Source organism: Stappia sp. (assembly GCF_048261845.1).
Taxonomy (GTDB): Bacteria; Pseudomonadota; Alphaproteobacteria; order Rhizobiales; family Stappiaceae; genus Stappia.
This window is the reverse complement of sequence record NZ_JBLXFR010000008.1, coordinates 55,294-106,957: the sequence shown is the minus strand read 5'-3', so window position 1 is coordinate 106,957 and position 51,664 is coordinate 55,294. Positions and strand designations below refer to the sequence as shown.

Genomic DNA, 51,664 nt, shown 5'->3' with positions numbered 1-51,664 from the left:
GGCCGCGCGGACGGGGAGGCACCGCGCGGCCGCCCCCGCGGCCCCCGCGCGGAGGTGCGCACACGACCGGAGGTCCCCCGCACCGCCCGCCACGCCTCACGCGCGGAGGCGCGCAGACGACCGGCGGATTGACGCAGCGTCCGCCACGCATGACGCGGGGCGGCAGGCAGATCACCGGTGACGGCATCACGCAACGACCGCCCTGCATGACACGCGGAGGGGCGCAGATGACCGGTGCCGGCATCACGCAACGCCCGCCGCGCATGACACGCGGAGGCAGGCAGACGGCCGGCCGTATCGGCATTTCGCAGCGGCCGCCGCGCATGACCCGAGGCGGCGCACACAGAACCGGGCGATCGGGCGAGACACAACGCCCGCCGCGCATGACGCGGGGCGGGACGCAGAGTATCGGCCGCTCGGGAAGGACGATCGGCCGGTCGCGGCCGAAGTCGAAGGGCTGGGCCGAGGCCGGTGCCTGTCCGATCATCCACATGGCCATGGCCAGAAGCACGGGAAGGATGACGGCCTGCCAGGCGGTCGCGACGCGATCCGGCGGACGGGCGCTCATTGCTCCGCATATGTGAAGGGCTCTCGTTGTCATTTCCGTATCCTCGCGTTGACGTTGTCGGACCGTCCTCGGTCCTTGCGGGATCGGATGACGGGATCGGAGGAGTTTGCGCCCTGTTCGGACATGTCGCCGTGATGGCTGTCACATGTGCCGAGAGTCGCGTTACGCATGGTAAACGGAACATGAGCCGCGTGCCGGCCTCAATCTTTCGTCATGCTTCCGCCCGACGGCCGGGTGGCGACATAGGTGGCGCACCCGCCGAGCAGAAGGGCAACCAGCATGGCGAGCGGCAGGTCGGGCCCGACGCTCGACAGGAAGAAAAGGTAGCCGATCGCCATTCCGGCCAGGGCCGCAAGCTTGGCCCGCGGCCGGATCGCGCGTTCCTCCCGCCAGGCCTGGATGCCCGGGCCGAACAGAGGGTGCTCCACCAGCCAGGCTTCCAGCGCGGGAGAGGAACGCGCGAAGCAGGCTGTTGCCCCGATGAAGAATATGGTCGAGGGCAGCAGCGGCAGAAAAGCGCCGACGACGCCGACGGCGACAAGTGTGCCGCCGAGAAGCCTGTAGAGGACGCGGCTCGTCCGGGCGCGGCGCCGCACGGGCTGCGTTTCATTCATTGTCGCGGTCTTTTCGTTTCAATGAATTCCCCAAAGCAGCCATCTACAGTATCACTCTAGTGGCAGGGGCAACAGGACACGTGCGGAGACGCCTTCCGTGAAGCGATCCCGCGAGAGTTACGGCAAGGTACGACACAAACATGACTGGCGATACGAGTTCGGAGCCCATGGATGGTGGGCACATGGAAAAACCGCCGCGCCCCGGCGCCATGACACGCCTGCGGAACTACTTCCTGACCGGCCTCATCATTGCCGGACCGCTCGGGATCACCGCCTATCTTACATGGTCGATCGTGCAGTGGATCGACGGCTGGATCAAACCCTTCATTCCGGCGATCTACAATCCGGATACCTATCTGCCGTTTCCGGTGCCTGGCGTCGGGCTCATCGTGGCCTTTCTCGGGCTCGTCGTCATCGGTTTCCTGACGGCGAACATCGCCGGGCGGACGCTTCTGTCCTATGGCGAGCTTCTGCTCGGCCGCATGCCGGTCGTGCGCAATCTCTATAGCGGCCTGAAGCAGATCTTCGAGACCGTCCTGGCGGAGCGCTCGAACAGTTTCAAGAAGGCGGCGATCATCCAGTATCCCCGTCCGGGCTTGTGGGCGATCGTTTTCATCGCCACGGACGCGCGCGGCGAGGTGGCGCACAAGCTGGATCACGCCGGCGCGGATGTCACGGCCGTGTTCCTGCCGACGACGCCCAACCCGACCTCGGGATTTCTCCTGTATGTACCGCGAAGCGAGGTCATCGAGCTCGACATGAGCGTTGAAGAGGCGGCCAAACTGGTGATTTCGGCCGGTCTCGTCAGTCCGGACTACGACAAGCTGGTACAGTTGAGGACGGAAGAGGGCGTTGCGGAAGGGCGCGGGCGGGCGAAGACCGGCGGCTGAGCGAGGACGCCAATCGCCACTCCCTGGCTTTGACGCCTAGCCGGCACGCAGCAGGCGGATCGCCTCGTCGCGGCCGAACAGATAGAGAAGCAACCGCAGTGCCGGGCCGCGCGGGCCGGAAAGCTGCGGGTCGGTCTCGAGAATCAGTCGGGCGTCGTCACGGGCGGTTTCCAGAAGGTCGGCCTGGGTGGCGGCATTGGCGATCCTGAAGCCCGGGGATCCCGACTGGCGCGTCCCGAGGATCTCGCCTTCGCCGCGCAGACGCAGGTCTTCCTCGGCGATGCGGAACCCGTCATCCGTCTCCCGCATGATGGACAGTCGCGCGCGCGCGGTCTCGCCGACGGGAGACTTGTAGAGCAGCAGGCAGGTCGAGGCCTCGCTGCCTCGGCCGACACGGCCGCGCAGCTGATGAAGCTGCGACAGGCCGAAACGCTCGGCATGCTCGATGACGATGATCGAGGCGTCGGGCACGTCGACGCCGACCTCGATCACCGTGGTTGCCACGAGGAGCCCCGCCGGCCCGTCGCGAAAGGCGGCCATGGCGGCCGCCTTCTCGTCGCTAGACTGGCGACCATGGACCAAGGCGATGCGCGGTCCGAGCACCTGGACAAGCATGGCGTGGCGTTCTTCGGCTGCCGCCAGGTCCGATTTTTCGGATTCCTCCACCAGCGGACAGACCCAGTAGGCCTTCTTGCCCTCATCGAGTGCCGCGCGAAGCCGATCGACGACATCTTCCATCCGCTCCAGCGGGACCGTGACCGTCTTGATCGGCTGGCGCCCGGCCGGCTTTTCGGCGAGCCGCGAGACGTCCATGTCGCCGAAATAGGTCAGCACCAGGGTGCGCGGGATCGGGGTCGCCGTCATCACCAGCATGTCGACACCCTGGCCCTTGGCGGCCAGTGTCAGGCGCTGGTGAACGCCGAAGCGGTGCTGTTCGTCGACAACGACCAGACCCAGGTTGTGGAAGGCGACGTCGCCCTGGAAGAGCGCATGCGTGCCAACGACAAGGTCGATCTCTCCCGCCTCCAGCGCCGCGCGAGTCTCCCGGCGCTTCCGCGTGCCGTCGCGGCCGGTGAGTATTTCCATGCGGATGCCGGCCGCTTCACAGAAGGGGGCGAGCGAGGCGAAATGCTGGCGAGCCAGGATCTCCGTCGGAGCCATGATGCCCGCCTGGGCGCCCGCTTCGACGACGGCTGCGACGGCGAGCAGGGCGACCACGGTCTTGCCGGCCCCGACATCCCCCTGCAGGAGGCGGAGCATGCGGGTTGGTGCCGCAAGATCCTTCTCGATCTCGGCCACCGCTGCGGCCTGGCCCTGTGTCAGCGAATAGGGCAATGCCTCCAGGATGCGGCGCTTGAGCCGGCCATCGAAGGTCCGGGCGATGCCGCGCGTCTGGCGCATGGAGCGGCGGACCAGCGCGAGGGCCAACTGGTTGGCGAGAAACTCGTCATAGCTGAGCCGGTTACGGGCAGGGGAGATCTCCCCCTGGTCGTCCGTGCCGGTTTTCGCGACATGCTCCTCGTCCGGCCTGTGCATCGCCTTGAGAGCGTCGGGAAACGTCAGCCAACCCTCACGCTTCACAAGGTTCGCATCGAGCCATTCCGGCAGATCGGGCAGACGGGTGAGCGCCTCGGCAATCGCCTTTTGCAGGACCTTCCCGGAAAGTCCCTGCGTCAGCGGATAGACCGGCTCGACCAGCGGCAGGCTGTCTGCTTCCTCCACGGCGACGATATGGTCGGGATGGATCATCTGCGGCCGGCCGTTGAACCATTCGACGCGCCCCGAGACGACCAGGTCGGCCCCGACCGGCAGGGTCTTTTCCAGCCAGGCGGTGTGGGCGTGGAAAAAGACGAAGGCGATTTCGCCGGTCTCGTCATGAGCATAGATACGATAGGGAGCGCGGCTTGATCGGGGAGGTGCCTGATGACGGTCGACGCTGACCTCCAGAGTGACGATCGCGCCTTCCGGGGCGCGGGCGATTCCCGGTCGCAGGCGCCGGTCGATGATGCCGCCCGGCAAATGGAACAGGAGGTCCGCCACATGCGGCTCCCGCTCCCCGTCGACGCCGAGCAGCGTGGCAAGGTTGGCCGCAATGCGCGGGCCGATGCCGGGCAGCGTTGAAACAGGAGCAAAGACAGGATCGAGAAGGCTGGGGCGCATGGCTGGAAAGGCGACTTGTCCGGTAGGTCGTGGCAGGGCGGGGCCGGAACACGGCGGCCAGCGTGGATTGAGTTTCCCGCTGGGACCGCTATAACCCGCGCACCATCAAGGTTCTGTCAAGTCCGCCGCCCGCCATCCACAAGATGTCCGGCTCCCGAGGCGCGGCATGACGAGACGCGAAGGACACATCATGGCCGAACGCATCGAAGCCAGCGCAACCGGAAATGCTGCCGGCGACGAGGCACGCCGCAAGCGTATCCTCTATCGCTGCCAGCATCGCGGAATGAAGGAAATGGACATCCTTCTCGGCGGGTATGCAAAAGCCCATATCCAGTCCCTGCCGGAGGACAGGCTCGACATTCTCGAGCGGTTGATGGACGTGCCGGATCAGGATCTCTTCAACTGGATGATCGGCCGCGTCGCGGTGCCGGCTGAGCATGACACCGAGATCTACCGCGCGGTCGTCGCGTTCAAGGCCGCCGGCGACAGGTCGCCATCCGACTTCTCAGCTTAAGACCGGGAATTCCACGGTGTTTGATCAACTTTCGCTGCAGGGCGGCAATACGGTCGTCACCGGTGTGCCGGACGGCGCCGAGGCCTATGTGCTCGCCGGACTTCTTGCCAAGGCAAAGCCCGGACTCGCGCTGGTTTTCGTGGCGCGCGACGCCTCGCATGCGCAGGCCGTTCAGGAAGGCCTGGGGTATTTCGCACCTGGCGCCGAAGTGCTCGACCTGCCGGCCTGGGACTGCCTTCCCTATGACCGGGTCTCGCCGAACCCGGCGCTTGTCGCCCGACGGCTGACAACCCTGAGCCGGCTTGTCCGGGGCGGACAGGAGGCGCAGCCGACCGTGCTCCTGACCACCGCGAATGCGATACTCCAGCGCTTGCCCGAACCGGAGTTTGCGCGTTCCCAGAGCTGGAGCGCGCGTCCGGGCAACCGCATCAACCTGTCGGAACTGATTGCCTGGCTGGAGACCAACGGGTTTGCCCGTGCCTCGACGGTTCAGGATACGGGCGAATATGCGGTGCGCGGCGGCATCGTCGACATCTATGCGCCCGGTATGGACGCGCCCGTGCGGCTCGATTTTTTCGGCGACACCCTGGAATCGCTGCGCGCCTTCGACACGGAGACGCAGCGCACCACAAAGCAGTTGAAACATCTCGACCTCGTCGCAATGAGCGAGGTGGTGCTGTCCGAGGAGGCGATCTCGCGCTTCCGCAAGCGCTATGTTGCCCGGTTCGGCGCCACGGATCGCGACGACATTCTCTACCAGTCGATCAGCGAAGGGCGGCGTTACGCCGGCATGGAGCACTGGTTGCCGCTCTTCCACGAAGGGCTGGCGACGCTGTTCGACTATTGTGACGGCGTGCCGGTCGTGCTCGCGCCATCCGTCGACGAGGTCGTCCGCGAGCGGCTCGACCAGGTCGCGGAGCATTATCAGGCCCGTGTCGAGGCGCAGGGCAAGGCAGGCGGCAGCGGTTCGGTGCCGTACAAGCCGCTCGATCCCGATGCGCTCTATCTTTCCGGAGAGGAATGGACGACACGCCTTGCCGACGGCGAAAGCCTGAAGCTTTCGGCTTTCGACGTTCCGCCGGGAACGGGGCAGAAGGTCGTTGCGCTGGACGGGCGGCAGGGACGCAGCTTCGCGGCCGAGCGCGGCGCCGGCGACGTCAATGTCTTCGATGCACTCACCTCGCACGCGGCGGCGCGGCGCAAGGCCGGCGACCGGATCGTCATCGCCTGCTGGAGCGAGGGATCGCGCGAGCGGCTCTCGCATGTTCTTGCCGACCACGGTCTCGACAGGGCCGCCCCGGTCGAGACGGATGCCGCCGCGCGTGCACTGCCCACGGGCATGGCGGCGCTCGCCGTGCTTGGCGTGGAGCAGGGTTTCGAGATCGACGGCCTGACACTTGTCTGCGAGCAGGACATTCTCGGCGACCGGTTGGTGCGCCAGCGCAAGCGCCGCGCCAAGGGGGCCAATGTCCTGACCGAGGCGGCAAGCCTCGCGCAGAACGATCTGGTTGTACATGTCGATCACGGTATCGGCCGTTTCATCGGCTTGAAGACCATCGAGGCGGCGGGCGCGCCGCATGACTGCCTTGAGCTGCAATATGCCGGCGGCGACAAGCTGTTCCTGCCGGTGGAGAATATCGAACTGCTGACGCGCTACGGTTCGGAGGATACCGAGGCGCAGCTCGACAAGCTGGGCGGCGGGGCCTGGCAGGCGCGCAAGGCGCGCATGAAGAAGCGCATCCTCGAGATCGCCGACGGGTTGATCAAGACGGCTGCGGCGCGCGCGATGCGCACGGCTCCCCCGATCGCCCCGCCCGAAGGGGTCTATGACGAGTTCGCCACCCGCTTTCCCTATGACGAGACGGAAGACCAGCTCAACGCCATCGACGCGGTGTTCGAAGACCTTGCTTCCGGCCGGCCGATGGACCGGCTGGTCTGCGGCGATGTCGGTTTCGGCAAGACCGAAGTCGCGCTGCGCGCCGCCTTCATCGCCGCGATGACCGGACGCCAGGTGGCGCTGGTCGTGCCGACGACGCTGCTGGCGCGCCAGCACTACAAGACGTTTTCCGACCGCTTCCAGGGATTGCCGATCAATGTCGCGCATGCCTCGCGGCTGGTGCCGGCCAAGGAACTCGCCGCGACGAAGAAGGGGATTGCCGACGGGTCCGTCGACATTGTCATCGGCACCCATGCATTGCTGGCGAAGGGGATCTCGTTCCGGGATCTCGGTCTGCTGATCATCGACGAGGAGCAGCATTTCGGCGTCAAGCACAAGGAGCGGCTCAAGGAGCTCAAGTCCGAGGTTCATGTGCTGACCCTTTCGGCGACGCCGATCCCCAGGACGTTGCAGCTGGCTCTGACCGGAGTGCGCGAGCTGTCGCTGATAGCAACGCCGCCGGTCGACCGGCTGGCGGTGCGCACGTTCATCTCCCCCTTCGACCCGGTGGTCGTGCGCGAGGCGCTGCTGCGCGAGCGCTATCGCGGCGGCCAGAGCTTCTATGTCTGCCCGCGCGTGTCCGACCTGGCCGACCGCAAGGCGTTTCTGGAAGACGTGGTGCCGGAAGTGAAGGTCGCCGTTGCGCATGGGCAGATGCCGCCCGGCGAGCTCGAGGACGTGATGAATGCCTTCTACGAGGGCAAGTACGACGTTCTGCTGTCGACGACGATCGTCGAATCGGGCCTCGACATTCCCACCGCCAACACGCTGATCGTGCATCGGGCCGACATGTTCGGGCTGGCGCAGCTCTACCAGCTTCGCGGCCGCGTGGGGCGCTCCAAGACGCGCGCCTACGCACTGTTCACGGTGCCGGCCAACAAGACGCTGACGACAACCGCCGACCGCAGGCTGAAGGTGCTGCAATCGCTGGACAGCCTTGGTGCGGGGTTCCAGCTCGCCAGCCACGATCTCGACATTCGCGGCGCCGGCAACCTGCTCGGCGAGGAGCAGTCCGGTCACATCAAGGAAGTCGGCTTCGAGCTCTACCAGCAGATGCTGGAGGAGGCGGTCGCCCAGCTTCGCGCGGGCGACGACACGGAAGCGGAGGAAACGTGGTCTCCGCAGATCCAGGTCGGCACGCCGGTGCTCATTCCCGAAAGCTATGTCGCCGACCTGCCGCTGCGCCTGTCGCTCTATCGCCGGCTTGCCGATCTGACGACGACCGAGGAGATCGACGCCTTCGGCGCGGAGATGATCGACCGCTTCGGGTCGCTGCCGGAAGAGGTCGATCACCTGCTCAAGATCGTCTTCATCAAGGGCCTGTGCCGGCGCGCCAATGTGGAGAAGATCGACGCCGGGCCGAAAGGCGTCGTCATCGCCTTCCGTGGCAACGAGTTCCCGAACCCGGCCGGACTGGTGTCCTATATCGCCGAGCAGGGGATCCTGGCGAAGATCCGGCCCGACCAGAAGGTCGTGCTCATTCGCGACTGGGAGACTGCGGAACAGCGGCTGAAGGGCAGCGCCGCCGTGCTCCTGAAGCTTGTGCGCCTCGCCGAGGCCGAAACCGCCGCCGCCTGACAGCCGCCTGACAGCCGCGTGTCCGCCGTGTGTCGGCGGACACGCCGCGGCTGCCGCGATCCACTTTCGGAAACCAACCATTAAGGCTGATAGCCGATAGTCGGTACATCGAACTGTTTGTATCGAGTCGGGTCGCAGCCGTGCCTTTCAATTCCACACGCTATCGTCGGCACACCATTCGCCAGCGCCTTGCCGCGCCGGCGATCGCCATCGGGCTCGTCGCCTATTTCGGCTTTCATGCGCTCAACGGCGAGTTGGGCCTTGTCGGCAAGGCCCGGATCGAACATCGTTATGCGGCGTTGGAAAAGGAGCTGGCGACCCTGCGTGCCGAGCGCGAGGAGCTTCTGCGGCGCGTCGCTCTGTTGCGCCCGGAAAGCCTTGATCCGGACATGATCGACGAACGGGCGCGGCTTGGTCTCAACCTCGTCCATCCGCAGGAGCTTGCCATCCTGCGGCCTGAGAGCAATCGGTGATTTTAACTGAATTTCGATTTAACATATTGATTTAACCGTAATTCAGTTATTTTTGTGATTTCTCATTATTTTCAATAAATTGGTAGCATAATCGATCTCATACATCGTCCTTTCATTGACTTTTCCCTTCGGGTACCTTCCGCTAAGTTGCTGATGGGGAAACGCCGTCCCGAACGGGACGCAAAGCGAGATGAGGGACATGGCTGCAACGTCAGGCAAGACGGCCGGCGGGCGCTCGAGGAGCGCATCCCGGACGAAGGGAGGGGCAGCCAAACAGGCGCCCGCGATCGCGAACTTCACCAAGGAGCAGGAGCTCGCCGCCTACCGGCACATGCTGCTGATCCGGCGTTTCGAGGAAAAGGCCGGCCAGCTTTACGGCATGGGCCTCATCGGCGGCTTCTGCCATCTCTATATCGGACAGGAAGCGGTTGTCGTCGGCATGCGCATGGCGGCCAAGGACGGCGACCAGATGATCACGGGTTACCGCGATCACGGACACATGCTGGCGATGGACATGGACCCGAAGGGCGTCATGGCCGAACTGACCGGGCGACGGGGCGGCTATTCCAAGGGGAAGGGCGGCTCCATGCACATGTTCTCCAAGGAAAAGCAGTTCTATGGCGGCCACGGCATCGTCGGCGCACAGGTGTCGCTCGGCACCGGGCTCGGCTTTGCCAACAAGTACCGGGAGAACGGTGCCGTCGCGATGACGTATTTCGGTGACGGAGCGGCCAACCAGGGCCAGGTCTACGAGAGCTTCAACATGGCCCAGCTGTGGAAGCTGCCGGTCATCTACGTGATCGAGAACAACAAGTACGGCATGGGGACGAGCATCGAGCGCGCCTCGGCCACCACCGACCTGTCGCATCGCGGCGCCTCCTTCGGCATTCCGGGCGAACAGGTCGACGGCATGGACGTGCGCGCCGTGATGGCGGCCAGCGAGAAGGCACTCGAGCATTGCCGCACGGGCAAGGGGCCGTTCATTCTCGAGATGATCACCTATCGCTATCGCGGCCACTCCATGTCCGACCCGGCCAAGTACCGGTCGAAGGACGAGGTGCAGAAGATGCGGACCGAGCACGATCCGATCGAGCAGGTCCGCAAGCGCATCCTCGACAATGGCTGGGCAAGCGAGAACGACCTCAAGGGCATCGACAAGGAAGTGCGCGAGATCGTGGCGGAATCCGCCGAGTTCGCGCAGACCGACAAGGAGCCGGATGTTTCCGAGCTCTATACCGACATTCTTCTGTGAGGGTGGGACCGAGCGATGCCGATTGAGATTCTGATGCCGGCCCTCTCGCCGACGATGGAAGAGGGCACCCTGGCGAAATGGGTGAAAAAGGAAGGCGACAGCGTTGCCGCCGGTGACGTGATCGCCGAGATCGAAACCGACAAGGCGACGATGGAGGTCGAGGCCGTCGACGAGGGGACGATAGGCAAGATCCTCGTTGCCGAGGGCTCGGAGAACGTCAAGGTCAACACGCCGATCGCGCTGTTGCTTGGCGAGGACGAGAATGCGTCCGACCTGGACGCCGCGCCCAAGGCTGCGCCCGCTCCGGCAGCCGAGCCTGCGCCGGCACAGTCCGCCTCCGCACCCGTTCCGGCTGCGCCGGTGGCGCCGGCCCCCGACGTGCCGGCCGAACCGGATGCTCCGGAGGGCACGCCGATGGTCAAGTCGACCGTCCGCGAGGCGCTGCGCGATGCCATGGCCGAGGAAATGCGCCGCGACGGCGACGTGTTCCTGATGGGCGAGGAGGTTGCCGAATACCAGGGCGCCTACAAGATCTCGCAAGGGTTGCTGGACGAGTTCGGGCCGAAGCGCGTCATCGACACGCCGATCACCGAGCACGGGTTCACCGGCCTTGGCGTCGGCGCGGCGATGGCCGGATTGCGGCCGATCGTCGAGTTCATGACGTTCAACTTCGCCATGCAGGCGATCGACCAGATCATCAACTCCGCCGCCAAGACGCTCTACATGTCCGGCGGCCAGATGGGCGCGCCCATCGTGTTCCGCGGCGCGAACGGCGCGGCGGCGCGCGTCGGCGCCCAGCACAGCCAGGACTACGCCGCGTGGTACGCGCATGTGCCGGGCCTGAAGGTGGTTCAGCCGTGGTCGGCGGCCGATGCAAAGGGCCTGCTCAAGGCCGCGATCCGCGATCCCAATCCGGTGATCTTCCTTGAGAACGAGATCCTCTACGGCCAGACCTTCGAGATGCCGGATGTCGAGGATTTCGTCCTTCCCATCGGCAAGGCCAAGATCGAGCGCAAGGGCAGCGATGTCACCATCGTCTCCTGGGGCATCGGCATGACCTATGTGATGAAGGCGGTGGAGGAACTGGCGGCGGCGGGCATTTCGGCGGAAGTCGTCAACCTGCGTTCGATCCGCCCGCTCGACATCGACACGGTGATCGCCTCGGTGAAGAAGACCGGGCGGCTGGTGACGGTCGAGGAAGCCTATCCGATGTGCTCGGTCTCCTCGGAGATCAGCTACCAGGTTCAGGAAAAGGCGTTCGACTGGCTCGATGCCCCGATCCTGCGCGTGACCGGCAAGGACGTGCCGATGCCCTATGCGGCCAATCTGGAGAAGCTCGCACTGCCGTCGGTGCAGGAAGTCATCGATGCGGTGAAAGCCGTGACCTACACCGCCTGAGGCGAGGGACGAACGATGCCAATCAAGATTTTGATGCCGGCCCTTTCTCCCACGATGGAAGAGGGCAACCTGGCCAGGTGGCTGGTGAAGGAAGGCGACAGCGTCTCCTCGGGCGACGTGATCGCCGAGATCGAAACCGACAAGGCGACGATGGAAGTCGAAGCCGTCGACGAGGGCAAGATCGGCAAGATCCTTGTCGCGGAAGGCTCCGAGGGGGTGAAGGTCAACGAGGTCATCGCCCTGTTGCTGGAAGAGGGCGAGGACGCTTCGGCGCTTGACGGGGCCGCGAAGACCGACGCTACGCCGGCCAAGGTCGAAGCCCCCGCGAAACCGGAGGCTTCGGCAAAATCGGAGGCGCCGGCGCAAGCCGATGCCGCGCCGGCCAAGGCCCCGCCAGCCCCGGCGAGTGCCGGAGGGGGGCGGATCTTCGCCTCGCCGCTGGCACGCCGTCTTGCCTCGCAGAACAGCCTGGACCTTGCCGCGATCGGCGGTTCCGGTCCGCATGGCCGCATCGTCAAGCGCGACATCGACGAGGCGCTTGCAGCCGGCACCGGCAAGGCTTCGGCCGCGCCCGCCGCCGAGGCTCCGAAGGCAGCCAGCGCCCCGGCGCCGGCCATGGCAAAGGGGCCGTCCAGCGATCAGGTTCTGAAGCTGTTCGAGGACGGATCCTACGAACTCGTGCCGCATGACGGCATGCGCAAGACCATTGCCAAGCGGCTGACGGAATCCAAGCAGACCATCCCGCATTTCTACGTCTCGGTGGATTGCGAGCTGGACGCTCTGCTGGCCCTCCGGACCCAGCTGAACGATGCGGCGCCGAAGGACAAGGACGGCAAGCCGGCCTACAAGCTTTCGGTCAACGACATGACCATCAAGGCGCTGGCGCTGGCCTTGCGCGACGTTCCGGATGCGAATGTCTCGTGGACGGACGAGGCGATGGTCAAGCACAAGCACTCGGATGTCGGCGTCGCCGTGTCGATCCCCGGCGGACTGATCACGCCGATCGTGCGCAGTGCCGAGATGAAGCCGCTGTCGGTCATCTCCAACGAGATGAAGGACATGGGCAAGCGCGCCAAGGAGCGCAAGCTCAAGCCCGAGGAGTATCAGGGCGGCACCACGGCGGTTTCCAACATGGGCATGATGGGCGTCAAGGACTTCGCGGCGGTGGTCAATCCGCCCCACGCGACGATCCTCGCCGTCGGCGCCGGGGAAAAGCGCCCGGTGGTGAAGGGTGATGCGCTGGCCATTGCGACCGTGATGACCGTGACGCTCTCCACCGATCACCGGGCCGTCGACGGCGCGCTCGGGGCCGAGCTTCTCGCCGCCTTCAAGGGTTACATCGAAAACCCGATGTCGATGCTGGTGTGACCGGGCGCGGCGGTGGGGACCTTGCGTTCCCGCCGCTGCTCCGCGGTATTTTTTGCCATTCCCGTTGTCGGGTCCGCATACGGGCGGCTGCCGGTCGATCCAAGGCCGTTGATCCACCGCCCGATCTGGAGGATTTTTCATGAGCGGCACGTCCTATGACGTCATCATCATCGGTTCGGGACCGGGCGGCTATGTCGCCGCGATCCGCGCCGCGCAGCTTGGCCTGAAGACCGCCATCGTCGAGCGCGAGCATCTTGGCGGCATCTGCCTCAACTGGGGCTGCATCCCCACGAAGGCGCTGCTGCGCTCGGCCGAGATCCTCGACCATGCCAATCACGCCAAGAGCTACGGCCTCAAGCTCGAGGGCAAGATGACGGCGGACGTGAAGGATGTCGTTGCGCGCTCGCGCGGTGTCTCGGCGCGGCTCAACGGCGGCGTTGCCTTCCTGATGAAGAAGAACAAGATCGACGTGATCTGGGGCGAGGCGAAGCTGACCAAGCCCGGCGAGATCGTCGTCGCGAAGTCGTCCAAGCCCGTTGTCGAGCCGCAGAACCCGGTGCCGAAGGGCGTCAAGGGCGAGGGCACCTACACGGCCCGCAACATCATCGTCGCCACCGGCGCCCGTCCGCGCGCCCTGCCGGGCATCGAGCCGGACGGCAAGCTGATCTGGACCTATTTCGAGGCGATGAAACCCGACTTCATGCCGAAGTCGCTGGTGGTGATGGGCTCGGGTGCCATCGGCATCGAGTTCGCGAGCTTCTACCGCTCGATGGGCGTCGACGTGACGGTGGTCGAGGTCATGTCGCAGGTGATGCCGGTCGAGGACGCGGAGATTTCCGCCCTTGCCCGCAAGCAGCTCGAGAAGCGCGGCCTCAAGATCCTGACAGAGGCGAAGGTGACCAAGGTCGAGAAGGGCGCCAACTCGATCACCGCCCATGTCGAGACCAAGGACGGCAAGGTGGAGAAGATCACCGCTGATCGCCTGATTTCGGCCGTCGGCGTGCAGGGCAATATCGAAGGGCTCGGCCTTGAGGCGCTCGGGGTGAAGACCGACCGGGGCTGCATCGCCATTGACGGCTACGGGCGCACCAATGTGCCGGGCGTCCACGCCATCGGCGACGTCGCCGGCCCGCCGATGCTGGCCCACAAGGCCGAGCATGAGGGTGTTGTCTGCGTCGAGAAGATTGCCGGGCTGCCGAATGTCCACCCCATGGACAAGTCCAAGATCCCGGGATGCACCTATTGCAACCCGCAGGTCGCCTCCGTCGGGCTGACGGAAGCGAAGGCGAAGGAACAGGGGCGTGACGTCCGCGTCGGCCGCTACAGCTTCGTGGCCAACGGCAAGGCCATCGCGCTTGGCGAGGACCAGGGGATGATCAAGACCATCTTCGACAAGAAGACGGGCGAACTGATCGGTGCTCACATGGTCGGAGCCGAGGTCACGGAGCTCATCCAGGGTTTTGTCGTCGCCATGAACCTGGAGACGACCGAGGAAGAGCTGATGCACACGATCTTCCCGCATCCGACCCTGTCGGAAATGATGAAGGAAAGTGTGCTCGACGCCTATGGCAAGGTCCTGAACGCCTGAGGAGCCGGAGCCAGGGGGCTGGGCTCGCGACCGCTTGAGTTGTTGCGCGGAACGTCTAACCTTGGCGGGCGCACGGGCGCGCATACTCGCAAAACGGGGATTCGACATGGACGTCAAAAACATCCTGATCTGGTGCGCTATCGGTCTGATCGCCGGCTGGCTGGCGAGCCTCGTGCTCGGTGGCGGCGGGCTGGTGCGCTATCTGATCACCGGCCTGATCGGCGCATTCGTCGGCGGGTTCCTGTTCAATCTTGCCGGCATCAACATCAATGTCGGCAACTCGTTCGTGAACCAGATCATCGTGGCGGCGATCGGCGCGATTGTCGTTGTCCTCGTCGCGCGGGTCCTGGCCTGATCCTTTCGGCACGAACCGCCGGCCGGGCTTTCCCGGCCGGCATGCATCCGCCAGGCAGAGTGACGGAGACATCATGGGTTTCATCGTCTGGATCGTGATCGGCCTGATCGCCGGTGCGGTGGCGCATCGGGTGCTCGACAGCCGTGGCGGGTTTCTCGGCAGCCTCGTTGTCGGCCTGATCGGCGCCCTTGTCGGCGGCAAGATCGCGGAGCTGCTGGACCTCAACGTCACCGGCGGGTTCATCGACCAACTGGTGCTGGCCACGGTCGGCGCCATCCTTTCTCTCTTCGTCTGGCGCAAGATCCGCAGCTGAGCAGGCGCGGCACCCGCCGGACGACGACGCCACGCACAACAGGACCTCCAGATGGGTGACGCCCCAGACCTCGACGACTATCCGGTGCGATCCACCGACAAGCTGCGCTATTGCGACACGGACCGTCAGGGCCACATCAACAACGCGGTGTTCTCCACTTTCCTGGAAACCGGTCGGGTCGACATGCTCTATGCTGGTGAGGACAGTGTTGCGCAGCCGGGCGCCAACTTCGTCATTGCCCGTCTGGAGCTGGACTTCCTCGCGGAAGGGAAATGGCCGGGCTCGGTGGAGATCGGGTCTGCGGTCGAGAGGATCGGGCGCAGTTCGCTGACGCTGGATCAGCTCATCTGCCAGGATCGCCGGCCGATTGCCCGGGCGCGGACGGTGATTGTCCTGATGAACGACGAGACACGCAAATCGCAACCTCTGTCCGAGGAAGCGCTTACGAAGCTCGGGCGCTTCATGAAAGCTGCTCCCAGGGCATAGCAGCCCTGTTGTGAAACACTTGACCTTTCTCACCAATAGCGACAGTTAGGGGCCATGGTCACGATCCTCGATACGGTTTCCAACCGGGACACAGACGCCGCGCGGCCCCGCCATCCGGAGAAGGCCCACCGGCCCGACAATCCGATCCAGCGCAAGCCCGCATGGATCCGGGTCAAGGCGCCGACGTCGCCCGTCTACCGGGAAACGCAGCAGGTCGTGCGCTCCAACAATCTCGTGACCGTGTGCGAGGAGGCCGGCTGCCCCAATATCGGCGAGTGCTGGTCGAAGAAGCACGCGAGCTTCATGATCCTCGGCGACACCTGCACGCGGGCCTGCGCCTTCTGCAACGTGCGCACCGGCATGCCCGGTCCCGTCGACAGGAACGAGCCGACCGGCGTTGCCGAGGCCGTGGCGACGATGGGGCTGCAGCATGTGGTCATCACCTCCGTCGACCGGGACGATCTCGACGATGGCGGGGCGGGGCATTTCGCCGAGGTCATCGGTGCCATCCGCGAGCGGGCACCGGGCACGACGATCGAGGTCCTGACACCGGATTTCCTGCGCAAGCCGGGGGCCCTGGAGACCGTGGTGCGGGCACGGCCCGACGTCTTCAACCACAATCTGGAAACGGTGCCCTCGAAATACCTGACGGTTCGTCCGGGCGCCCGCTACTTCCATTCCATTCGCCTGCTCCAGCAGGTGAAGGAAATCGATCCGGCGATGTTCACCAAGTCGGGCATCATGGTCGGGCTCGGCGAGGAGCGGAACGAGGTGCTGCAGCTGATGGACGACCTGCGCAGCGCGGATGTCGACTTCCTCACCATTGGCCAGTATCTGCAGCCGAGCTCGAAGCACCATGCCGTGGCCCGCTTCGTCACGCCGGACGAGTTCAAGGCCTTCGAGAAGATCGCCTATGCCAAGGGCTTCCTGAAGGTCTCGGCCAGCCCGCTGACCCGCTCCTCGCACCATGCGGGCGAGGATTTCGCCGATCTGAGGCGCGCCCGGGACGCAAAACTGGGTGGCAAGGCGCTCGCCTGAGGCGCAGGATTGCAGCGGGCCTTTGGCGAAGCGGCGGAATCACGCTAAAGCCGAGGCGGCAGGCGCCTGCGGGGAGTTTTCGACGTTCCCGCATGATGGCCGGAAGAGTTGAAACAGGACCGGACGCGGACAAAAACCCGACATGCCGTCATTCCAGACCGTTCACAAGGTCGCCCATAGCAGCGATGACATGTTCTCGCTGGTGGCCGATATCGAAAAGTATCCGGAGTTCGTTCCGCTCTGCGAAAAGCTGCAGGTCCGGGGGCGCCGGGAACTGGACGACGGCCGGACCGTGCTCGTCGCGGACATGACGGTGGCCTACAAGCTGTTTCGCGAGACCTTCACGAGCCGGGTGACGCTGGAGCCTGCCAACGAGCGCATCCTGGTCGAGTATCTCGACGGGCCGTTCCGGCATCTGGAGAACACGTGGACCTTCCGTTCGCTCAGTGAGGACGAGAGCGAGATCGGCTTCTTCATTTCCTACGAGTTCAAGAGCCGTGCGCTCAGCGCGCTGATGTCGGCGATGTTCGACCGCGCGTTCCGCAAGTTCTCCGACGCGTTCGAGGAGCGTGCCGACATCGTTTATGGCGGCGCGGCCTGACGTCCCGACCCCGTCAGCGTCCGTGGTAGGACGGCGCGGCGCGGCCTGAATTGCTGTAGTCGGAAAAAGTCTTGCGGATGAAGATGAAACGCTGGCGGCGGTTCATCGCCTCGTCGCTTGCACGCATCACCTCGATATTGGTGCCGGGCACGCCGATATCTGCCAGCTTGACCTGCTGGTCCGGGTTTTCGCACACGCGGTACCAGCCGGTGCCCCGGTTGTATTCGAGACCGACGTCCCGTCCTTCCTCTGCCTCGTAGTTCATCCAGGCGACGGTCGCGGCCCTGGCGTAATAGGACCGTCCGCACAGCGCGACCTGATACAGGTTCTCGCCGTTCTTCTCGAAAATCTTGTGGCTGGAGTAGAAGGTGCCGTCCTGCTGGCGCGAGATCATGTGAAAATCGCCCGCAAGAGCGCTTGCGGGAACGAGCATGGCCAGGAAGATGAACAGACAGGATTTACGCATATGCCAGGTCCTTGTTTGAGCGGACTGTGCGTTCCATCCCCGGAAAAAATAATTAACGGCAACAAGCGCTTGGAAGTCTGGTCAACAATCCGCTTCCGTGTTGGGTAGAATTGTACCGAACAGCCCTGTCAGTTCCTGCAGGACAAGCCCGACCGTCGCCAGACGGACCCTGTCGCGACCGATATCGCCAAATCGTTTTTCCAGGTGCCGCGTCGCGAAGCCGCGGCGGGCAAACCCGAAATGCACGAGCCCCACCGGTTTTTCCGGAGATCCTCCTCCCGGACCGGCGACACCTGTCACGGAGACGGCGACATCCGCCCGCGAGCGGGCCAGCGCGCCCTCGGCCATGGCGATCGCGACCCGCATGCTGACCGCGCCGTCGCTCGCGATCAGGTCTGCCGGAACACCAAGCATCTCCGTTTTTGCCTCGTTCGAGTAGGTGACGAAGCCCCGTTCGACGACGGCGGAAGAGCCGGATATCTCGGTCAATACACCGGCGATCAATCCGCCGGTGCAGGATTCCGCCGTTGCCAGCATTCGCCCGGCATTGGCGAACTCGCGGATCACCCGTGCGGCGAGATCCTCAAGCGGGGCAAGATCGGTCATCTCAGCCTTCCTGTGCATCCGGCTCATGTTCGGGGAGGCGAACCGTGGCGGTGGCCAGAGCCGCGATGCCTTCCGAACGGCCGGTAAAGCCAAGGCCTTCCGAGGTCGTTGCCTTGACCGACACGCGGCTTGCGGTGGTGCTGCAGATCTCAGCGATTCTTTCCCGCATGCGGTCGCGGTGCGGGCCGATCTTTGGACGCTCGCATACGATCGTGGCATCGAGATGGGTGATTTCGCCGCCGCGCTTGCGCAGGCGCTCGACGGCAAAGGCGAGGAACCGGTCGGAGGAGGCGCCGCGCCATTGCGGGTCGCTCGGCGGAAAGTGCGAGCCTATGTCACCGTCGCAAAGGGTGGCGAGGACGGCGTCCGTCAGGGCGTGCAGCACGACATCGGCGTCGGAATGTCCCTTGAGCCCCTGATCGTGCGGGATCGGTACACCGCCGAGCATGACGTGATCGCCCGCTTCGAAAGCGTGGACGTCATAGGCGGTGGCGACGCGGGTCTCCCAAAACGTGTTCCGCGTTCTCAGGGCTTGCTGCTGCTCGGCCTGCATCAGGTCCTCCGCGCTGGTGATTTTCACATTCGCCGGGTCGCCGAGCGTGACGGCGACCTTCATGCCGGCCCACTGGGCAACGCCCGCGTCGTCGGTCAGGGTGTTCAGTCCTTGTGCGGCGGCCGCCTCGTGTGCCTTGAAGATCGCGTGAAAAGCAAAGGCCTGCGGTGTCTGCGCGGCATGCAAGGCGGTGCGGTCGATAGTCTGCGTGACGTGACCGGTCCCCATGTCGATGCGCTTGAGCGTGTCGGCAACGGGAACGGCGGAGACCGATGCATCCGCGCCCTCGCGAACCGCTGCAATCGAGGCGGCGACAACACTCGCCGTGACAAAAGGGCGCGCTGCGTCGTGGACGAGCACGATCTCCGGTGCGGCCGGGGCGAGAGCACGCAGCCCGCACAGGACCGAGGCCTGGCGGGTGGCGCCGCCGGAAACGGGAGCGCGCATGCGGGGATCGCTTGCAAGATCGCCAATGCCGCGGTCATAGAAGGGACGGTCATCCGGGTGAATGACCACGGTGACCATGTCGATTTCGGAGCAGGCAAGAAGTGCTTCAACAGTATGGCGAAGCACGGCTTTTCCGCCAAGATCGCGATACTGTTTGGGGATGTCGCCGCCGACGCGCGTGCCCCGGCCGGCCGCGACGATGATTGCGGCAACTCCGGTGGCAGGGGGGCTGTCTTGAGTGGCGGCCGGTCTTGTCATTCTTGCAACGTTGATTTTCGAAACTGACCAGCGGGTTTTGGAGCTTTCATTGCTCATCCACAAGGCTTAAGTGCTGCGGTCCAATTTCGCTCTTGCAGCAATTCAGTCATTGTCTATTCTATAGGCAGAATGGAAAGTGCACATCATATGAGCAAAGATCACTGTTCCAAGCTGACAGGCGGAGTGCGGATCGGTTCCGTCGCGAGCGTGAACCGTGCGTTCCTGGCGCCGATGTCGGGCGTGACCGATGTGCCGTTCCGCCGGCTTGCGCATCGTTTCGGCGCGGGGCTTGTCGTTTCCGAGATGGTTGCCTGCGAGCAACTGGCTGAAGGCCATCCCGAGACGCGCCTGCGCAGCGAAGGTGTCGACGGGGCCGCGCATGTGGTGCAACTGGCAGGGCGCGAGGAACGCTGGATGGCGGAAGGCGCCCGGATCGCGGAAGGTGCCGGCGCCGATATCATCGACATCAACATGGGGTGCCCGGCCAAGAAGGTGACCTCCGGTTATTCGGGATCGGCGCTGATGCGGGATCTCGATCATGCATTGCGCCTGATCGAAGCCACGGTGGGCGCGGCAACGGTGCCGGTGACGCTGAAGATGCGGCTCGGCTGGGACGATGGGTGCCTGAATGCACCTGAACTTGCCCAGCGCGCCGAAGCGGCCGGTGTCGCGATGATCACGGTACATGGTCGCACCCGCAACCAGTTCTACAAGGGGCGCGCCGACTGGGCCGCGATAGCCGCCGTTCGCCAGCGGATCTCCGTCCCGCTGGTCGCCAACGGCGATTGCCTGGGGGCGGACGACGCCCGCACGATGCTGGAACGCTCCGGTGCCGATGCGGTGATGATCGGCCGCGGCGCCTATGGCCGGCCGTGGCTGCCGGGGGTGGTCGGGGCAGCGCTTGGCGGGGAGACCGTGATGGCTGCGCCGACAGGTGCAGCGCTCGGCGACCTGATCGAGGAACATGTGGAGATGATGCTCGAATACTACGGTGCCGAGAAGGGGCTGAAGCTCTCCCGCAAGCACATTGCCTGGTATCTGGACACCGGTGCTCCCGATTTTCCGGGCGACCTCCGGCGAGTGCTGTTGACCTCGACCGATCCGGCTTTCGTGATGCGTAGCCTGCGCAAGTGGTTTGCAAGTGCGCCGGACGCCCGCATGGAGAAGGCGGCATGAGGGGCATGCAGGATCCCGTTGCCAGCCAGGTGGGCAATGCACCGAGCCAGATACTCGATGCCCTTCCTCATCCGCTGATCCTGGTTGACCCGCAAGGGCGGATCATCGAGGCGAACATGGCCGCGGAGAGCTTTTTTCGGGCCAGCGCACAGGTCTTGCGCCGCCATCCGGTTTCGCATTTCGTGCCGTTCGGCAGTCCGCTCCTGATGCTGATCTCGCAGGTGCGCGAGCGCGGAGCGCCGGTCAACGAGTACAAGGTCGATATTGGCTCGCCGCGGATCGGTGCGGAAAAGATCGTCGACATCATCGCCGCGCCCGTCGCCGACAGACCGGGAGCCGTGGCCCTGATGCTTCAGGAACGGGGCATGGCGGAGAAGATCGACCGGCAACTGACCTCGCGCGGGGCGGCGCGCACGGTGTCAGGCCTTGCGACAATGCTGGCGCACGAGATCAAGAACCCGCTGTCGGGTATCCGGGGTGCGGCGCAGTTGCTGGAAGGCTCGGCCGGGGAGGAGGATCGGCAGCTCACCCGCCTCATCATGGACGAAGCCGACCGTATCGTGAAGCTGGTCGACCGGATGGAGGTGTTCTCCGACGAGCGTCCGATCGAGCGCGAACCGGTCAACATCCATGTGGTGCTGGATCATGTGCAGCGTCTCGCCCATTCGGGATTTGCGCGCAACACGCCCATCAATGTCGAATACGACCCGTCGCTGCCGCAGGTCTTTGCCAACCGGGACCAACTCGTACAGGTTTTTCTCAACCTGGTGAAAAACGCGTGCGAGGCGGTCAGCAACGAGGCCACCGGCGAGATCACCCTGACCACCGCCTACCGCCCGGGCATCCGGCTTTCCGTTCCCGGCTCGCGCGAGAAGGTCAGCCTGCCCCTCGAGTTCTGTGTGCGGGACAATGGTCCGGGCGTTCCGGAAGACCTTCTGCCGCATCTCTTCGATCCGTTCGTGACGACCAAGGCCAACGGCTCCGGCCTCGGCCTTGCGCTCGTCGCCAAGATCATCGGTGACCACGGGGGTGTCATCGAATGTGACAGCCAGCCGGGCCGCACCGTTTTCCGCATCCTGATGCCCGCTTTCGCGACACAGGACGAGACCTGACATTCTGGGAACCCGATACATGCCGACCGGTACAATCCTAGTTGCCGACGATGATGCTGCGATCCGGACGGTGCTGAACCAGGCCCTGTCGCGGGCCGGGTACACCGTCCGCCTGACATCGAATGCCACGACGCTCTGGCGCTGGGTCAATTCCGGCGACGGCGATCTCGTCGTCACCGACGTCATGATGCCGGACGAGAACGCGTTTGACGTGTTGCCGCGTATCAAGAAGCTGCGTCCGGACCTGCCGGTCATCGTGATGAGCGCGCAAAACACCTTCATGACCGCGATCAGGGCCTCGGAAAAAGGGGCTTATGAATATCTGCCGAAGCCGTTCGACCTGAAGGAACTGACGTCCATCGTCGGGCGGGCGTTGTCGGAACCGAAGCGAACCCGGGTGGAGCCGCCCGAGGACAACGGAGAGAATATTCCGCTGGTCGGCAGGTCGCCGGCCATGCAGGAGATCTACCGGGTTCTGGCGCGTCTCATGCAGACCGACCTGTCGGTGATGATCAACGGCGAGTCCGGCACGGGCAAGGAACTGGTCGCCCGCGCGCTTCACGACTATGGCAAACGCCGCAACGGGCCGTTCGTCGCGATCAACATGGCGGCGATTCCGCGTGACCTGATCGAGGCGGAACTGTTCGGTCACGAGAAAGGTGCTTTCACGGGTGCGCAGCAGCGTTCCGCCGGACGTTTCGAGCAGGCCGACGGCGGCACACTCTTCCTCGACGAGATCGGCGACATGCCGATGGAAGCACAGACGCGGCTTCTGCGCGTGCTGCAGCAGGGCGAGTACACGACCGTCGGCGGGCGCGTTCCCATCCGCACCGACGTGCGGATCGTGGCGGCGACCAACAAGGACCTGCGCCAGCTCATCAACCAGGGTCTCTTCCGCGAGGATCTCTACTACCGCCTCAACGTGGTGCCGATCCGCCTGCCGCCGCTGCGCGAGCGCATCGAGGACATCCCCGATCTCGTGCGCCACTTCTTCGCGCTTGCCGAGAAGGAGGGGCTGCCGGCGAAGCAGATCGAGACGGCGGCCATCGACCGGCTGCGACGCTATCGCTGGCCCGGCAATATCCGGGAACTGGAAAACCTGGTTCGCAGGCTGTCCGCGCTTTATCCGCAGGACGTCATTTCTGCCGCGCTCATCGAACAGGAACTGAGCCAGCCGGCGCCCAGCGTCGAGGAAGAGGAAAACAGCCAGGTCGACCTGTCCGGTTCGGTGGAGCGCTACCTGAACACCTATTTCCAGGCTTTCGGCGATGCGTTGCCGCCTCCCGGCCTCTATCACCGGATCCTGCGTGAGGTCGAGTACCCGCTGATCGGCGCGGCACTGGCCGCGACCCGGGGCAACCAGATCAAGGCGGCCGAGCTCCTGGGCGTGAACCGCAACACGCTGCGAAAGAAGATCCGGGACCTGGACGTGCAGGTCATCCGCTCCAACCGGTGACCTGCGGCACCGCCCGGACGGCGGCCCCCGGTTTTCCGTGCCATCGGACCACCATTCACAGGCGGCCTTCTCTGTCGTAATTTGGCAACATTGTGTGGTAAGGGTGCCGCATTCCCAGCGCCGGTCCCGCATGGATCGATTCCAACAGACGGTCGCTTGCCAGTGCTTGCCGAGAGAACGAGCAGCTTTTCCTCCCAGCCCGATCATGGTGGCCGCGGCCTTCGCGTGCGCCGGATCGGACTCGTTCTCGTCATCATCTCGCTGATCTCGATCACGCTCACCTTCTTCGTGCTGATGGGCGTAACGCCGATTGCCCCTGACGGTCCGGTGGCGCAGGTCGCCATGGTGATCAACGGCGTTCTGGTGGCGATCCTGCTGCTGCTGATCGGGTTGGAATTCGCCGCATTGTGGCAGGCTCGGCGGCGCGGGCGGGCCGCCGCCCGGTTGCACGGGCGCATCGTGACACTGTTCAGCGTGGTCGCGGCCGTACCGGCTGTGCTGGTTGCGATCCTCGCGACGATCACGCTGGACCGGGGCCTCGACCGCTGGTTCGAGGATCGCACGCGGCTGATCATCGACAACGCGCTGACGGTCGCCCAGGCGTATCTGCAGGAACACGCCCGGGTGCTTCGCGGCGACCTTATCGCGATGGCCAACGATATCGACCGGGCCAAGGCGGTCTATGACTTCGAACCGACGCGTTTCGACAGCTTCTTCCAGACACAGACGACATTGCGCGCACTTCTCGGCGCCTTCCTGATGAAGTCGGACGGAACGGTGATCACCCGCGTCATCGTCAATCCCGACATAGAGGTGCTGCTGCCTCCGACCGAGGCCTTCGGCCAGACGCAGGCGGGAGAACCGGTGCTGATCGCTCCGGGCGTGTCGAACCTCGTCGGCGGCGTGATGAAGCTCTCAGCCTATGACGACATGTATCTCTATGTCACCCGTGCCATGGACAAGCGTGTCGTCGATTATCTCAGGCTGGCGGAGGACGGGGCGAGCCAGTACACGCGGATGGAGCAAAGCCGTTTCGGCGTCCAGGTGGCCTTCGCGCTCGTCTATACGGGCGTGACGCTGGTGTTGCTGCTGTCCTCGATCTGGATCGGTTTCGGTTTCGCCAACATGCTGGTCGCACCGATAAGACGATTGATCGGAGCGGCGGACCAGGTCTCCAAGGGCAATCTCTACGTTCAGGTGGAGACCGACAAATCGGCCGGCGATCTCGCCAACCTCGGCGCCACGTTCAACAACATGACGGCGCAGCTGCGGGGCCAGCGCGATGCGCTGCTGGCGGCCAATGACCAGATCGACCGGCGGCGGCGTTTCACCGAAGCGGTTCTGTCCGGCGTCACCGCAGGTGTCATCGGCATAGACGACAGCGGCCGGATCACCCTGGTCAACCGGTCCGCGCTGCATCTGCTGGATTTCAGCGAGAGTGCGCTGCTCGACGAGCCCATGGCGCGGGTGATCCCGGAACTGGCGGAAGTGGTCGAGGATGCACTGGCGCGCGCGGACGACCGGATGAGCGAGACGCAGGTCTCGATCCACAGGCAGGGGCGCGAGCGAACGGTGAACGTCCGCGTCACCAGCGAGCAGTCGACGCGCAGCGAACATGGTTTCGTGGTGACGCTCGACGACATCACCGACCTGGTGACGGCGCAGCGGACGTCGGCCTGGGCCGATGTCGCGCGGCGCATCGCGCACGAGATCAAGAATCCGCTGACCCCGATCCAGCTGTCGGCGGAGCGCATCCGCCGGCGCTATGGCAAGACGATCGTCGAGGACGACCGGACCGTGTTCGACCAGTGCATCGACACGATCATACGTCAGGTCGGCGATATCGGGCGGATGGTCGACGAGTTCTCCTCTTTCGCCCGCATGCCAAAGCCGACGATGAGCACCAGCGACCTTCGAACGACGGTGCGGGAGGCGGCGTTCCTGCAAAGCGTCGCCAATCCCGACATTTCGATCAAGACCCTGCTGCCGGATGAGGCGGTCAGGGCCAGTTTCGACCAGCGCCTGGTGGGGCAGGCCTTTACCAACGTGATCAAGAACGCGACGGAATCCGTGATGGCGCTGCCGACCGGGCAGGCGGGGGAAGGGCGCATTCGCGTCAATCTGGTGGAGGACGAGAACCGGATCGTGGTCGAGGTGATCGACAACGGCATCGGCCTGCCGGTGGAGAACCGGCAACGCCTGCTCGAGCCTTACATGACGACGCGCGAGAAGGGGACAGGGCTCGGGCTCGCGATCGTCAAGAAGATCATGGAAGAACACGGCGGCGGCATCGAGCTTCTCGATGCCCCGCAAGAAGCCGAGGGAAGCGGGGGCGGAACTGGCGCGATGGTCCGGCTGACAATGGCCAGGAACACTGCCGACGCCACAGGCGGGACAGACGAGGCGTCCGATACTCCGGAGACGGTTGCAACAGATGGCGTATGATATCCTAATCGTCGACGATGAAGCCGACATTCGAGACCTTATCGCAGGCATCCTCGATGACGAGGGGTTCAAGACCCGCACGGCCGGCGACAGCGACAGTGCGCTGGCAGCGATCCAGGAACGCCGACCGTCGATGGTCGTGCTCGATATCTGGCTGCAGGGCAGCAAGATGGATGGCCTGGAGCTCCTCGACGCGATCAAGGAGCAGGACGCGGAACTGCCCGTCGTGATCATCTCCGGCCACGGCAATATCGAGACGGCGGTCTCGGCGATCAAGCGCGGCGCCTACGACTATATCGAAAAGCCGTTCAAGGCCGACCGGCTGGTGTTGATCACCGAGCGGGCGCTGGAGGCGTCGTCCCTGAAGCGCGAGATCAGGCAGCTGAAGCAGCGCAGCAGCGATGCGCCGGAACTGCTGGGCGACAGCAGCGCCATGAACCAGTTGCGGCACACGATCGAACGGGTTGCCCCGACCAACAGCCGCGTGCTGATCGCGGGGCCTTCCGGTGCCGGCAAGGAACTCACGGCCCGAACCATTCACGCCATGTCGCAGCGGGCCCGCAACCCGTTCGTGGTGATCAACGCGGCGACGATCACGCCCGATCGCATGGAAGAGGAACTGTTCGGCATCGAGGATGTCGACGGGCGCATACGGAAGGTTGGCGCGATGGAGGAGGCCCATGGCGGCACCCTCTACATCGACGAGGTTGCCGACATGCCCTACGAGACGCAGGGCAAGATCCTGCGGGTGCTGGTCGACCAGACCTTCACCCGGGTGGGAGGCGTCGGCAAGGTAAGCGTCGATATCCGCATCCTGTCTTCGAGCGCCCGCAATCTGGAGAACGAGATCTCCGAGGCAAGGTTCCGGGAGGACCTGTTCCACCGGCTTGGCGTCGTGCCCTTGCATGTGCCCGCGCTGGCCGACCGAAGGGACGACATTCCCGACCTTGTGCAGTTCTTCATGGAGCAGATTTCGGTTGCCTCCGGACTGCCGATCCGCAAGATCGGCGACGACGCCATGGCGGTTCTTCAAGCGCATGACTGGCCGGGGAACGTGCGCCAGTTGCGCAACAATGTCGAACGGCTGATGATCCTCTCGCGGGGGGAGCCGGATGCGGTGATCACCGCAGACCTGTTGCCGGGCGAGATCGGTGCCGACGTACCGAACCTGCCGACAAATGGCGGCGGAGAGCACCTGATGGCGCTGCCGCTGCGCGATGCCCGGGAGATGTTCGAGCGTGACTACCTGCAGGCGCAGATCAAGCGGTTCGGCGGCAATGTCTCGCGGACGGCGGAATTCGTGGGAATGGAACGCTCCGCCCTGCATCGCAAGCTCAAGTCGCTCGGCTTGTCCTGAGCGCGCGCTTTTTCTAGCTTCGGCGGTCGGCATGGTCCCGATTGCCTGCCCTTAGGTTTCCGAAAGGACGCTGGATCCGATGAGAGTGGTGATTTGCGGTGCCGGCCAGGTTGGCTACGGCATTGCCGAGAAGCTGGCCGCCGAGCAGAACGACGTGTCGGTGATCGATTCCTCGCCGCGGTTGATCAACGGGATACGCGACACGCTCGACGTGCGCGGATTCGTCGGCCACGGGGCCCATCCCGACGTGCTGGCGCAAGCCGGTGCCGACCAGGCTGACATGCTGATCGCCGTCACGCTTTACGACGAAGTCAACATGGTTGCCTGCCAGGTGGCCCATTCGCTGTTCAAGGTGCCGACCAAGGTGGCGCGCGTGCGCGCGCAGAGCTACCTGAAACCGCACTGGAGCGACTTGTTCTCGCGCGACAACATGCCGATCGACGTGATCATCTCGCCCGAGATCGAGGTTGGCGAGATGGTGCTGCGCCGCCTGGCGCTGCCGGGTGCGGTGGAAACGGTGCGTTTCGCCGACGACCAGGTGGTCGTGGTGGGCGTCGTCTGCCGGGAGGACTGCCCGGTGGTCAACACGCCGCTGCGTCAGCTGACCGAGCTGTTTCCCGATCTGGGCGCCGTCGTGACCGGCGTCTTTCGCGGCAATCACCTCTTCGTGCCCAAGAGCTCCGACACGCTCCTTGTCGATGACCTCGTTTACGTGGTGGCACGGCGCGACCGGGTTCGCCGGACGCTGGCGATCTTCGGCCACGAGGAGCCCGAGGCCAGCCGGGTGGTCATCGCCGGCGGCGGCAATATCGGCCACTACGTGGCGCACACGCTGGAACAACGCCAGTCGACGGCCAAGGTCAAGATCATCGAGCACTCGCGCGAAAGGGCGCTCAGCATCGCCGACACGTTGAAACGCGCGGTGATCCTGCATGGCAGTGCGCTCGACCAGAACCTGTTGCTGGAAGCGGACATCCAGGATGCGGACACGCTGATCGCGCTGACCAACGAGGACGAGGTCAACATCCTGTCCTGCGTGATGGCCAAGAAGCTCGGCTGCAAGCGCAACCTGTCGCTGCTCAACAACCCAAGTTACCCGACCTTCGCCCATGCTTTGGGGATCGACGCCTTCGTCAATCCGCGGCAGGTGACGATCTCGAAGATCCTGCAACACGTTCGGCGTGGCCGCATTCGCGGCGTGCATGCCTTGCAGAACGGTGCGGCTGAGGTGATCGAGGCCGAGGCGCTGGAGACATCGCCGCTGGTCGGAAAACCGCTTCGCGAAGTCGATCTGCCGGACGGCATCCGGGTGGGTGCGATTTTCCGGGACGGCAACGTGATCACTCCCGATGGGTCTGCCATCATCAGGGCGCATGACCGCTGTGTGCTTTTCGCCATTGCCGAACGTGTTCGGCAGGTCGAGCAAATGTTCCGGGTCAGCCTGGAATTCTTCTGATAGAACGGGCGCTTCCACGCCATGTCAGCTTGATTGTTTAAACCCGGAGGGGAAATGAGTCGCATTGCCTATGTGAACGGACGCTACGTTCGCCACGCGGAAGCCGCCGTCCATGTTGAGGACCGGGGCTACCAGTTCGCCGACGGTGTCTATGAGGTCTGCGAGATCTGGCAGGGCAAGGTCGTCGATGAGCGCCGGCATCTCGACCGGCTGGAGCGTTCTCTCGGCGAATTGTCGATCCGCATGCCGATGAGCCGGGCGGCGCTGTCGCAGGTCCTGCGTCAGGTCGTGCGGAAGAACCTCGTGCGCGACGGCATCGTCTACATGCAGGTGACCCGCGGCGTGGCGCGCCGTGACCATGTTTTCCCGCCGGCCGATACACCGCCGGCCCTGGTCATCACCGCCAAGCCGGTGCGACCGGCGGTGGGCGAGAAGGCGGCCGAACAGGGCGTGTCCGTGATCACCGTTCCGGAAAACCGCTGGGACAGGGTGGACATCAAGACCGTGGGCCTGCTTCCCAACGTGCTTGCCAAGCAGAAGGCCAGGGAGGCCGGCGCCAAGGAAGCCTGGTTCGTCGACGCGCAGGGCATGGTGACGGAAGGCGGTTCGACCAATGCGTGGATCGTGACCCGCGACAACTGCCTCGTCACGCGGCCAGCGCAATCCGGCATCCTCAAGGGGGTCACGCGGCAGGTTGTTCTGGATATGATTGAACGTGCTGGTTTAACGTTTGACGAGCGGCCCTTCAGCGTGGAAGAAGCACGTCAGGCAAAAGAGGCATTCATTACAGCCGCTTCAACCCTCGTGATGCCGGTGGTGAGGGTTGATGACGTCACGATCGGCAACGGACATCCCGGCGAGACCACGATGGAGCTGCGTAAAATGTTCCACACAGTCAGTGAGTTGTCACCTGTTTGACCGGAAATGACGAAAGGGCGGGGGCATCAGTCCCCGGCTCTGCCCCTCGGTTCGGGGTGATCCATAAACGGGCAGAAATGCAAATCGGGATGCGTTAGACTGCCGCTCGTGCGCCCGGGAGCTTTCCTCCGGGCTCTTGACGCCGACCCTTGCCCAGCGCAATGCTCGCGGTCGCGAGAAACCGGTTTCAGGTCGGGTTGTCGGTCGGGTGCACCAATAAACGACAAAGCGAATGCAGGACAATATAAAGCATGGCTGACCGCGCTCAAAACCTTCAGGACACTTTCCTCAATCACGTACGCAAACAGAAGACGCCGCTCACAATTTTCCTGATCAACGGGGTGAAGTTGCAGGGTGTCGTGACCTGGTTCGACAATTTCTGCGTTCTTCTTCGGCGTGACGGCCATTCGCAGCTTGTCTACAAGCATGCGATTTCCACCGTCATGCCGAACGCTCCGGTGCAACTCTTCGACCCGGCCGACGAGGCAGGCGAAAAAGCGGCGGACTGATTGAAAAAACAGCCCCGCCCAGGCAAGGACAAGCCCTCCGCGCAGGAGCCGGACAATCCGTTCGATGCTCCGCGCGGAGCTGCCGGCGCGCGCGCCGCCGTGATTGTGCCCGTTCTGTCAGGTCGCTATCGCGGCGATGGTGCGACAGAGGCATCATTGCGCCGCTCGCCCAAGGCCCGGCTTGAGGAAGCGATCGGGCTGGCCGCCGCGATCGATCTCGACATTGTCTCCTCCGGCATCGTCACTGTCTCCAATCCCCGTCCGGGCACGCTCTTCGGCAGCGGCAAGGTCGAGGAACTGGGGGCGATCGTGAAGGCGGAAGAGGCCGAGCTGGTGGTGATCGATCACCCGCTCACCCCGATCCAGCAACGCAATCTGGAAAAAGCCCTGCAGTGCAAGGTTCTGGACCGTACGGGCCTGATCCTGGAGATTTTCGGCGCACGCGCCAGCACTGCCGAGGGCACGTTGCAGGTCGAGCTGGCGCATCTCAAGTGGCAGAAAAGCCGCCTTGTGCGTTCCTGGACCCATCTGGAGCGGCAGCGAGGCGGTCTCGGCTTCATCGGCGGACCGGGCGAAACCCAGATCGAGGCCGACCGTCGCCTGATCCAGGAACGCATCATGCGCCTGGAGAAGGACCTCGAACAGGTCACCCGCACCCGTGACCTGCACCGCCAGAAGCGCAAGAAGGTGCCGCAGCCGGTGGTCGCGCTGGTCGGCTACACCAACGCGGGCAAGTCGACCCTCTTCAATCGCCTGACGCAGTCCGACGTGTTTGCCAAGGACCTTCTGTTTGCGACGCTCGATCCGACGCTGCGTCGTGTCACGCTTCCGCATGGCCGGGAAATCATCCTGTCGGACACCGTCGGCTTCATCTCGGATCTTCCCACGCATCTGATTGCCGCCTTCCGCGCGACGCTGGAGGAAGTGACGGAAGCGAACCTGATCCTGCACGTGCGCGACATCGCGCATGAAGACACGGACGCGCAGGCGGCCGATGTGGCGGCGACACTCGACATCCTCGGCCTTGACGAGGACCGGGATGCCCGGCTTGTCGAGGTCTGGAACAAGGTCGACCTGCTGCCGGAGGAGCAACGGCAGACGCTTGTATCAGGCAACCTCTCGGGTGCCGGGCCCGTTGCCCTGTCCGCCGTCTCGGGGGAGGGCGTGGACGACCTTCTCGATCGCATCGAGGAACGCCTGTCGGAGGGAAGCCTTTTCTACTCCGTGTCCTTGGCGATCGAGGATGGCGAGGGGCTTGCTTGGCTCTACCGGCACACCGATGTGCTGAAGCGACAGGACGAGGAGTTGCAGATTCGCCTCCAGGTCCGTGTCGGAGAGCGGCGAAAGGACGAGTTTTCAAAACGGTACAGAGGTACCTTTGTCGAGATCGACAGGGATGCCGGCGACGCAGCGTCCTGATCCCGGGCCTGCCGCGCCAGCGGCGACTGCAGACGAGGGTGGTCCCGGCGGCGGTCGCGGCAGATCAGCTCCCTGACGGCTGCTTCTTCGCCGCCTGCCAGACTGCTTCCATTTCGTCGAGTGTGAGATCGTCGAGAGTACGGCCGGAGGCTTCGGCCGCATCCTCTATCGCGGCGAAGCGGTGACGGAACTTCCGGTTGGTGCGCTTGAGCGCTTCTTCCGGATCGATGTCGAGATGTCGGGCGAGATTGGCGATGGCGAAGATCAGGTCGCCGATCTCTCCGGCAATGCGGTCCCGGCGGTCGTCGGGCAGGTTGCCCTCGTCTTCGATCTCCGCGGAAAGCTCCTCCGTCTCCTCGCGGATCTTGTCGATGACCGGTCCGGCGCTGCCCCAGTCGAAACCGACACGAGCCGCACGGCGCTGCAGTTTTTCCGCCTCGACGAGAGCCGGGAAGATGGCCGGGACGTCGTCAAGGAAGCGGGGCTTGCGTGCCGAAGTTCCGGCTGCTTCGTGCGCAGCCGCGCGCTCGCGCTTTTCTTCCTGCTTGATGCGTTCCCACATGCCCTTGGCCATGCCGGCGGAGCGGGCCGCCTCGTCGCCGAAGACGTGCGGATGGCGGCGGATCATCTTGGTGGTGATGCCCTCGACAACGTCCGGAAAGGAGAAGGCTTCGGCCTCCTCGGCGAGCTGCGCGTGGTAGACCACCTGAAGCAGGAGATCGCCGAGCTCCTCGCGCAGGTTGACCATGTCGCCGCGATGAATGGCGTCGGCAACCTCATAGGCTTCTTCGATCGTGTAGGGGGCGATCGTAGCGAAATTCTGCTCCAGGTCCCAGGGGCACCCGGTTCCGGGCGTGCGTAGCGCGGCCATGATCTCTATGAGGCGGTCGATCCTGCGATCTGGTTTCACGTGCGATACCTTTGCGGGGGGGCGGGTGTTTCAGGGAATGCCGTCCGACATAGCATTGGCGCGGACCGGCTCCAAGCCCGCCACCGGGCCGCAAGTTGAACCCTTCCGCGATATCGACTAGCACACAGGGAGGCGGGCAGGGATCATTGGCCCGGCCTCAGGCATGAAGGACAGCGGGCATGGCGGAGGGCAGGAGCGCACCTCTGGAGATCGGACAGGGCATCGTGATTCCGGCGGAGGATCTGTCGGAAAGCTTCGTGCGCGCCTCCGGGCCGGGCGGGCAGAATGTCAACAAGGTCGCGACAGCCGTGCAACTGCGGTTCCAGCTTCATGCCAACCGCACGCTGCCGGAGGACGTCAAGCAGCGGCTCGCGCGACTGGCTGGCAGCCGGTTGACACTGGCGGGCGAGATCCTGATCCAGGCCGACCGCTTCCGCACCCAGGAGCGCAACCGCCAGGATGCGCTGGAGCGGCTTGCGGCACTGGTACGCAAGGCGCTGGAGCGTCCCAAGCCTCGCAAGGCGACACGGCCGACGCGCGGGTCGAAGGAGCGACGGCTCGCCTCCAAGAAGCAGAGATCCGCGGTCAAGCGCCTGCGCTCGTCGGCCGACGACTGACCGTGCCCCTGGTCAGCCCGTGCCGGTCTGCGCCGCGATCCGGGTCATGACGGCCGCCGTTTCGGCATCGGCGGGAAAGAAGCTTTCGATGACGAGTTCAGAAAGCAGGATGTCGACTGCCGTGCCAAACACCGTCGTGGTGCTCAGGAAGGACAGTGTTCCGGCATCGCTTGCCAGTTGCAGCGGGATGGCGATGCCTGCATGCCGGTCCTGGCCGAAGGGGCGGTAGGGGCTGGCCCCGGGCGGTGTCGGGTAGCCCGCGATCTCGTCATGAAGGGCTGCAAGCTGCGTGTCGCCACTTGTTTCCACCTGTGCCGACACGCGATGCAGGATGTGGGAGCGCCATTGCCGGAAATTGAGGATGCGCGGGGCAAGCCCCTCCGGATGCAGGCTCACACGCAGCACATTGACCGGCTCGGCGAGAAGCGCCGGCGCGACGCCGGCCAGAAGGAACCGGGCAGCCGCGTTGGCACGCAGCAGGTTCCAATGACGATCCACGGCAAGCGAGGGATGGGGCGCATGACCGTCGAGGATCATCCCGACGACGCCAAGGGCTGCCTCCATCTCGGGATGATCGATGGCCCGCGTCTCGGGCATGGGCGCAAAACCGGCGGCAACCAGGAGCGCGCTGGTCTCGCGCGGCGGCATGGCGAGGTGCGCGGCAAGGCGTTCCACCATGTCCCGGCTGGGCCGGGCCTTGCCCGATTCCAGAAAGCTGAGATGGCGCTGCGACAGTCCGGCATCGCCGGCAAGGGCGAGCTGGCTGAGCCGGCGGCGGTTGCGCCAGCTGCGTAGCTGGGTGGGGAAGGTGCTTGCTGTGTTCATGAAACGATTTTGGCGGTCCCGCACACGTGATTCAATGACCTTTGAGGTAATCGACCTGATGACCTCGTGGTGCTTTCCTTCCGGCCATCGAGCGGCGATCGCCGCATCGAGCCAACGGAAGGAACCAGACATGTTCGACATCATCGCCCGTCTTTCGCTTCGCAATCTCCTTGTTGTCGACGCGCTCACCTGTGCCGCAATGGGGACGTTGCTGTTGGTCGCCGGCGGTCCTCTGGCCGGGCCGCTGGGGCTCCCGGCTGATCTGCTCTTCTATGCCGGTCTCCTGCTGCTGCCCATTGCAGCCTTCATGGGTCTGGTCGCCCTTCCGGCGCGCACATCCGGCCCCGGAGCCGTGATCGTCGTTGCTGGCAACTGGCTCTGGGTGGCGGCAAGCATCGCACTGCCGGTTCTCGGCCTTGTCGCTCCCACCGCGCTCGGCCTCGCCGTTCTGGTCGTCCAGGCGGGGGCTGTCGCAATTCTTGCAATCCTCGAGCAGAAGGCCTTCGCCGGGCGGCACGCGGCGATGGCCGCCTGAACCCGCACTGCCCGTATTGCAAAGCCGCAATCCAATGCCGGTGGCGGCACCCTTTGGTGTCGCCACCGGCATTTGCGATTCCCGCCCTTTATTTCCTCGTGCCATGGTATATTTTGGTTTCGAAAAAAAACACGCGGCACGCGTGATAATGCGTCGGGAGGGAACGTGTATCTCGGGATCGATATCGGAACATCGGGCGTCAAGACCGTGCTCATGGATGACGCAGGCGCCGTCCTGGGCTCGGCGTCCAGCGCCCTGACGGTCGAGCGTCCGCAACCCGGCTGGTCGGAACAGGATCCGGAAGGCTGGTGGCGGGCCGTCACGGACACGCTGGATGAACTCGCGCGGACCCATGCGTCGGCGATGGCGCGGGTCGCGGGCATTGGCCTGTCCGGCCAGATGCACGGCGCCACCCTTCTGGACGAGGCGCATCGGGTGCTGCGCCCGGCCATCCTGTGGAATGACGGTCGCTCGGCGGCGGAATGCGCGATCCTCGATGCGCGCGCCGATTTTCGCGGCATCGGCGGCAATCTTGTCATGCCCGGTTTCACCGCACCGAAGCTTGAATGGGTGGCGCGGCACGAAGCGGAGGTCTTCGGGAAGACGCGCCTCGTGCTGCTGCCCAAGGACTATGTCCGCCTGCGTCTGACGGGCGAGGCGGTGTCCGACATGTCGGATGCGGCCGGCACGCTCTGGCTCGATGTGGCGCGGCGTGACTGGTCGGATGCGCTTCTGACCGCGACCGGCCTTGACCGCAGCCACATGCCGCGCCTTGCCGAAGGATCCGAGGCAACAGGCCGGGTGAGGGCCGAGCTTGCGGGGCGATGGGGTTTTGCCGCGCCGCCAGTGGTTGCCGGCGGGGCCGGCGACAATGCGGCAAGCGCGTGCGGTATCGGTGCGGTTCGTCCCGGTGAGGCGTTTCTCTCACTTGGCACTTCCGGTGTCCTGTTCGTCGCGACCGACCGGTTCCGGCCGAACACGGAAGGTGCCGTGCATGCCTTCTGTCACGCGCTGCCAGACACCTGGCACCAGATGGGGGTGATCCTGTCGGCGACCGACAGTCTCAACTGGCTGGCGCGGGTGTCCGGCTGCGATGTGGCGACGCTGGAGGCGGAGGCGGCCGGGCGTTTCGAGGCGCGCCGCGGGCCGTCCGAGGTGATTTTCCTGCCCTATCTTTCCGGCGAGCGAACGCCGCACAACGATGCGGGTGCGCGCGGATCCTTCGTCGGCCTCTCTCACGCGAACGACAGGGCCGATCTCGCGCTTGCGGTGCTGGAGGGCGTTGCCTTTGCCTTCAGGGACAGCCTCGATGTGCTTTCGGCGGCAGGATCGAGCGTTGCCCGGGCGACGGCCATAGGCGGCGGTGCGCGTTCGAAATGCTGGCTGACGATGCTGGCTGCGGTTCTCGGCATCCCGATCGATGTCCCCGAACACGGGGATTTCGGAGCAGCCTTTGGTGCGGCCCGGCTGGGACATGCGGCCGCCGCCGGCCGGCATGATGCGGCGCTCTTCCCGTCGCCGAAAACGGATTTCACGGTGGAGCCCGATGCCGGGCTCTCGTCTTCCTACCGGGAGGGGCTCGGTCGTTACCGCGCACTTTATCCGGCATTGAAAGAGGTTCTGCGATGACTGCGTTTTTCGAGGGCGTTCCGGCCATCCGCTATGAGGGGCCGGAGAGTGAAAATCCGTTTGCCTATCGCTGGTACGATGCCGACCGGCTGGTTCTTGGCAAGCGCATGGAAGACCATTTGCGTTTCGCGGTCGCCTACTGGCACTCGTTCTGCTGGCCGGGTGGCGATCCCTTCGGCGGCGCCACCTTCGAGCGCCCCTGGTTCGGCGACAGCATGGAGGCAGCCCGGGCGAAGGCCGACGTCGCCTTCGAGATGTTCGATATTCTCGGGGCTCCGTTCTTCTGTTTCCACGACCGGGACGCCTCGCCGGAAGGCGCGACGCTTGCCGAGAGCAATCGCAACCTGCGCGACATTGCCGAAGTCTTCGCCCGCAAGATGGAGACGTCGAAGACGAAGCTGCTCTGGGGCACCGCAAACCTCTTCTCGCATCGCCGCTACATGGCAGGCGCGGCCACCAATCCCGATCCGGACGTCTTTGCCTATGCGGCCGGCCAGGTGAAGGCCTGCATGGACGTGACGCATGAGCTGGGCGGCCAGAACTACGTGTTGTGGGGGGGGCGCGAGGGCTACGAGACGCTGCTCAACACCGATCTTCGCCATGAACTGGACCAGCTTGGCCGCTTCCTGTCGATGGTGGTCGAGTACAAGCACAAAATCGGATTTCCCGGAGCGATCCTGATCGAGCCGAAACCGCAGGAACCGACCAAGCACCAGTATGATTTCGATGTGGCGACCGTCTACGGCTTCCTCCAGGCCTACGGGCTGGAAAAGGAGGTGAAGGTCAATATCGAGGTCGGTCACGCGGTGCTCGCCGGACATTCCTTCGAACACGAGGTGGCTCTTGCCTCGGCTCTCGGCATTTTCGGGTCCATCGACATCAACCGGAACGATTACCAGTCCGGTTGGGACACGGATCAGTTTCCGATGAATGTCCCGGAAGTGGCGCTGGCGCTCTACTACATCCTGCAAGGCGGCGGCTTCACCACCGGCGGCCTGAATTTCGATGCCAAGCTGCGCCGTCAGTCGCTCGACGCGGCCGACCTCATCCACGCGCATGTGGGCGGCATGGACACCTGCGCACGCGGGCTTCTGGCCGCCGCCGACATGATCGAGAAGGGCGACCTTTCATCGGCGCTCGCCGAGCGCTATGCCGGCTGGCAGGGGGCGGAGGCGCGCGCGATGCTGGCGGGGGAACGCACGCTCGAGGATATCGCCGCGCGCGTTGACAAAGAAGGCATCGACCCGCGCCCGGTCTCGGGACGCCAGGAATATCTGGAGAACCTGCTCAATCGCAGGTTCTGACGGGCGAGCGCCACGCACGACCCTCTTCCAGGAACGACAAAACCGCCGGAGTGGCCTCCGGCGGTTTTTCTTTTGACTGGAATTGCCTTGCTGCGCCCGCGGGGATGCGGCTCAGCGGCCGTTGACGCCGAGGCGGGCGGCGTTCGATGCACCGGGCTCGCCGAAACGGAATGCCTGGAAGCGCGCGCGCTTGGCAGCTTCATCGGCAAAACCGAGATCGGAAAGGGTGCGCTTGTCGGTGTCGGCAACATGAAGCGCATGAACGCGCGTCGCGACGCCAAAAGTGTTGCCGAGGACCCGGGTCAGGTAGGACATGTCGCTCTCCATGTGCTCGTGTTGCAAAGTGCTCGTGTTGCGAGATCCGGCGGCACCCGAGGGTGCGGAGTGACTGCCGCCGTTCTATTGCGGGATATGGTCGCATTCGTCACTTCAGACAAACAAAAAGAACTAATATATATCATCAATTACATTGAACTCAGGATTTGCGAGGACTGACATGGACCTGGTGCCGGGAAAAGGGACGCCTCTGATCGAGACGGATCTCTATCGGACGTTCCTTCTGATCGCCGAAACTGGAAGTTTTTCAAAAACTTCGGAAATTATCGGCCGAACGCCCTCTGCCGTGTCGATGCAGATCAAGAAGCTGGAGCAACTGCTTGGCGTTGCCGTTTTTGCAAGAGAGGGTCGCAGCATACGCATGACGGCAGAGGGCGAGGCGCTGCTCGGATATGCCCGGCGCATCCTGCTTCTCAATGAGGAAGCCGTGACGATGTTCCGTTCCCCGGAAATCGAGGGCGAGGTCCGTTTCGGGGCGCCGTCCGATTTCGGCACCCGTTTCCTGCCCAATATCCTGACGCGGTTTGCGCGGTCCCATCCCGGCGTCAATGTCGACGTGCATCTCGACGGCAGCCCGCCGCTTCTGCAGAAGCTCAAGGAGAGCCAACTGGACCTGATCCTCTATACTGCACGGCCGGACAGCGACCTCGCCCGGGGCGGGGAGATCGTCTACACGGAACCGCTTGCCTGGGCGGGGCTCGAAGGCGGGGTCGCCCATAGCCGGGATCCGTTGCCCCTGGCGCTGTCGGTATCGGGCTGTCCGTGGCGGAAGGCGGCGCGGATCGCGCTCGACAAGGCCGACCACCCCTATCGGATTGCCTATCAGAGCTTTCACAGCGCGGGGCAGGAAGCGGCGCTGCTCGCGGATCTCGCCATCGCGCCGTTTCCGACGAGCGTCATCACGCCGCCGCTGCAGAAGCTCGACGACAGGCACGGGCTTCCGGAAATCGGCGACTATCACCTGATCCTCAAGGAGGCGGGGAACGCCGGCAAGGCGACGGCCGCTTTCGCAAGCCATGTTGTTGCCTGCTTCCGGGAGATCAACCCGGTATGAACTGAATCACTTCAGCTTGTTGAGGTGGTTTCTTCAAGCGATGCGCGAGTGCAGGTCCTACATCCGCATCCGCTCGGCTGAGGGGTCGAAAAGCGGTTCGGTGATGATCCGGGCCTTGCGCATCTCGCCGATGATCTCGATCTCGAAAGCCCCGTCATCCGTGATCGTCGCGAGGTCCTTCGGCAGGTAGCCCTGGGCCAGCGAGGCATCGACGAAATGGCCATAGCCGCCCGAGGTGACCCAGCCGACCACCTTGCCGTCGTGCCAGATCGGTTCGTCGCCAATGACGTCGGCATCGGTTGCTTCCACGACAAAGGAGACACGGCGCAGGGTTCCGCCGCTTTCCTTTTCCTTCAGCGCCGCGTCCCGTCCGATGAAGTCGCCCTTCTTCAGGGAAACGAAGCGGCCAAGATCGGCTTCGTAGGGGCCGTAGATCGGCCGGAACTCCCGGAACCAGGTTCCGAAATTCTTCTCCAACCGCAGGCAGAGGAGGGCGCGCATGCCGAAGTCGCGCAGACCCAGGTCGCCGCCCGCGGCGTGAAGCGCGTCATAGACCTGCCGCTCGTAGTGCGGCGCCATCCAGATCTCGTAACCAAGGTCGCCGGTATAGCTGATGCGGCTGACGTGGCAGGGTGCGTTGGCAACGACCATCGCCCGGCTTGCCATGAAGGGGAATGCGGCGTTCGAGACATTGTCGCCGGTGACGCGTTCGAGAAGGTCGCGTGCCCTCGGACCTGCGATCGACAGGCCCACCCAGCCGAGATTGATCGGGCGGATGACGACGCTGCCGTCAACCGGCATATGCCGCTCGAACCAGCGCATGTGATAGACTTCCGCCTGGCTCGATCCCCACATGAGGAAACGGTCGCTGGCCATCCTGGCGATGGTGAAATCGCCGATCAGCTTGCCGTTCTCGTTGAGCATCGGCGTCAGGATCATGCGGCCTTCGGCCGGCATGCGGTTGGTCATCATCCGGTCGAGAAAGGCGGCGGCGCCTTGACCGGTGATCTCGTATTTCGCGAAATTGGCAATCTCGGTGATGCCGACAGCCTCACGCACCGCCCGGCATTCCGCCTTCACGTGCTCGAAGTCGTTGGACCGACGGAAGGATACGATGTCCTTCGCCTCGCTCCCGTCGGGTGCAAACCAGAGCGGGGTTTCCAGGGCCCAGCTGTCGCCCATGACGGCGCCGCGCGCCTGCATGCGGTCGTAAAGCGGTGTCGTCTGGTGCGGGCGGGCGGCGGGCAGTTCCTCGTTGGGATACCGGATGCGAAAGCGGCGGGAGTAGTTCTCGCGCACCTTGGCGTTGGTGTAGGCGAGCGTCGCCCAGTCCCCGTAGCGCGAGACATCCATCCCCCAGATGTCGAACCCGGGATCGCCGTCGACCATCCAGTTGGCGAGCGCCAGGCCGACGCCGCCGCCCTGGCTGAAGCCGGCCATGACCGCACAGGCGCACCAGAAATTGGTCCGCCCGCGCACCGGACCGACCAGCGGGTTGCCGTCGGGCGCGAAGGTGAAGGGGCCGTTGATGAACTGCTTGATGCCGGCTCCCTTGAGCGCGGGGAAGTGCTCGAAACCGATTTCCAGCGACGGCGCGATGCGTTCCAGATCGGGCTCCAGCAGTTCCTGTCCGAAATCCCAGGGCGTTTCGCGCGGGCTCCAGGGCGTCGCCGCACGCTCGTAGGTGCCGAGCAACATGCCGCCGCGCTCCTGCCGCGTGTATATTTCACCCGAAAAATCAATCGCATGCACCATTTCCTTGCCGGTCGATGCATTGATCTCGGCGATCTCCGGCATGTCCTCGGTCAAGAGGTAGTGGTGCTCCATCGCCAGAACCGGCAGTTCCAGGCCTACCATGCGGCCGATCTCCCGGGCCCACAGGCCGCCGGCATTGACGACGTGCTCGGCCTCCACCGTTCCCTGTTCGGTGACGACGATCCATGTGCCGTCGGGCTTTTGTGCCAGTTCCACGACGCGGTTGCGCAGCGATATGTCCGCGCCCGCCATTCTCGCGGCCTTTGCGTAGGCATGGGTGGTGCCGGACGGATCGAGGTGGCCTTCGATCGGGTCCCACATCGCGCCGACGAAATGGCGCTCGTCGATGAGCGGCAAGAGCTCCTTGGCTTCCTTCGCCGAAATGATCTCGGTTTCCATGCCAAGGTAACGGCCGCGCGCATGCGCCATTTTAAGCCAGTCCAGCCTCTCCCTGGTGTCCGCCAACTGCAGGCCGCCCGTCAGGTGAAGGCCGCACGGTTGACCGGAAATCTCCTCGATCTCCTTGTAGAGCGAGACGGTGTAGGCTTGCAGTTTGGCGACGTTCGGATCGCCGTTCAGCGTGTGGAATCCGCCCGCCGCGTGCCAGGTCGATCCGGATGTGAGCTCGGAGCGCTCGATGAGCAGGACGTCGGTCCAGCCCCGCTTGGTCAGGTGGTAGAGCACGCTGCATCCGACCACTCCGCCCCCGATCACCACCACACGTGCCTGCGATTTCATTCCGTCTCGTCCTTCCGGTTTGCCGGTTGTCAGTCTGTCGGGAAGTCCTTCGCCGCCAGTGTCGACCGGCGAGAGGCCGGCGTCACCCGAAAACGGAGAAGGATCAGAAATCGGTCGGCGCGCCGCCTTCCGCCTTCCGCCTTGCGACGAAGCTTGCCAGTTCCTCGGCGATGGCGGGATCCAGCGGCGGTGCCTCGTATTCCGCCAGGGCGGTCTTGTGGAGTTTCTGTGCCTTGTCATAGGCGGTAGGAGACCCGGCCTCCTGCCATGTCTCGAAATTGCGCCAGTCCGAGATGATCGGCGGATAAAATGCGGTCTTGTAGCGGGATTGGGTGTGGGCGGTTCCAAAGAAGTGGCCACCAGGCCCGACATCGCGGATCGCGTCGACCGCAAGCGCCTCGGTGGAGACATCGAGCGGTTGCAGGAATGCGTCGGCCATCTGCAGCAGATCGATGTCGATGATGAATTTCTCGAACCCCGCAGTCAGGCCGCCTTCCAGCCATCCGGCTGCGTGCTTGATGTAATTGGCGCCGCCCATCAACGCGCCCCAGAGCGAGAAAACGGTTTCGTAGGCGGCCTGCGCGTCGGGAGAGTTGGCAGCGCAGACGGCCGATGAGCGGTAGGGGATGTCATAGCGCCGGGCGAGCTGGCCACCGACAAGGGCGGCTTGCATGTATTCCGGAGTGCCGAAGGCGGGAGCCCCCGACTTCATGTCGACATTCGAGGTGAACCCGCCATAGACGATGGGCGCGCCGGGCTTGACGATCTGCGCGAAGGCGAGGCCCGCCAGCGCTTCCGCGTTCTGCTGCACAAGCGCGCCGGCGATCGTCACCGGAGCCATTGCACCGGCAAGGGTGAAGGGCGTCAGCACGATCGGCTGGCCGCGGCGTGACATCTCGATGATCCCCTGCAGCATGGGCGTGTCGAGACGCAACGGTGATGAAGAGTTGATTATCGATATTGTACAAGGTGTTTTGGAAAATTCTTCATCTGTCAGTCCAAGTGCGATACGGGCAATCTCCATGCCGTCGAGATTGCGCTCCCGGCCAAGCGAGTAGATGTGGAACGCCTTGTCGGTCAGCGTGACGAAGTCGCTGATGCAGTCGAGATGGCGAACGCTCGCATGCAGGTCCACGGGCTCCACCGGATAACCGCCGTTGAGGTCGATGACATTGAATACCTGGCTGAGGCGGACGAAGTCGCGGAAGTCCTCCTGGCTGCCCGGCCTGCGGCCACCGGCAGCGTCCGCGCAGTTGGGGGCGCTGGCCACACCGCTCCAGATGACACTGTCGCCGCCGACGCGCAGGTTGTGAGCAGGGTTGCGGGCATGCAGGGTGAATTCGGCCGGCGCCTGCGCCAGGGCCTCCAGGACCAGACCACGATCCATGCGGATTCGGTCTCCGGATGCAGGAATTTCGACGCCAGCGGCGGCGAGGATCGCCTTTGCCTCGGAGTTGATAAAATCGATCCCGATATTTTCCAGCACGTCGAGCGAGGCGTTGTGGATGGATTCAAGCTCGTCAGCCGACACGCAAGCGACAGGCTGAAACGGATTTCTTCTTGCGCGAAAGGGCTTCTGCCCGATCGGTGTGTCGCCGCTTCCGCCATCCCGGCCGCCCCTGCGTCCGCGGCGCCTGAGAGGTGTCTCGGCCGTCTCTGGGGCGGATGCCCGAATGTCGTCACTGCTTGTCATGATCGGCGGCTTTCCGGTTTCTGGAAGTCGTCTTTCTCGGGAATCTTGAATAAGACGGTCCTGCCCTCGAAACCGCCAAGCAAAATGCCCGGTTTTCCGAGTTCCTGCGCGCTCCTATACGCGATCGTTTCGTGGAGCCTAGACCCGCCAACAAGGGAAAGGCGATATCATTTATGCGACCAGCCGTTGTTCGATACCGACATGCCTGTCGGGTGAACCAAAAAAATGCTGGCAAGGCTTTGCCAATCCGGCCGAAATGCGTGTTAGGCTGCTAGCCTGACGGGGCAGGTTCCGTTCCGGCGGGACTGTCTCCTGCATCACACCAAGGATCAGCCGAGGGGGAGGGTCTGGACAGGCGGGCGTTGGCCGTATGCGCGAGATATGCGAGCGAGCATATTGTCCGCGCGTAGGTTTCCGCCCGGCACCGGTGCCGATTGGCGGCGCGACCGCGCGATGAAAATGCTCCGCGCGACCGGCGAAACAATATCGACATACATTCGAACATACGGAGGGGAGACAGACCCATGTCGACCAACGATACATCGAACACACTGCATCCGAAGGTCCGGGAAGCCCGCGAGCAGATGGATGGCGGCAAGTTGAGCCGACGCGAGTTCGTCCGTTATGCCGCCTTGCTCGGCGTCGGGGCCGGGGCAGCCTACGCAATGGCCGGCCTGCCGAACCCGGCGGTCGCGCAGGATGCGGCAAACCTGCCGTTCCCGGCAGATGACGCGGGCGCGAAATCAGGCGGCATCCTGAAAGTCGCGATGCAGGTCCAGAAGATCGACGACCCCGCGACATTCTCCTGGACGCAGGCCTCCAACCAGACACGCCACATGCTCGAGTATCTGGCGATGACCGGTCCGGACAACGTGACCCGGCCCATGCTGGCGGAGGGCTGGGAAGCCTCCGAAGATCTCAAAACCTGGACCTTTCGCCTGCGCAAGGGCGTGAAGTGGCACAACGGCGATGATTTCACCGCCGAGGACGTGAAGTTCAATTTCGAACGCTGGACCAACCCGGAAGTCGGTTCGTCCAATATCGGCCTGTCGTCGGTGTCCGCCATGGTCGAGGAAGTGGACGGCAAGAAAAAGCTGATCGACGGCTCCATCGAGGTGATCGACGACCACACGATCCGCTTCAACCTGACGAAGCCGGTGCTGTCCTTCCCAGAGGACATGTACAACTATCCGACGGCCATCGTGCATCGCGGCTTCACCCCGCCGCTTGACAATGCGCTGATCGGCACGGGCCCGTTCACCATCACCGAGAATGTCGTGGGCGACCGCTGCATCCTCAAGCGGGTGACGGAGGCCGGCGGCCAGCCGTTCGAGTATTGGGGCGGCACGGTCTTCCTCGACGAGATCCACTATTACAATTTCGACGCCGACAACCAGCTGACCGCCTTCGCCGGCCAGAGCGTCGATGCCATCTACGACTTCGGTGTCGAGCAGATGGAGCTGGCCAAGGCCATTGACGGCAACATCATCGCCGCGCGCACCGCGCAGTGCCTGTGCTGCCGGATGCGGGTCGACGCCAAGCCCTTCGACGACGAGCGTGTTCGCAAGGCTGTGGCGATGGCCATCGACAACGCCACGATCAAGCCGCTGGTCTATCCCGAGGGCGGTGACATCGGCGAGAACTACCATGTCGCGCCGGTACATCCCGATTACGAGGCTCTGCCGCCGCTCACCCGCGACGTCGAGGGGGCCAAGGCTCTCCTTGCCGAAGCCGGCCATCCCGACGGCATCACGATCACGATTGATGTCGGCAACACGGACGGCCCCTGGCACCAGACCGTCGCCGAAGCCATGCGCGACCAGCTTCAGGATGCGGGGATCACGCTGAACATCAACGTCATTCCGGCTTCCAAATACTGGGAGATCTGGACCAAGACGCCGTTCGGCGCCACTGCCTGGACCCACCGTCCGCTCGGCACCATGGTGATGTCGCTCGGCTACCGGTCGGGCGTGCCGTGGAACGAGTCCGGCTTTGCCTCGCCGGAGTTCGATGCCGCTCTGGACGCGGCTGAAGCAACGCTCGATGTCGAGAAGCGCAAGGGACTGCTCGCCAAGGCCTCCAAGATCCTGCAGGACGCGGCCGTTATGGTGATGCCGATCTGGCGCCCGGTGTACTGCATGGCGTCCAAGTCGGTGCATGGCTATCCGGCTCATCCGACCCAGTATCACCAGTTCAACAAAGTCTGGATGGGTTGAGACAGTTGTGCCGCGCGGTTTCCCAGCAGGGGAGCCGCGCGGTTTCCGTTCAGGCTCCTGAGGTCAGGGGAGGGTCGTCACGCCGCGAACTTGCGGGGGCGTGATGCCGGACACGGTGGGCACACATGCTGAAACTTGTTCTGAGACGACTGGTTCAGATGGTTCTGATCATGGCCGTCTCGTCACTGTTGCTCTTTGCGATTTTCGATACGCCAGAGTTCAAGAAACGGCTCGCCGTACAGGAACTGGGCGGGTTCGCTGTTTCAGCGCTTACCGAGGACAGCTACCAGGACTGGCTTGCCGCTCGCGGGCTCGACGTGCCGTTCTATCAACGCTACGCCAACTGGGTCGGCAATATCCTGACCGGGGATCTCGGATTTTCCTTTGAGAAGAACCGGCCTGTCGCGCCGCTTCTGGCGGACCGGCTGGCGAATACCGGCATTCTCGCCTTCTTCGTTTTCGCCCTGATGATCCCGATATCGCTGGTGCTGGGCGTTCTCGCCGGCATGAAGGAAGGGTCTCTCCAGGACCGGTCGATCTCTTTCATATCAGTCTTCACCACCAGCATTCCGGAGATCGCGAGCGCCATCCTGCTGACCATTGTCTTCGCGCTCGGGCTCGGCTGGCTGCCGGTCAAGTCGGCCATGATCGGCGGGTTCGACTTTCGCGAACTGGTGCTGCCGGTGCTGACGCTGGTGATCTACGACTTCGGCTATGTGGCGCGCATGACGCGCGCTTCCATGGCGGAGGTGATGACCTCGCAATATATCCGCACCGCCATCCTGAAGGGCATTCCCTATCGCCGCGTGGTGATGAAACACGCGCTCCGCAATGCGCTGATCGCCCCCTTCACGCTGATCGTGCTGCAGCTCAACTGGTTGCTGTCGGGCGTTGTCGTGGTCGAGGTGTTCTTCGAATATGACGGTTTCGGCAAGCTTCTGCTGGAGGCAGCCCTCTTCCCCGACGTCGAGGTGGTTCAGGCCTGCACCCTGGTTGCCGTTGCCGTTGCCGTCGTGTCGCAGATCATTTCCGACATCGGCTACACCTTCCTGAACCCGCGCATCCGATTTGCCTGAGCCCCGGAGACACACCCCATGGCAGTGACCGATATCCAGGCATCCACGCCTTTCCTGTCCCGCCTGTCGCGGCCCAAGCCGGTGATCGCGCTGCTGCTGCTCATGTGGCTGCCGCTGATGGCCTATGTCATGTTCGGCCAGAGCATCGGAAAAAATGCACATACCGTGCTTCTGCCAGCCATTCCGGCGACCTTGCTCCTTTATATTCTGGGCATTCGCGCCTTCCGCGAAAGCTGGGTCGCGGTGATCGGACTGACGCTGGTCTTCTTCTGGCTGCTGATGGCGGTGAGCGCGCCTTACCTGCCGCTTCTCGACCCGAACAAGCCGATCGCCCCCTTCACCACGCCGTTCACGGAACGGAAGGACATCTTTTTCTGGCTCGGCACGGATTTCAAAGGCCGAGACATGCTGTCCCGGATGATCTGGGGCTGTCAGAGGGTGCTGGTCTGGGGCGTCACGGCGACCCTGGTCGCCTATGTGGTGGGGGCACTTTTCGGGCTGATCTCCGGCTACCTGAGCGGCTGGTGGGACGAGATCATCTCCTTCGCGGCCAATGTGCTGCTGTCGTTTCCGGTGATGGTGCTGTTCATCGTCATCCTGAATTATCTGGGGCCATCAGGGTTCAACATCGTCGTGGCGGTGACCTTCGCGTCGGCGCCGGCGATCATGCGCATCGTCCGGGGCCTCGCACTCGACATCAAGACGCGGGACTATGTCTTCGCCGCCCAGACGCGCGGAGAGCATCCGCTCTACATCATGATCTTCGAACTGCTGCCGAACGTGCGCGGTCCGATCATCGTCGATGCCTGCCTGCGGCTCGGCTACACAACGGTGGCGATCACGACCCTGACCTTCCTTGGTCTCGGCCTGCAGCCGCCGGATCCCGACTGGGGCCTGATGATCCGCGAAAGCGCCAAGACGGCGATGCTGTGGAAGTTCTCCTACATGCTGCTCGTGCCGGCGCTATCGGTTTCGAGCCTCATTCTCGGCTTCAACCTGATGGCCGACGGCCTCAGGGAAATGAGCCTGCGTGACTGAGGAAGGGACCGTCATGAGCGACCAGACCCCGGTTCTGGAGTGCCGGAACCTTTGCATCTCCTACTACACGCGAGCGGGCGAGATCCCGGCCGTCGTCGACTTCAACCTCAAGCTCATGCCTGGCGAGGCACACGGGATCGTCGGCGAGAGCGGTTGCGGCAAGTCGACGGTCGCACTCGCGATCATGCAGTACATGGGCAAGAACGGCGCCATTGTGGGCGGCGAGATCCTGTTCGAGGGGCGCGACATGCGCACCATGAGCGAGGAGGAGCTGCGCCGGATCCGTGGCTCGAAGATCGCCATGGTCTATCAGGAGCCGATGGCGTCGCTGAACCCCTCAATGCTGATCGGTGCGCAGCTTGCCGAGGTTCCGATCTATCACGACGGCCTTTCCGAGAAGGAGGCGCTGCAGCGCGCGAAAGAGATGCTGGCCAAGGTCCGCCTGCCGGACCCCGAACGCATCCTCGGTTCCTATCCGCACCAGATCTCCGGCGGCCAGCAGCAGCGCGTGGTCATCGCCATGGCGCTCCTGTCCAACCCGAAGTTGCTGCTGCTTGACGAACCCACAACGGCGCTGGACGTCACCGTGGAGGCCGGCATCGTCGAGCTGATCAACGAGATCGCCGAGGAGTTCGGCACCTCGATGATCTATATTTCGCATAATCTTGGCCTGATCCTGGAGACCTGCGACCGGTTGACGGTGATGTATTCCGGCGAGGCCGTTGAGGTCGGCGACATACACGATGTCTTCGACGAGATGCGGCACCCCTATACGCGCGGCCTTTTCGGCTCGATCCCGCTGCCTGGAGCCGACAAGAACGCCCATCCGCTGGTTGCCATTCCCGGCCAGTTGCCCCTGCCGCACGAACGGCCCAAGGGGTGCAATTTCGCACCGCGCTGCACGTTCTTTCGCGACGGGCTGTGCAATGTCGGGGCCTTGAAGATGCATCCGGTTCCCGGCGACGACGATCACAAGGTGCGCTGCGAGCGCTTCCAGGAGATCGACTGGGATCGCGATTTGCCCAAGGGCGAGGCGAAACCGCCGGTTCTGCCGGGCGACACGGTGCTCTCCGTGGAAAACATGACCAAGCATTACATCATCGACGACGGCGGGCTGTTCATGTCCGGCGGCGTTGCGCGCACGGTCAAGGCCAACGAGAAACTGAGTTTCACGGCGCGGGAGGCCGAGACGGTCGCCATCGTCGGCGAGTCGGGCTGCGGCAAGTCGACCTTCGCCAAGGTGCTGATGGGGCTCGAGGACGCCACGGACGGCAAGGTCATGCTCGGCGATGTCGAACTGGGTGGCCTGCCGGTCGACAAGCGCGACAAGTCCACCATCGCGAAACTCCAGATGGTCTTCCAGAACCCGTTCGACACGCTCAATCCCTCGCACACGATCGGAAGCCAGATCGGACGGGTGATCCGCAAGTTCGGCGTCGCCAAAGACGAGGCCGAGGTCAACGAGATCGTCATGCGGCTGCTCGACACGGTGAAGCTGCCGCGCGATTTCGTCAGGTGCAAGCCGCGCCAGCTTTCCGGCGGACAGAAGCAGCGCGTCGGCATTGCCCGCGCCTTTGCCGGCAATCCGAAGGTGGTGATCGCCGACGAACCGGTCTCGGCGCTTGACGTGTCCGTTCAGGCGGCGGTGACCGAGCTGCTGATGGACATCCAGCGCGAGAACCGCACGACGATGCTGTTCATCAGCCACGACCTTTCGGTGGTGCGCTATCTAGCCGACCGGATCGTCGTCATGTATCTCGGCCGGATCATGGAACAGGGGACGACGGAGGAGATTTTCGCGCCGCCCTACCATCCTTACACTGAGGCGCTGCTCGCCGCCGTCCCGATCGCCGACACCAGGGTGGAGAAGAGGCACATCGTGCTGAAGGGGGAAATTCCTTCGCCATCGAACCCGCCAAAGGGATGTCCGTTCTCCACGCGCTGCCCCTACATGATCCCGGGTACATGCGATGTCGACCTGCCGCCGCTGCGCAGCTTCGGCGATGGACACCGCATCCTCTGTCACCTCGATCCTGCGGAGCTTTCGAACATGGAGCCGGTGATCAAGCCGCGCACCCAGGCGGCCGAATAGGACCCGTCACCGTTCGCTGGCGGTTGCGCCCGGCGCTACGGCTGCCAGCGGAGGCCGGTCCTCGATCTCGCGGATCAGCTTGCGGCGCATGGCGGCCGCGAAATCCTCATAACGGGCGACCGACATGACGAAACTGCGCGGACCGACCGCGACATTGTCGCGATACCACTGCGCAAGGCCTCGGTCCTCGTTCTCGATGGCGAGCCCGTTGATGATGATGCCTCGCCCCAGCGCCATGCCGCGCGCGGTCTCGATCAGCACCACATAGTCGCGCGGGGGCGTTTCCCGGCCGTCTCCCGAGACGTCGACGACGCGCCTGCGGCCGGCGTATCCGTTTCGGTCGAAATGCCGCATCGCATGGGCGAGACCGGCACCGATCCCGGTACCGCCATTGACGCGTCGCGGCCAGGCCTCAACTGCGCTGGCGAAATAGCTTGCCGACGCGCCATCGCGCACGAGGTGGAAGGGAGTGAGGTCCGCAGGGCGTTCCGCCTCGGCCCACACGGCCAGCGCCACCGCGATCCTGCCGGCAGGTCCGGAAGCGATAGCCTCCTGTACCTCGCGAGAGCGGAAGGCGGCGGCAATCCCGTTCATCTGCAAGGAGAACTCAGTCTCGTCGACGCTTGCCGACGCGTCGACCGCAAGAACGAGCTCCAGATCGACAGCCATCTCGGCAGCGGTCGTGCGAGGCGCCAACGCCGCCAGGGTGAACGCCAGCAGGGCGGCCGCAGTCGCCGCAAGGTGTCGTCCCGCGTGTGTCATGGGTCCGCAGCCCTTTCCTCAGGGGTCGCTGGTGTTTGGCGTGGAGGCCGCGCTTGCAGAGGCGGACAGTCCGCCGACAGGAAACAGGATCGCATCGACAGGGCAAGAATGCGAGCGATGAACGGATTGCAAGCGCAAGCGGGATCTCGGCTCAGCGACCCAGCCAGCACATGGCGGCAGCCCGCAGGAGCTGGTAGCTTGCGCCCGTCCGGTTCCGGGCGTCGGGTTCCATTCGTGACATTGCAGGAGATTGCCGATGGCGACGGTCACCACTCTGGACGACCTCGAGCGCATCTACGGCACGCCAAAGGCGGCCTCAACGGTCAAGGAGATCGACTGGATTTCCGAACACTACGCCGCCTATATCGACGCATCTCCCTTCGTGTCGCTCGCAACCGTCGGGCCGGAAGGGCTCGACTGCTCGCCGCGCGGCGACCGAGGCGCCGTGGTCAGCATTCTCGACCGCAAGACGCTGGCGCTTCCCGACCGGCGCGGCAACGACCGGATCGATTCCCTGCGCAACATCGTGCGCGATCCGCGGGTGGCGCTGCTGTTCCTCATTCCCGGCAGCGGCACGACGCTGCGTGTCAATGGCACCGCCCGGATCAGCACCGATCCGCAGCTGCTGGACGACTTCACGGTTGACGGCCATGCGCCCCGCACCGTCATCCTGGTGCATGTCGAAAAGGTCTATTTCCAGTGCGCCCGCGCGATCGTGCGTTCTCGTCTCTGGGACGCGGACGCGCAGGGAGACCTGTCGCACCTGCCGACGCCGGGCACGATCCTGGCGGCGCTCAGCCAGGGCCATGTCGGCGGGGACAGCTACGACAGGGACTGGCCGGAGCGGGCGCGCAAGACGCTCTGGTAGCGCGTCTTCGCGCTGGCGACGGGGTCAGCCTTCCGGCCGGCAGATCTCGTCGCGCCGGATCGCCGCCAGCGTCTTGGACACGAGGATCGCGATCACGACCCACAGAACCGCATAGGCGATGAAGGAGAGGCCTTTTTGAAAGCCCGCGCCCGTGCCTTCCGCGAAGAGCGCGGAGGCGACGGTAAAGCCCGCAACGGGAAAGGAATAGGCCCACCATGCCATGGAGAAGGGCAGGCGGATCAGCTTCCCGACCTGTGTCAGCGTCACGAGGACGAACATCGTCGCGCAATAGTAGAGCACGCGGGCAAAGGCATCGATCTCGCCGCCATTCAGCTGCAACCATGCGACGAAGCCCACCGACGGCGGGGCGATGAGAATGACCAGGGTCGGAAGCAGGCGTTCGGCGATCGGGTTGTGGAAGATCAACCGGTTGAAGACCAGCGTCAGAAAGACGAGCCAGAAGAGCATTCCAACCGAGAAGAAGAACCAGGAGATCTCCGGGAAACCGAGAGGCACACCTGCAAGCGGCACCAGCACGTTTCCGACGGCTGGTATGAACCAGGCCGGGGTCAGGTGCGCCTGTTCGAAAGTGCGATGGCTGATCCAGGCAGACACCACGCCAAGGGTCACGGCCAGATGCGCAGCGGTTGCCGCCATCCATACCGGGCGAATGATCTCGTCGCCAAGCGGCAGGAGGCCGGCACAGATCAGCAGTACACCGATGGTGATCGCCGGAAAAAAGGCGATCCGGACGGGGTGCTCCCACTCGGCGCGCAGGGCCTTGGGATAGCGCACGGCCTTTGCTATGAAGAACCCGGCGATGCCGGCGAATGCCAGTGCTGTCACGGTCATCAGGGCGAAGCTGACGCCGGTTGGCACCACGCCTGCCACCTCCATCCGGTGTGT

At 64.3% G+C, this 51,664-nt stretch carries 44 protein-coding genes (1 of these 44 cut by a window edge); 32 read left to right on the top strand and 12 right to left on the bottom strand.

Annotation, left to right across the window (positions count from 1 at the left end; genetic code table 11):
* Nucleotides 1-768: 768 nt before the first annotated feature.
* Nucleotides 769-1,182 carry a YbaN family protein gene (locus tag ACN0T5_RS05835; protein ID WP_417767682.1) on the bottom strand — a complete coding sequence of 138 codons (414 nt, stop codon included), beginning with the start codon at nucleotides 1,180-1,182 and terminating at the stop codon, nucleotides 769-771.
* A 182-nt stretch (nucleotides 1,183-1,364) separates the two neighbouring features.
* Between ACN0T5_RS05835 and ACN0T5_RS05830 the strand changes: the two genes are divergently transcribed.
* Nucleotides 1,365-2,072, top strand: a complete 708-nt coding sequence (locus ACN0T5_RS05830) for a DUF502 domain-containing protein (RefSeq protein WP_417767681.1) — start codon at nucleotides 1,365-1,367, stop codon at nucleotides 2,070-2,072.
* Nucleotides 2,073-2,108: 36 nt separating this feature from the next.
* Here ACN0T5_RS05830 and recG read toward each other — a convergent pair whose 3' ends face one another.
* Nucleotides 2,109-4,232: an ATP-dependent DNA helicase RecG gene (recG, locus tag ACN0T5_RS05825; RefSeq protein ID WP_417767680.1), complete on the bottom strand. Its 2,124-nt coding sequence runs from the start codon at nucleotides 4,230-4,232 to the stop codon at nucleotides 2,109-2,111.
* 190 nt (nucleotides 4,233-4,422) lie between these two features.
* Here recG and ACN0T5_RS05820 point away from each other — a divergent pair, with 190 nt between their 5' ends.
* From ACN0T5_RS05820 to ACN0T5_RS05765, 12 genes are all read left to right on the top strand, one after another.
* The gene (locus ACN0T5_RS05820) at nucleotides 4,423-4,746 is read left to right on the top strand and encodes a succinate dehydrogenase assembly factor 2 (protein WP_417767679.1); all 324 of its coding nucleotides are present in this window, start codon (nucleotides 4,423-4,425) and stop codon (nucleotides 4,744-4,746) included.
* A gap of 16 nt (nucleotides 4,747-4,762) precedes the next feature.
* A complete protein-coding gene (gene mfd, locus ACN0T5_RS05815; RefSeq protein WP_417767678.1) occupies nucleotides 4,763-8,260 on the top strand; it encodes a transcription-repair coupling factor in 3,498 nt (1,165 codons plus the stop codon).
* A 140-nt stretch (nucleotides 8,261-8,400) separates the two neighbouring features.
* On the top strand, nucleotides 8,401-8,733 hold the full coding sequence (locus tag ACN0T5_RS05810) for an FtsB family cell division protein (RefSeq protein ID WP_417767677.1): 333 nt from the start codon (nucleotides 8,401-8,403) through the stop codon (nucleotides 8,731-8,733).
* A gap of 199 nt (nucleotides 8,734-8,932) precedes the next feature.
* Nucleotides 8,933-9,985 carry a pyruvate dehydrogenase (acetyl-transferring) E1 component subunit alpha gene (gene pdhA, locus ACN0T5_RS05805; RefSeq protein ID WP_417767676.1) on the top strand — a complete coding sequence of 351 codons (1,053 nt, stop codon included), beginning with the start codon at nucleotides 8,933-8,935 and terminating at the stop codon, nucleotides 9,983-9,985.
* A 15-nt stretch (nucleotides 9,986-10,000) separates the two neighbouring features.
* The gene (locus tag ACN0T5_RS05800; protein ID WP_417767675.1) at nucleotides 10,001-11,383 is read left to right on the top strand and encodes a pyruvate dehydrogenase complex E1 component subunit beta; all 1,383 of its coding nucleotides are present in this window, start codon (nucleotides 10,001-10,003) and stop codon (nucleotides 11,381-11,383) included.
* A gap of 15 nt (nucleotides 11,384-11,398) precedes the next feature.
* Nucleotides 11,399-12,751 carry a pyruvate dehydrogenase complex dihydrolipoamide acetyltransferase gene (locus ACN0T5_RS05795; protein WP_417767674.1) on the top strand — a complete coding sequence of 451 codons (1,353 nt, stop codon included), beginning with the start codon at nucleotides 11,399-11,401 and terminating at the stop codon, nucleotides 12,749-12,751.
* 139 nt (nucleotides 12,752-12,890) lie between these two features.
* Entirely contained in the window at nucleotides 12,891-14,339 is a 1,449-nt protein-coding gene (lpdA, locus tag ACN0T5_RS05790; protein ID WP_417767673.1) for a dihydrolipoyl dehydrogenase, read from the top strand.
* Between the two features lie 106 nt (nucleotides 14,340-14,445).
* On the top strand, nucleotides 14,446-14,694 hold the full coding sequence (locus ACN0T5_RS05785; RefSeq protein ID WP_417767672.1) for a GlsB/YeaQ/YmgE family stress response membrane protein: 249 nt from the start codon (nucleotides 14,446-14,448) through the stop codon (nucleotides 14,692-14,694).
* 73 nt (nucleotides 14,695-14,767) lie between these two features.
* Entirely contained in the window at nucleotides 14,768-15,007 is a 240-nt protein-coding gene (locus tag ACN0T5_RS05780) for a GlsB/YeaQ/YmgE family stress response membrane protein (protein WP_417767671.1), read from the top strand.
* Nucleotides 15,008-15,058: 51 nt separating this feature from the next.
* Complete coding sequence (locus tag ACN0T5_RS05775) at nucleotides 15,059-15,493, top strand: acyl-CoA thioesterase (RefSeq protein WP_417767670.1); 435 nt, start codon at nucleotides 15,059-15,061, stop codon at nucleotides 15,491-15,493.
* Between the two features lie 54 nt (nucleotides 15,494-15,547).
* The gene (gene lipA / locus ACN0T5_RS05770) at nucleotides 15,548-16,531 is read left to right on the top strand and encodes a lipoyl synthase (protein WP_417767669.1); all 984 of its coding nucleotides are present in this window, start codon (nucleotides 15,548-15,550) and stop codon (nucleotides 16,529-16,531) included.
* Nucleotides 16,532-16,673: 142 nt separating this feature from the next.
* Entirely contained in the window at nucleotides 16,674-17,132 is a 459-nt protein-coding gene (locus ACN0T5_RS05765; protein WP_417767668.1) for a type II toxin-antitoxin system RatA family toxin, read from the top strand.
* 13 nt (nucleotides 17,133-17,145) lie between these two features.
* Here the strand turns inward: ACN0T5_RS05765 and ACN0T5_RS05760 are convergent, their stop codons facing one another.
* From ACN0T5_RS05760 to ACN0T5_RS05750, 3 genes are all read right to left on the bottom strand, one after another.
* Complete coding sequence (locus ACN0T5_RS05760) at nucleotides 17,146-17,598, bottom strand: hypothetical protein (protein WP_417767667.1); 453 nt, start codon at nucleotides 17,596-17,598, stop codon at nucleotides 17,146-17,148.
* Between the two features lie 81 nt (nucleotides 17,599-17,679).
* Nucleotides 17,680-18,204, bottom strand: a complete 525-nt coding sequence (locus tag ACN0T5_RS05755; RefSeq protein WP_417767666.1) for a CinA family protein — start codon at nucleotides 18,202-18,204, stop codon at nucleotides 17,680-17,682.
* A 1-nt stretch (nucleotide 18,205) separates the two neighbouring features.
* Nucleotides 18,206-19,462: a bifunctional 2-C-methyl-D-erythritol 4-phosphate cytidylyltransferase/2-C-methyl-D-erythritol 2,4-cyclodiphosphate synthase gene (locus ACN0T5_RS05750; protein ID WP_417767665.1), complete on the bottom strand. Its 1,257-nt coding sequence runs from the start codon at nucleotides 19,460-19,462 to the stop codon at nucleotides 18,206-18,208.
* Between the two features lie 147 nt (nucleotides 19,463-19,609).
* Between ACN0T5_RS05750 and dusB the strand changes: the two genes are divergently transcribed.
* From dusB to hflX, 9 genes are all read left to right on the top strand, one after another.
* Entirely contained in the window at nucleotides 19,610-20,638 is a 1,029-nt protein-coding gene (gene dusB / locus ACN0T5_RS05745; protein ID WP_417767664.1) for a tRNA dihydrouridine synthase DusB, read from the top strand.
* Nucleotides 20,635-21,750 (top strand): two-component system sensor histidine kinase NtrB, encoded by a 1,116-nt coding sequence (locus ACN0T5_RS05740; RefSeq protein WP_417767663.1) that lies wholly within the window; start codon nucleotides 20,635-20,637, stop codon nucleotides 21,748-21,750. Before dusB ends, ACN0T5_RS05740 begins: the two co-directional genes overlap by 4 nt.
* A 19-nt stretch (nucleotides 21,751-21,769) precedes the next feature.
* Entirely contained in the window at nucleotides 21,770-23,206 is a 1,437-nt protein-coding gene (ntrC, locus tag ACN0T5_RS05735) for a nitrogen regulation protein NR(I) (RefSeq protein WP_417767662.1), read from the top strand.
* Nucleotides 23,207-23,368: 162 nt separating this feature from the next.
* Nucleotides 23,369-25,651 carry an ATP-binding protein gene (locus ACN0T5_RS05730; protein WP_417767661.1) on the top strand — a complete coding sequence of 761 codons (2,283 nt, stop codon included), beginning with the start codon at nucleotides 23,369-23,371 and terminating at the stop codon, nucleotides 25,649-25,651.
* Complete coding sequence (locus ACN0T5_RS05725; RefSeq protein WP_417767660.1) at nucleotides 25,641-27,008, top strand: sigma-54-dependent transcriptional regulator; 1,368 nt, start codon at nucleotides 25,641-25,643, stop codon at nucleotides 27,006-27,008. The genes ACN0T5_RS05730 and ACN0T5_RS05725 overlap by 11 nt, the downstream gene beginning before the upstream one ends.
* 79 nt (nucleotides 27,009-27,087) lie before the next feature.
* The gene (gene trkA / locus ACN0T5_RS05720; RefSeq protein ID WP_417767659.1) at nucleotides 27,088-28,464 is read left to right on the top strand and encodes a Trk system potassium transporter TrkA; all 1,377 of its coding nucleotides are present in this window, start codon (nucleotides 27,088-27,090) and stop codon (nucleotides 28,462-28,464) included.
* A 54-nt stretch (nucleotides 28,465-28,518) separates the two neighbouring features.
* Nucleotides 28,519-29,382, top strand: coding sequence for a D-amino-acid transaminase (locus ACN0T5_RS05715; protein ID WP_417767658.1), 864 nt, complete (start codon nucleotides 28,519-28,521; stop codon nucleotides 29,380-29,382).
* Nucleotides 29,383-29,633: 251 nt separating this feature from the next.
* Nucleotides 29,634-29,891, top strand: coding sequence for an RNA chaperone Hfq (gene hfq / locus ACN0T5_RS05710; RefSeq protein WP_306027403.1), 258 nt, complete (start codon nucleotides 29,634-29,636; stop codon nucleotides 29,889-29,891).
* Nucleotides 29,892-29,990: 99 nt separating this feature from the next.
* On the top strand, nucleotides 29,991-31,310 hold the full coding sequence (gene hflX, locus ACN0T5_RS05705) for a GTPase HflX (RefSeq protein WP_417767684.1): 1,320 nt from the start codon (nucleotides 29,991-29,993) through the stop codon (nucleotides 31,308-31,310).
* 64 nt (nucleotides 31,311-31,374) lie between these two features.
* Here the strand turns inward: hflX and mazG are convergent, their stop codons facing one another.
* Nucleotides 31,375-32,220, bottom strand: coding sequence for a nucleoside triphosphate pyrophosphohydrolase (mazG, locus tag ACN0T5_RS05700; RefSeq protein WP_417767657.1), 846 nt, complete (start codon nucleotides 32,218-32,220; stop codon nucleotides 31,375-31,377).
* A gap of 179 nt (nucleotides 32,221-32,399) precedes the next feature.
* Between mazG and arfB the strand changes: the two genes are divergently transcribed.
* On the top strand, nucleotides 32,400-32,837 hold the full coding sequence (gene arfB / locus ACN0T5_RS05695) for an alternative ribosome rescue aminoacyl-tRNA hydrolase ArfB (RefSeq protein WP_417767656.1): 438 nt from the start codon (nucleotides 32,400-32,402) through the stop codon (nucleotides 32,835-32,837).
* Between the two features lie 12 nt (nucleotides 32,838-32,849).
* Here arfB and ACN0T5_RS05690 read toward each other — a convergent pair whose 3' ends face one another.
* The gene (locus ACN0T5_RS05690; RefSeq protein ID WP_417767655.1) at nucleotides 32,850-33,662 is read right to left on the bottom strand and encodes a helix-turn-helix transcriptional regulator; all 813 of its coding nucleotides are present in this window, start codon (nucleotides 33,660-33,662) and stop codon (nucleotides 32,850-32,852) included.
* A gap of 130 nt (nucleotides 33,663-33,792) precedes the next feature.
* Between ACN0T5_RS05690 and ACN0T5_RS05685 the strand changes: the two genes are divergently transcribed.
* The 3 genes from ACN0T5_RS05685 (at nucleotide 33,793) to xylA (ending at nucleotide 37,130) form a co-directional block, all read left to right on the top strand.
* Nucleotides 33,793-34,197 (top strand): hypothetical protein, encoded by a 405-nt coding sequence (locus tag ACN0T5_RS05685; protein ID WP_417767654.1) that lies wholly within the window; start codon nucleotides 33,793-33,795, stop codon nucleotides 34,195-34,197.
* Between the two features lie 165 nt (nucleotides 34,198-34,362).
* A complete protein-coding gene (gene xylB / locus ACN0T5_RS05680) occupies nucleotides 34,363-35,826 on the top strand; it encodes a xylulokinase (RefSeq protein WP_417767653.1) in 1,464 nt (487 codons plus the stop codon).
* A complete protein-coding gene (gene xylA, locus ACN0T5_RS05675) occupies nucleotides 35,823-37,130 on the top strand; it encodes a xylose isomerase (RefSeq protein WP_417767652.1) in 1,308 nt (435 codons plus the stop codon). Before xylB ends, xylA begins: the two co-directional genes overlap by 4 nt.
* Before the next feature lie 111 nt (nucleotides 37,131-37,241).
* Here xylA and ACN0T5_RS05670 read toward each other — a convergent pair whose 3' ends face one another.
* A complete protein-coding gene (locus tag ACN0T5_RS05670; protein WP_417767651.1) occupies nucleotides 37,242-37,445 on the bottom strand; it encodes a hypothetical protein in 204 nt (67 codons plus the stop codon).
* 181 nt (nucleotides 37,446-37,626) lie between these two features.
* On the opposite strand from ACN0T5_RS05670, the gene ACN0T5_RS05665 reads away from it, so the two are divergent.
* A complete protein-coding gene (locus ACN0T5_RS05665) occupies nucleotides 37,627-38,520 on the top strand; it encodes a LysR family transcriptional regulator (RefSeq protein WP_417767650.1) in 894 nt (297 codons plus the stop codon).
* Nucleotides 38,521-38,577: 57 nt separating this feature from the next.
* Here the strand turns inward: ACN0T5_RS05665 and ACN0T5_RS05660 are convergent, their stop codons facing one another.
* Nucleotides 38,578-41,013 carry a GcvT family protein gene (locus ACN0T5_RS05660; protein WP_417767649.1) on the bottom strand — a complete coding sequence of 812 codons (2,436 nt, stop codon included), beginning with the start codon at nucleotides 41,011-41,013 and terminating at the stop codon, nucleotides 38,578-38,580.
* A 103-nt stretch (nucleotides 41,014-41,116) separates the two neighbouring features.
* Nucleotides 41,117-42,706 carry a trimethylamine methyltransferase family protein gene (locus ACN0T5_RS05655; RefSeq protein ID WP_417767648.1) on the bottom strand — a complete coding sequence of 530 codons (1,590 nt, stop codon included), beginning with the start codon at nucleotides 42,704-42,706 and terminating at the stop codon, nucleotides 41,117-41,119.
* Between the two features lie 524 nt (nucleotides 42,707-43,230).
* Here ACN0T5_RS05655 and ACN0T5_RS05650 point away from each other — a divergent pair.
* The 4 genes from ACN0T5_RS05650 to ACN0T5_RS05635 all read left to right on the top strand — a co-directional run bounded on the left by ACN0T5_RS05650 (nucleotide 43,231) and on the right by ACN0T5_RS05635 (nucleotide 49,128).
* Entirely contained in the window at nucleotides 43,231-44,922 is a 1,692-nt protein-coding gene (locus ACN0T5_RS05650; RefSeq protein ID WP_417767647.1) for an ABC transporter substrate-binding protein, read from the top strand.
* 125 nt (nucleotides 44,923-45,047) lie between these two features.
* Entirely contained in the window at nucleotides 45,048-45,998 is a 951-nt protein-coding gene (locus ACN0T5_RS05645) for an ABC transporter permease (protein ID WP_417767646.1), read from the top strand.
* Nucleotides 45,999-46,016: 18 nt separating this feature from the next.
* Nucleotides 46,017-47,036, top strand: a complete 1,020-nt coding sequence (locus ACN0T5_RS05640) for an ABC transporter permease (RefSeq protein WP_417767645.1) — start codon at nucleotides 46,017-46,019, stop codon at nucleotides 47,034-47,036.
* A 13-nt stretch (nucleotides 47,037-47,049) separates the two neighbouring features.
* The gene (locus tag ACN0T5_RS05635; protein ID WP_417767644.1) at nucleotides 47,050-49,128 is read left to right on the top strand and encodes a dipeptide ABC transporter ATP-binding protein; all 2,079 of its coding nucleotides are present in this window, start codon (nucleotides 47,050-47,052) and stop codon (nucleotides 49,126-49,128) included.
* A 6-nt stretch (nucleotides 49,129-49,134) separates the two neighbouring features.
* Here ACN0T5_RS05635 and ACN0T5_RS05630 read toward each other — a convergent pair whose 3' ends face one another.
* Nucleotides 49,135-49,890, bottom strand: coding sequence for a DUF1194 domain-containing protein (locus ACN0T5_RS05630; protein WP_417767643.1), 756 nt, complete (start codon nucleotides 49,888-49,890; stop codon nucleotides 49,135-49,137).
* Nucleotides 49,891-50,146: 256 nt separating this feature from the next.
* Here ACN0T5_RS05630 and ACN0T5_RS05625 point away from each other — a divergent pair, with 256 nt between their 5' ends.
* Nucleotides 50,147-50,758, top strand: a complete 612-nt coding sequence (locus ACN0T5_RS05625) for a pyridoxamine 5'-phosphate oxidase family protein (protein WP_417767642.1) — start codon at nucleotides 50,147-50,149, stop codon at nucleotides 50,756-50,758.
* A 24-nt stretch (nucleotides 50,759-50,782) separates the two neighbouring features.
* On the opposite strand, the gene ACN0T5_RS05620 is transcribed toward ACN0T5_RS05625, so the two are convergent.
* Nucleotides 50,783-51,664, bottom strand: partial view of an SLAC1 anion channel family protein gene (locus ACN0T5_RS05620; protein WP_417767641.1) — the 3' portion only. 114 nt of this gene lie beyond the right edge of the window; only the last 882 of its 996 coding nucleotides appear in the window; its start codon lies beyond the right edge, outside the window — the gene reads right to left on this strand; the stop codon is at nucleotides 50,783-50,785.

Bases quoted from the DNA above. Each gene is read 5' to 3' on its own strand.
- ACN0T5_RS05835 (WP_417767682.1), bottom strand. From the start codon at position 1,182: ATGAATGAAACGCAGCCCGTGCGGCGCCGCGCCCGGACGAGCCGCGTC.
- ACN0T5_RS05830 (WP_417767681.1), top strand. From the start codon at position 1,365: ATGGAAAAACCGCCGCGCCCCGGCGCCATGACACGCCTGCGGAACTAC.
- recG (WP_417767680.1), bottom strand. From the start codon at position 4,232: ATGCGCCCCAGCCTTCTCGATCCTGTCTTTGCTCCTGTTTCAACGCTG.
- ACN0T5_RS05820 (WP_417767679.1), top strand. From the start codon at position 4,423: ATGGCCGAACGCATCGAAGCCAGCGCAACCGGAAATGCTGCCGGCGAC.
- pdhA (WP_417767676.1), top strand. From the start codon at position 8,933: ATGGCTGCAACGTCAGGCAAGACGGCCGGCGGGCGCTCGAGGAGCGCA.
- ACN0T5_RS05800 (WP_417767675.1), top strand. From the start codon at position 10,001: ATGCCGATTGAGATTCTGATGCCGGCCCTCTCGCCGACGATGGAAGAG.
- ACN0T5_RS05795 (WP_417767674.1), top strand. From the start codon at position 11,399: ATGCCAATCAAGATTTTGATGCCGGCCCTTTCTCCCACGATGGAAGAG.
- lpdA (WP_417767673.1), top strand. From the start codon at position 12,891: ATGAGCGGCACGTCCTATGACGTCATCATCATCGGTTCGGGACCGGGC.
- ACN0T5_RS05785 (WP_417767672.1), top strand. From the start codon at position 14,446: ATGGACGTCAAAAACATCCTGATCTGGTGCGCTATCGGTCTGATCGCC.
- ACN0T5_RS05780 (WP_417767671.1), top strand. From the start codon at position 14,768: ATGGGTTTCATCGTCTGGATCGTGATCGGCCTGATCGCCGGTGCGGTG.
- ACN0T5_RS05775 (WP_417767670.1), top strand. From the start codon at position 15,059: ATGGGTGACGCCCCAGACCTCGACGACTATCCGGTGCGATCCACCGAC.
- lipA (WP_417767669.1), top strand. From the start codon at position 15,548: ATGGTCACGATCCTCGATACGGTTTCCAACCGGGACACAGACGCCGCG.
- ACN0T5_RS05765 (WP_417767668.1), top strand. From the start codon at position 16,674: ATGCCGTCATTCCAGACCGTTCACAAGGTCGCCCATAGCAGCGATGAC.
- ACN0T5_RS05760 (WP_417767667.1), bottom strand. From the start codon at position 17,598: ATGCGTAAATCCTGTCTGTTCATCTTCCTGGCCATGCTCGTTCCCGCA.
- ACN0T5_RS05755 (WP_417767666.1), bottom strand. From the start codon at position 18,204: ATGACCGATCTTGCCCCGCTTGAGGATCTCGCCGCACGGGTGATCCGC.
- ACN0T5_RS05750 (WP_417767665.1), bottom strand. From the start codon at position 19,462: ATGACAAGACCGGCCGCCACTCAAGACAGCCCCCCTGCCACCGGAGTT.
- dusB (WP_417767664.1), top strand. From the start codon at position 19,610: ATGAGCAAAGATCACTGTTCCAAGCTGACAGGCGGAGTGCGGATCGGT.
- ACN0T5_RS05740 (WP_417767663.1), top strand. From the start codon at position 20,635: ATGAGGGGCATGCAGGATCCCGTTGCCAGCCAGGTGGGCAATGCACCG.
- ntrC (WP_417767662.1), top strand. From the start codon at position 21,770: ATGCCGACCGGTACAATCCTAGTTGCCGACGATGATGCTGCGATCCGG.
- ACN0T5_RS05725 (WP_417767660.1), top strand. From the start codon at position 25,641: ATGGCGTATGATATCCTAATCGTCGACGATGAAGCCGACATTCGAGAC.
- trkA (WP_417767659.1), top strand. From the start codon at position 27,088: ATGAGAGTGGTGATTTGCGGTGCCGGCCAGGTTGGCTACGGCATTGCC.
- ACN0T5_RS05715 (WP_417767658.1), top strand. From the start codon at position 28,519: ATGAGTCGCATTGCCTATGTGAACGGACGCTACGTTCGCCACGCGGAA.
- hfq (WP_306027403.1), top strand. From the start codon at position 29,634: ATGGCTGACCGCGCTCAAAACCTTCAGGACACTTTCCTCAATCACGTA.
- arfB (WP_417767656.1), top strand. From the start codon at position 32,400: ATGGCGGAGGGCAGGAGCGCACCTCTGGAGATCGGACAGGGCATCGTG.
- ACN0T5_RS05690 (WP_417767655.1), bottom strand. From the start codon at position 33,662: ATGAACACAGCAAGCACCTTCCCCACCCAGCTACGCAGCTGGCGCAAC.
- ACN0T5_RS05685 (WP_417767654.1), top strand. From the start codon at position 33,793: ATGTTCGACATCATCGCCCGTCTTTCGCTTCGCAATCTCCTTGTTGTC.
- xylA (WP_417767652.1), top strand. From the start codon at position 35,823: ATGACTGCGTTTTTCGAGGGCGTTCCGGCCATCCGCTATGAGGGGCCG.
- ACN0T5_RS05670 (WP_417767651.1), bottom strand. From the start codon at position 37,445: ATGTCCTACCTGACCCGGGTCCTCGGCAACACTTTTGGCGTCGCGACG.
- ACN0T5_RS05665 (WP_417767650.1), top strand. From the start codon at position 37,627: ATGGACCTGGTGCCGGGAAAAGGGACGCCTCTGATCGAGACGGATCTC.
- ACN0T5_RS05660 (WP_417767649.1), bottom strand. From the start codon at position 41,013: ATGAAATCGCAGGCACGTGTGGTGGTGATCGGGGGCGGAGTGGTCGGA.
- ACN0T5_RS05655 (WP_417767648.1), bottom strand. From the start codon at position 42,706: ATGACAAGCAGTGACGACATTCGGGCATCCGCCCCAGAGACGGCCGAG.
- ACN0T5_RS05650 (WP_417767647.1), top strand. From the start codon at position 43,231: ATGTCGACCAACGATACATCGAACACACTGCATCCGAAGGTCCGGGAA.
- ACN0T5_RS05645 (WP_417767646.1), top strand. From the start codon at position 45,048: ATGCTGAAACTTGTTCTGAGACGACTGGTTCAGATGGTTCTGATCATG.
- ACN0T5_RS05640 (WP_417767645.1), top strand. From the start codon at position 46,017: ATGGCAGTGACCGATATCCAGGCATCCACGCCTTTCCTGTCCCGCCTG.
- ACN0T5_RS05635 (WP_417767644.1), top strand. From the start codon at position 47,050: ATGAGCGACCAGACCCCGGTTCTGGAGTGCCGGAACCTTTGCATCTCC.
- ACN0T5_RS05630 (WP_417767643.1), bottom strand. From the start codon at position 49,890: ATGACACACGCGGGACGACACCTTGCGGCGACTGCGGCCGCCCTGCTG.
- ACN0T5_RS05625 (WP_417767642.1), top strand. From the start codon at position 50,147: ATGGCGACGGTCACCACTCTGGACGACCTCGAGCGCATCTACGGCACG.